Here is a 55,177-nt window from a genome sequence, read left to right as displayed (position 1 = left end):
TCAGCTGGGGTGCCATCGGCGCGCGCACCACGGAAAGCCAGGTGCACCGGGAGCTCGCCTCCGGACTATCGTGCCCGGTCGGATTCAAGAACGGCACCGATGGCAACGTCAAGATCGCCGTCGATGCGATCAAGGCCGCCTCGCAGCCGCACCATTTCCTGTCGGTGACCAAGGGCGGGCACTCCGCCATCGTGTCGACCTCGGGCAATGAGGATTGCCACATCATCCTGCGCGGTGGCAAGACGCCAAACTACGATGCCGCCAGCGTGCAGGAAGCCTGCGAAGCGATTTCCAAGGCCGGCCTGGCCGCGCGCCTGATGATCGATGCTTCGCACGCCAACAGCAGCAAGAAGCACGAGAACCAGATCCCGGTCTGCGAGGACATCGGCCGCCAACTGGCTGCGGGCGACGAGCGCATCGTCGGCGTGATGGTGGAATCCCACCTGGTGGGCGGCCGCCAGGACCACGTCCAGGGCACGCCGGTGGAAGACCTCACCTATGGCCAGTCGGTCACCGACGCCTGCATCGGCTGGGACGATTCGGTAAAGGTGCTCGAAACCCTGGCCAGCGCCGTCAAGGCACGCCGCCTGGCCAAGGGCACCGGCAACTGAGCCACCCGACGCGGCCCGGGGCTTGCCCACCGGGCCGCGCGGACAAAGAAAAAGCCGCTGGGATCAGCGGCTTTTTCTTGTTCCGGACCCGCGCGCGGCGTGGGCCGGCGCCAGCTGGCTTACTTCTTCAGGACCAGGCCGCCCGGCAGCGATTCGATGTAGGCGGCGATATCCTTCAGCTCATCCCGGGTGAAGGGACGCGGCTTGCCATCCTTGCCCGTCACGCCAGGGTTGGCGTTGACCTGGCCGGCCATGATGGCGTTGGAGCGGCCCACCTGCGGGTTGGTGGTGATCTGGTAGGCAGCCAGCGCGTGGTACAGGTAGTCGGCATGCTGGCCGGCCAGCTTCGGGTAATCCGGGGTGATCGGGGCATTCAGGCCGGCGCCGTGGCAGGCCGCGCAGTTGCCCTTCTCCACCAGCGCCTTGCCGCGCGCGAGGTCGGCAGCCGAGGCAGTGATGGCCGAGGCGCCCAGCACGAGTGCGCCGATCGCGAGCGAAAGCGTCTTAAGCGTATTCATGGATGGGTCCTCTTACTTCTGGGTGTTGTTTTGCGTGCTGGAAGACTGCTGCGCGTAGTAGGCAGCCACGTCGGCGATGTCCTGGTCGGTCAGGGTCGCGGCAATGCCACGCATGGTCGGGTGCTTGCGGTCGCCCTTCTGGTATTCCTTGAGCGCATTTTCGATGTACTTGGCGTTCTGGCCGCCGAGCAGGGGCACCTGGTACACCTCGGGGAAGGAGGCGCGATAGCCGGGAATCCCATGGCAACCAATACACATCGCGACCTTGTTTTTGGCGGCGTCCACATTGCCCTTGACTTCCTGGGCTTGCGCAGCCGTTGCGGCCGCGCCCAGCACCACCATCGTGAGGAGCTTTTTCATTGTCGTAGCTGATTGGAAGTGTTAAACCCTGCGTGACCTGCCCAACCGGTCGGAAATGGCTTCAGAATGCGTCCGGCCGGACCGTATCTGCCCGCGGGTAGATGCGGTGCTGCCAGCGTAGGCCGGATACCCGCAGCGCCGTCGTTAGCGCTGCCGGTGCATCTCGGCGTTGTCTCCGCCTCATTCTGTAACCATCTCTTGTCATCGCCGCCTCCCGGCAAGGACCGCGGGAGTGACAAGGCGGACAAAGCGAGGGGGGTGGAGTCTTGGACGTGGGGGGCGCGTCAAACCGCCGCATTGTACAGCACGCTGCACGCGGCAGTCCAGCATGGCACGGCGAGCCACACGCGAACCGGAAAGCTCTTTTATACTGGCCAATTCCGACACGCATAAACCCCTTCAGGTTGCCCCATGTCCAACACCACCAACGCCAGCCAGAACCAGCAAAGCCGTTTCGAAGGCACGCAGCAATACGTCGCCACCGATGACCTCAAGCTGGCCGTGAATGCCGCCCGCGCCCTGCAGCGCCCGCTCCTGATCAAGGGCGAGCCCGGCACCGGCAAGACCATGCTGGCCGAGGAGGTGGCCGCGGCGCTCGGCATGCCCCTGCTGCAGTGGCACATCAAGTCCACCACCAAGGCGCAGCAGGGCCTGTATGAATACGACGCGGTGTCGCGCCTGCGCGATTCGCAGCTCGGCGACGACCGCGTCCACGACATCCGCAACTACATCATCAAGGGCGTGCTTTGGCAGGCCTTCGAGGCCGACCAGCAAGTGGTGTTGCTGATCGACGAGATCGACAAGGCCGACATCGAATTCCCGAACGACCTGCTGCGCGAAATCGACCGCATGGAGTTCTATGTGTATGAGACGCGCGAGCTGGTCAAGGCGCGCCACCGCCCCCTGGTGATCATCACCTCGAACAACGAGAAGGAGCTGCCCGACGCCTTCCTGCGCCGCTGCTTCTTCCACTACATCAAGTTCCCCGACGCGGAGACCATGCAGCGCATCGTCGACGTGCACTATCCCGGCATCAAGCGCGAGCTGGTGGCCGCGGCACTCGAATCGTTCTACGAGATGCGCAACCTGCCGGGCCTGAAGAAGAAGCCCTCCACGTCGGAACTGATCGACTGGCTCAAGCTGCTGATGGCCGAGGACATCCCGCCCGAGGCGCTCAAGAGCCCGGACAAGAAGGCCGCGATCCCGCCGCTGCACGGCGCGCTGCTGAAGAACGAGCAGGACGTGCACCTGTTCGAGCGCCTGGTCTTCATGAACCGCGCCAACCGCTGAGCGCCGCGCCATGGCACGCTTTATCGAACCCGTCACCCTGCGCGGCCAGCACGCCCTGCTGGAGCCGCTGCGCCCCGAGCACGAGGCCGAGGTACAGGCCGCCGTCGCCGACGGTGAGCTGTGGAAGCTCTGGTACACCTCGGTGCCGGCGCCGGACCAGGTGCGCGCGTGGACCGACACCGCGCTGCAGATGCGCGAGCAGCAGGGCGCGATGCCGTTCGTGATCCGCGAGGTCCGCGATGGCGTGCCGGGCACGGTGGTGGGCGCGACGCGCTACTTCAATGTCGACGGCGCCAACCGGCGCCTGGAGATTGGCCATACCTGGCATGCGCAGCGCGTGCAGCGCAGCGCCGTGAACACGGAATGCAAGCTGATGCTGCTCACGCACGCGTTCGAGCAGCTGGCATGCATCGCCGTGGAATTCCGCACGCACTGGATGAACCACCAGAGCCGCACCGCGATCGCCCGGCTCGGCGCCAAGCAGGACGGCGTGCTGCGCAACCACCAGCGCATGCCAGACGGTTCGCTGCGCGATACCGTGGTGTTCTCCATCATCGCCAGCGAATGGCCGACGGTGAAGCGCCACCTGCAATACCGCCTGGACCTGCCGGGGCGCGCCTCGTGAACCCGCACGCAAACCGCCGCACCCGCTCCGGGAAACTCTAAGCGAGCCCACCATGCTGATCGATTTTTTCTTCTCGCTGCGCCACGCCAAGCTGCCGGTCTCGGTCAAGGAATACCTGACCATGCTGGAAGCGCTCAAGGCCGAGGTCATCACGCCATCGATCGACGAGTTCTACTACTTGTCGCGCATGACGCTGGTCAAGGACGAGAAGCACTTCGACAAGTTCGACCAGACCTTCGCCGCCTACTTCAAGGGCATCGAGAGCCTGGTCGACTGGAAATCCGACATCCCCCTGGACTGGCTGCAAAAGACGCTGGAGCGCGAACTCTCGGCCGAGGAAAAAGCCAAGATCGAAGCCATGGGTGGACTCGACAAGCTGATGGAGCGGCTCAAGCAGCTGCTCGACGAGCAAAAGGAAAAACACGAGGGCGGCAACAAGTGGATCGGCACCGGCGGCACCTCGCCGTTCGGGCACGGCGGCTATAACCCGGAAGGCATCCGCATCGGCGGCCCGTCCAAGGGCAACCGCACCGCCGTCAAGGTGTGGGAAACCCGCGCCTACAAGGACTACGACGACCAGGTCGAGCTCGGCACGCGCAATATCAAGGTGGCGCTGCGCCGCCTGCGCCGTTTCGCGCGCGAAGGCGCGGAGACCGAGCTGGACCTGGACGACACCATCCACTCCACCGCCGCCAATGCCGGCCTGCTCGACATCAAGCTGCGCCCGGAGCGCCACAACAAGGTCAAGGTGCTGATGTTGATGGACGTCGGCGGCTCCATGGACGACCACATCAAGCGCGTGGAGGAATTGTTCTCGGCCACCAAGACCGAGTTCAAGCACCTGGAGTACTACTACTTCCACAACTGCGTGTACGACTACGTGTGGAAGAACAATCGCCGCCGCCATGCGGAGAAGATCGCCACGTGGGACCTGATCCACAAGTACACGCCGGACTACAAAGTGATCTTTGTCGGCGATGCCACCATGAGCCCGTACGAGATCCTGCAACCCGGCGGCTCGGTGGAGTACAACAACCCCGAAGCCGGGGCGGTATGGCTCAACCGCCTGATCGAGCAGTTCCCGCGCTTCGTCTGGCTCAACCCCGAGCCTGAAGGGCTATGGCAATACCGGCAGTCGGTGACGGTGATCAACCAGATCATGAAGTCGCGCATGTATCCGGTCACGCTCGGCGGACTGGAGCAGGCGATGCGCCTGCTCTCCAAGTAACGCCACCGGGTCTGGACTGCTGCCGCTGTGTTTCAGGCGCGCAGCAGTCCGCCCAGCATTCCCCCCTGCTCGCCCCCGTCCCTCCGCCCTTCCCCGCGCCCGAACAGCGTGCGCGCCACGCGCTCGCCATCCAGCCCGAAGCTCTGTGCCGCTGCTGCGGCGATCAACCCATCCAGTTCCGTGGTCGGCGCCAGGTCGCGTCCCTGGTAAAGCGAGCCCTGCGCCAGCCCCGGCCAGTCTGCCAGCACGCGCCCGCCTTTGACCCCGCCGCCCAGCAGCATCGCCGCCGCGCCGGTGCCGTGATCGGTACCACCGGTGCCATTGGCCGCGGCAGTGCGCCCGAACTCCGTGGCCACCAGCACGGTGGTGCGCGCCCATGACGGGCCCAGCCCGTCGCGCAGTGCGGCCAGCATGGTGTCCAGGGCCTTGAGGCGGCCCGCCAGGCGTGGCGCTTGTGCGCTGTGCGTATCCCAACCGCCGGTCTCGATCATGGCAATGCGCGGCCCGTCCGCGCGCGCCAGGAAGCCGGCGGCGAGACGGCCTAGGCTGGCCGGGTCCTGGCGCGCACCGGCGTCGCCTGCAAGCCCGCGTGCCTGCATGGCCGCGTTCCAGAGCGGATGCAATTGCGGATCCATCTCGTAGAGCTGCCCGACGCGCGCGAGCAGGTCATCAGGCGCTGACGGCAGTGCCGATGGCGCATAGGAGCCGACCTCCACCGGCCCGCGCAGCGCCGCCGGCACCGTGGGCGCGAAGGCGATGGCATTCTCGGGCCGCTTGGGCAGCAGGCTCACCAGCCGGTTCATCCAGCCATCCTTCACCTGGTAAGGCGCGGCGCCGCCGGTCTCAAGCACGTTCTGGCCGTCGAAGTGCGAACGCTCGCGATATGGCGATGCCACCGCCTGCACGAACAACGCCTGCCCGGCAGCGTACATCCGTGCCGTCTCCGTCAGCGCGGGATGCAGGGCGAAAGTGCCATCGAGCCTGGTGGCTTGCGCCACGTCGATGGCCAGCGCGCCACGCAGGCGGGCGTAACCGGGATCGGCGTAGGGAATGACCGTGTTCAGGCCATCGGCGGCGCCGCGCTGGATGACGAAGACGAAGCGGCGATCGGAATCGACGCTGGCGAGCGTGAGGCGCGGCAACGCAAGCATGGCGGCGGCACCGCCCGTCACGCGGAGGAAATCTCGGCGGGAAAACATGGCAATCACCTCCGTTGAAAATCGGGCGACACCAGCAGCAAGGCCAGTGCGGTCTGCGCGCTTTCGGCGCGCGCGATGGCGGCAGCGGTTGGTGCCGACAACGTGCCCGCAAGCAGCTTGGGGCCGAGCTCGCGCGCGTCGATCCGGTCGCCGACGCGCGCCGCCAGCCGTTGCGCCAGTTCGACCCGGCGCACCAGCGCATCGGGCGCGGCCCAGCTTGCGGCGATGTCGTCGTAGCCCGCTGGCGAGCCCGGGCGCCAGACCGGCTGCCCGAGCTGGGTCAGCATGGGCGCGAAGTGCTGCGCGCCCGCCTCGCGCAAACCCAACCCGCGCAGGGAGGAAAGGGTCCACTCCCACGGCGTCTTGAATTTTGCCGGCTCGCTGGCCCACGCCTCGGGTGACTGCACCAGCGCGCGGTACATGTCGGGCAACGCACCGCCACTACGCAGGTACGCCTGCGACAAGCGCGCCACCAGCGCGGGCGGCGGCGCATCGGCAACGAAGTGGCGCACCAGCTTGGTGGCCAGGTGATTGGCCGTGGCCTCGCTCTGCGCAAGGTCGTGCAGCACGGCCAGCGCCTGCGCCTCGCCCTGCTGCGGGTAGCTGCGCCCGAGGATAGTGCGGGTGCCAGGCTCATGCACGCGCGCGCGGAACTGGAAGCGCCCGGGCTCGCCGTCTTCGCGCGCGCCCAGGCCAGCGATGCTCCAGCCGGTCAGCGCACGGGCGAACTCGGTCACGTCGGCCTGCTGGTAGCCGCTGCGCACGCCGAGCGTATGCAGCTCCATGATTTCGCGCGCGAGGTTTTCGTTCAATCCGAGCTGGCGCTCGGGAGCGCGCCGCGCGGCCACGCTGTCGGGGCCGATCGAGCGGACCTGGTCCAGAAAGACCTGCATGGCGGGATGGCGCTCCACCGCGACCAGCATGTCCTCGAAGCGTCCGAGCACATGGGGACGGATCGCCTCGGCCTCGAAGGCGCCGGCCAGCGCGGCGACGGCCGGCTTCTCCACCGACACCGCGAAGTGGTTGGACCAGAAATGCACCAGCCGCTCGACGAACGGCGCTTGCGTGACCAGCGCACTGGTCACGCGCGCGTCGACGGCATCGCGATAGGCCTCGCGCGTCTCGCGCTGCAATTGCTGGCGCGCCGCGGTCTTCGCATCGGCCTGCGCCTGGCGCACCTCGCGCTGCTGGGCGCCGAACTCGCCGGCCAGCGCGGCCGTGTCCGGCTGCGCGCTCCAGGCCGCGGGCCTGGCCTCGTAGCGCTCGAACTGGGCCAGCAGCCAGCCACGCGGATCGGCCGGCAGCGGCTCGTCCGGGCGCGCGCCCAGCCCGAACCGGTTGACCGCGACAGCCGCGGCCGTCATGGCGGTGTTTGTCATGCGTCGCTCCCCTGGGAAGTACCTGTTGGCTTTGTCGCTATCGCTATCGCTATCGCTATCGTTGTGGTTGTGGTTGTGGTTGTCGATTGCTGCATCATGGCGCCGCCTTCGCAGGCCGCGCCTGGCCGGTGCGCAGCGGGCCGCGCTGGACCAGTGCGTCGGCCAGGATCTGCCTCTGCTCGGGCGACAGCGTGGCGGCGAAATCCACCACGCTGCCTTCCAGCCGGGCACGCACCGCGGCATCGGCCTCGCGCGTGCGGGCCAATGCCGCCGCCAGCGCGTCGCGTTCGAACTGCGGCTGCCGCAGCAATTGCTCGACCTGGTGGCGTCCGTCGCGCGCGGCGTCCACGTCCGACGCCGCGGCACGTCGCGCCGCGCGCAAGCCTTGCAGGAATTGCCTGCGCTGCTCGGCCTCCAGCCCGTCGGCGGCAAAACGCAGGCCGCGCGGCTGCGCGGCCGCCTGGCGCTCCACGGTGTACCAGCGATAGCCGCCACCGCCAATCGCGCCCAGCAGGAACACGTTGACCAGCACGGAGACCGCCAGCGCTACCTTGAGCCGCTTCAGCGTACGCTCGTTCATTCCTCGCTCCCGTTATGCGCCATGCCACCGAAGCCGGTCGGGGCGTAGGGCAGATCGATAGCGGCCGGCGCCGGTACCGTGGCCAGCACGGCCGAGACCAGCAGCGCGCCCGCCAAGGTGCCGGCCAGGCCGACGCCGGCCAGGCCCAGCCCGGACCACCACCACGGCGCACGCGGCGCGCTCGCGCTCGCCGCAATGCGGCGCTGTAACGCCGCATCGGGGGCCGCCACCTGATGCGCGGCCAGCAAGCGGTCGAGCGCGGCGGCTTCGGCCAGCGCGCCAAGATGCCCGGGCGCGGCAGCCATGGCCTGGCCCGCGGCTCGCTCCCCTTCGGGCCAGCGTGCGGGGTCGGCACCATAGCTCTCGGTCAGTGCGCGAAATCTCTCAGGTGTCATCGCAAATCCTCATGATGGCCGTCTTGCATGAGCAAATCGCGCAGGTTGCGGCGCGCGCGCGCAAGCAAGCTCTCCAGCGCCTCGACGCTGATGCCCATCAGCGCGGCGGCCTCGCCATTAGGCAACTCCTGGTAATACTGCAGCACCAGTGCCTCGCGCTGGCGCGCTGGCAGCTTCGCCAGCGCCGCGCCTACGCGCACGCCCTGCGCCGCCGCATCCAGCGCTTCCTCGGGCCCGGCCCCGGGCGCCGCCTGCTCGGGCACCGGCTCCATGGCCTGCTCGCGCGCGCCGCGCAAGCGGTCGTAGCAAAGGTTCAGCGCCACACGATGCAGCCAGGTGTCAAAGCGCGCCCGGCCGGGTTGCCAGCGCGCGGCCTGCTTCCACAACCGCACGAAGACTTCCTGCGCCACGTCTTCCGCTTCGCCGCGGTCGCCCAGCATGCGCGTGGCCAGCGCTAGCACGCGCGGCAGCTTGCGCGAGACCATTTCGCGCACCGCGGCTGCATCCTGCCTGCCGACCCGCGCCAGCAGCGCATCGTCCGGATCTGTGTCGCTTGTGTCGCTCAATGGGTGTGGTTCCGCGTTGCCGGTTCGTCCTTCTCGCAAGCCGCGCGCCCCCGGGCGGGTGCGGCTTGCCTCGTCAGTAAACAAAAACCGGCGCGCGATAGTGGTAGTAGGCAGGCCGGGCCGGCACGATCACACAGCCAGACAACGTGACGGCGACAAGCGCCGCGATCAGAAGGCTTTTCATCGGTTACCCCTTGCTGTGGTTACTGCCATCGCACTTGAAGCATGTCATGCCGCTCACGGCGGTCGTGCCGGTCACGGCGCCCAATGCCCTTCGACCCAGCGCCATTGCGGGCCACGCGCCAGCCAGTGCCCCGGCACCCAGCGGTAGCCCGCCCTGGCCGGGCGCCAGTGGCCGCCCACCCAGACGTAGGCGCCATTGCGCCATTGCCAGTGGCCCGGATCCCAGACATAGCCGCCGCGCGCGGGCGGCAGGACCTCCCGGCGCATCGGCGGGGGCGCCGTGGGTGCGATCACGATGGTTTGTGCGAATGCCGGCGCCAGCGCGAACGCCGCCGTCACGGCGACGCCCAGGCGGGCAAGGCTAGCTGAGAGGGGCACTGATCTGCGCATGAGAACCTCCAGTCCACAATCCACAGCCCGGCGCGGCTTGCACGCAGGCTTGTCATGTCTGTCATGTCTCTTAAACGCAGGCGGGCGGAAAAAACCGTCGCGGAAAAACGTAAGTTTTGATTACAGCGGCGGCGCGCGGCTCACGCCACCACGTCGACGCCTTCCATCACCCACTGGCGAAAGGTCTGCAGCGCCGGCAGATGCTGTTTCTGCTCGGGATAGCAAAGGTAGTAGCCCTTCTTGCTCAGCACCCGCGCCGGATGCGCCACCACCAGCACGCCGGTGGCGAGCTCCTCCTCGATCAGGCAGCGCGGGATCAGCGCGATGCCGAGCCCCGACATCGCCGCCTGCGTCAGCAGCGAGAACTGGTCGAAGCGCGCGCCGCTCCACGCCTTGCGGGTTGCCACGCCAAGCTCGGCGAACCAGTCGGGCCAGGCTTCGGGCACGGTGGTGTGATGCAGCAGGGGAAAACGCAGCAGCGCCGAGGGCACGCGCGCCATGCCTTCCGGCTCGCCGGCCAGCAGGGCCGGGCGGCACACGGGCAGCACTTCGCGGCCAGTCATGTAGTCGGCAAGGCTGCCAGGCCACATGCCGTCGCCGAAGCGGATGGCGGCATCGAGATCGGGCTGGGAAAAATCGTAGCCCTGCGCGTGCGGCACGAATTCAAGGCTGACATCGGGATGCTTCTCGAAGAACTGCGGCAAGCGCGGAATCAACCACTTGGCGCCCAGCGTGGGCATGCTGGCGATATGCAGGGTGCCGCCGCGGCCCTGCTTGGCGATCAGTTCCACCGTGGCAGCCTCGATCTCGGTCAGGCTCGGGCGGATGCGGTCCAGGTAGCGCTGGCCGGCATCGGTCAGCATCAGGCGCTGGCGCACGCGCTCGAACAGTTCCACGCCGAGGAAGGCCTCCAGGCTGCGCACCTGCTTGCTCACGGCGCCCTGGGTGACGTGGAGCTCCCGCGCTGCGGTGGTGAAGCTGTTGTAGCGTGCGGCAGCTTCGAAGGCCTGCAATTCAGTCAGCGACGGACATAAGCGTCGCATAGATAACCCCTTACTTCACTACCAAACGGAATGATCGCACGATTTTATTTCGTTTGCGGTGTGCCTGCACGAACAAGCAGAATCGGGGAAGCCGTTCTTTTCCCCGCTTTCACTGCTTTAGTTGCTTTCCTTCTCTCCTCCTCTCCTCCCTCCATTCAGGAACCGAACCATGCAACGCCGTAACATGCTCCGCCTCCTTGCCGCCGCCACTGGCGCCGCCGCCGCCGGCCTGTCGCTGTCGGCCGCTGCCCAGGGCACGTACCCGACCAAGCCGATCTCGCTGGTTGTGCCGTTCCCGGCAGGTGGCACCACCGACATCGTGGCGCGCATCGTGGCTGACAAGCTCGGCCAGCAACTGGGCCAGACCGTGGTGGTGGACAACCGCGGCGGCGCCGGCGGCAGCATCGGTACCGGTTACCTGGCCAAGGCCGCGCCGGACGGCTACACCCTGGGCATCGCCACCGCTTCCACGCACGGCATCAACCCGGCCGTGTACCCGCGCCTGTCGTACGACGCCACCAAGGACTTCACCACCATCACCAACCTGGCTTCGGTGCCTAACGTGATGAGCATCAACCCGGCGGTGAAGGCCAACGACATGAAGGCCTTCATCGCGCTGGCCAAGGCCCAGCCGAACAAGATGGCCTACGGCTCGGCCGGCAACGGCAGCGTCTCGCACATGATGGGCGAGCTGTTCAAGATGAGCAGCAAGACCGAGCTGCTGCACGTGCCGTACAAGGGCGTGGGACCGGCGCTCAACGACGCGCTGGCCAACCAGGTGCAGGTGCTGTTCGACAACCTGCCGTCCTCGCTGCCGTTCATCGAAGGCGGCAAGCTGCGCGCCCTGGCCGTGGCCTCGCCCAAGCGCGTGCCGGCCCTGCCCAACGTGCCGACGTTTGCCGAACTCGGCCTGCCTGAAGTCAACGACGCCGCCTGGTTTGGCCTGATCGCACCGGCCAACCTGCCCGCCGACGTGCAAGCCAAGCTGCACGACGCCACCGTCAAGGTACTGGCGCTGCCGGAAGTAAAGGCTAAGCTGGAAAAGCTGGGCGCGGTGCCGGTTGGCAACACGCCGGCGCAATTCGCCGCGCAGATCAAGTCCGAAGTGGCGAAGAACAAGCGCATCGCCGCCGCAGCCAAGATCACCCTGGATTAAACGACGCACATCATGACGGAAGCAGACCGAAAGACCGGGCTCAGCCCTTACCTCCTGCAACTGCCGCAAGGCGAGAGCAGCCCGCTCTTTCTCGATTCGCCGCATAGCGCTACCAGCTACCCGGCCGATTTCCGGCCGGCGGCCGGCTTGCCCCTGCCGCTGCTGCGCCAGGCCGAAGACACCTTCGTCGACGAGCTGTACGCCGACGCTCCCGCACGCGGCATTGCGCTGCTGTGCGCGGGCTTCCCGCGCAGCTACCTCGATGCCAACCGCGGCATCGAGGAAATCGACGAAGCCGTGCTCGACGCACCCTGGCCCGGCCCGCGCCAGGAAACCTCCAAGACCCGTCTTGGCAAGGGCCTGGTGTGGCGTGTGCTGGATACCGGCGAGGCCATCTACGACCGCAAGCTGAGCGTGTCCGAGGTGCAGGCGCGCATTACGCAGTACTACCTGCCCTACTACGCGCAACTGCAAAAGCTGGCCGACCAGGCCATCGCCACGCACGGCAGCGCCTGGCACATCAACTGCCACTCGATGCCCAGCCAGGCGGCGCAGTACGCCACCGAGCATCCCGGGCTGCAGCATCCGGACTTCGTGGTGGGCGACCGCGACGGCACCACCTGCGATACGCGCTTCACGGACCGCGTGGAAGGCGTGCTCAAGGACATGGGCTACGACGTCTGGCGCAACCACCCCTACAAGGGCGTGGAAATCGTGCGCGTGGTGGGCCAGCCGGCACAAAAGCGCCACAGCCTGCAGCTTGAGATCAACCGCAAGCTGTACATGGACGAAGTCGGCCTGGTGCACAACGCGGGCTTCGGCAAGCTGAAGACAGACCTCAACGCGCTGCTGGATGACCTCAAGGCCTTCGTCAAGACGATCTGAGCGGATTCAGCGTTTTCGCCTTTGAGGGCGCTGAACACCAGGAGGCCCGCCGCGCATTGCGTGGCGGGCCTCACTGGCACCCGCGCCGGCCTCGCTCGTGTCTCACGCGTGTATCACCCCTCGCGCCGCCATCCCCGGGCGGTCCGTGCGGCCGGGCAAAACGCTGCCCTGTGCTGCACTCTGCTGCACATCCCGCATGCATTCACTTCGGGTAGAACCCTTAAGTCGGGAGATTTCGGAACTTTGCCGCATGGGTTTCCTCTATCATGGCAGACCTTTGCCAACCCCTTACGCTCCAAAGCAAGACGATCCCGTGATCCGACGAATCTCTGACCTCCTCAGCAGCCGGCTGTGTGCGTTCGCTGCTGCAGTGGCAGGTGCGATCGCCCTGGTGGGCTGCGCCGATACCCCGCTCAATGATCGCGACGCCGTGGTGCACCCCGGCATCGCCACCCCGGCAGCCGCTGCCAACTCCACATCCACCCGCGCCGCGCAGACCCCGCCCGCCACCCCCGCACCGCCCACCAAGACCGTGACCCTGCCCGCGCAAGGCCGAGTAAGCCTGGCCGAGTACCGAGCGCAGATGCGCGAGCAACTGATGCAGACCGAGAACGCCAGCGCGGATGTGGCGGATTGCGCCGCGCACGCCAGCTGGGTCGTGCCCCGCTCGGCCACCTACGACGCCTTGAAGATCCCCACCGGCGCGCTCGGCGCCGGCCAGGCTACCGTCGAGCCGTGGGACGGCCGCTTCTCGCAAGGCAAGCAAGCGGTGCCGGTCAGCTCCGTGGTGACATTTTCCGCGACCGCCCACAAGCGCCGCGCCGAAGCCCAGTGGGAACCGGTCAAGGTGCGCTGCGGCTATGCCGACGGCATGATGCTGGCCTATGAATTGCTCGATGGCAGCGGCACCGTGATCAGCGAGCCAGCGGCAGCACCCGCGGTGCGCAGCAGCAGCGGCAACAGCACGCGCCATGCCACCAGCGGCAAGGGCCACAAGGGCAGCAAGGCGAGCAAGTCCGGCTCCGGCAAGGCCACTAAGTCGACCTCCTCGTCCAAGTCGGGCAGCAGCAAGCCGACGGCCAAGAGCGGCGGCGCCAAGACCAGCAAGGCCACCGGCAAGTCGGCCACCAAGAAGTCGCACTGAGGCCTGCCCGGGCGCTTCTAGCCCCGGTTGGGGCCGCCCTGCACCTGGCCCGTCCAGACGGCGGCCAGGTGCCTTGTCACGTCCTCAGCCCAGTTGCGCCAGCACCGCCTGCAGCATCGCCGCGCCCAGCAGGGCGCTGCGCGCGCCGTTCCAGCCCACGGCCGGATCGGGCTGGTCGGCATTGTCCTTGAACGGCATCTCCAGCGTCAGCGACAGGCAGCCAAAGGTATGGCCGATGTACTTCGAGGCCAGTTTGAGCGCGTCCTGGTTGTACTTGCTGGCAGCGTAGCCGTGCACGTCCTGGAAGTCCGGCGTGGCGCGCTTGAACGCGTCGATGAAACGCAGTTGCTCGACCTTCTGCACCTCGGTAAAGCCGGGCAGCATCTCGCTGCCGGCGACGAAGTTATAGGGCAGGGCCTCGTCGCCATGGATGTCGAAGAACATGTCGCAACCGGTAGCCTCGATGGCACGGCGCACGTGATACACCTCCGGGCTGGTCTGCTCGCTGGGGGCCATCCATTCGCGGTTGAGGTTGGCGCCGGCCGCATTGGTGCGCAGGTTGCCGCGCGCCGAGCCGTCGGGGTTCATGTTCGGCACGATATGGAACACGGCGCGCTCCAGCAGGCGGCGCGCCACCGGGTCGCCGGCCCACATGCCGGTGCCCGTCAGGCGCTGCAGCACGCCCTCGCAGAACCATTCCGCCATGGATTCGCCGGGATGCTGGCGCGCGATCATCCAGATGACCTTCTTGCCGTCGCCGGGCGTGCCGACCGTGACCGCGGTCATGTCGCGGCCGTCCACCGTGCTGCCCAGGTGCGACAGCCGCGCCAGCGGCGAACGCTGGCAGGTGGCCAGCAGGGACAGGTGGCGGTCCTCGGAGTACGGCTCGAAGTAGGCCAGCCACACGCTGTCATGCTCGGGCGTGAAGGCCACCGTCATGGCGCTGCCATCGAAGCTGGTCGGCACGCGGAACCAGTGCGCGCGGTCATAGGAGGCCACGGCCTGGTAGCCGCGCCAGCCGTCGGGGTAGGTGCAGTCGCCGGCATTGAGGAACTGCAGGCGGCATGCCTGGCCAGCCGCGCCCTGCAGCCGGAAATGGAACCACTGGCGGAACTCTGCGTGCGAGTCGGCCCGGATGCGCAGGCGGATGTCGCTCGCTTGCGCAAGCGATTCGACTTCAATGGCGCCCGAATCGAAGCTGGCGGAAATATGCAGGGCTGAACTCATGATGTGGCATCTCGGAGGGTTCGGGCCGGGATGCCTGTGGGCCATCCCTGGCTGGGTTCGGGGGCGATAGGGCGTAGCCGGAGCAGCGTGCGTCAGTCTTCCAGGCGGCGGCGGAAGACCCAGCGCGCGTCGTCGGATGCCGCGGCATCAAAGGCATAGCCATGCTCGGCAAAACGCTTGAGCTTGGCCGGCTCGGTGATGCGATGCGTTACCGCGTAGCGGGCCATGAAGCCGCGCGCCCGCTTGGCGTGGAAGGAAATGATCTTGTAGCGGCCGCCCTTCCAGTCCTCGAACACCGGGGTGACGATCCTGGCGCCAAGCACCTTGGGACGCACCACCTTGAAGTATTCCTCGGAGGCCAGGTTGACCAGGGCCGGGCTGCCGTCTGCCTTCTGCGCCTTGAAGTCTTCGTTGAGCAGCTGCGTGACGTCATCGCCCCAGAACGCATAGAGATCCTTGCCCGCCACGTTGTCCAGGCGCGTGCCCATCTCCAGCCGGTAGGGCTGCATCCGGTCGAGCGGGCGCAGCACGCCGTACAGGCCGGACAGGATGCGCACATGCTTCTGCGCGAAGCCAAGGTCATCGTCCGACAGGCTGGCCGCGTCGAACCCCTCGTACACATCGCCGTTGAAGGCGAGCACGGCCTGCTTGCTGTTGGCCGCGGTAAATTCCGGCGACCAGTCGCCGTAGCGGGTGGCGTTGAGCACCGCGAGCTTGTCGGAGATGTCCATCAGCGCCCCGATATCCTGCGGCGCGAGCTTGCGCAGACGCTCGATCAACACCGCCGAACGGTCGATAAAACGGGGCAGCGTATGGGTCTTCAGACGCGGGGGCGTCTCGTAGTCGAGCGACTTGGCAGGGGACAAGACGATGAGCATGGCAAAATCGCGGCAAACACAAAGGCCAGATTGTAACGAATGCACCCCGACTCTACCGCAGTACCCCTCAATTCCCCGCTGGCACCGCGGGTCGTGCTCGACTCCAACATCTGGGTCGACCTGCTGGTCTTTGCGGATCCGCACGTCGAGCCGATCCGGACCGCCCTGGACACCGGCGCCATTGCCGCGGTGATCCGCGCCGATTGCCGCGAGGAGTTGCGCCGAGTGCTGGCTTATCCGCAATTTGCCCATTTTGGCGTCGATATTCCCGCCGCCATGGCCACGGTCGACCGGCTGACCGCCCTCCTTGCCATCCCGGAAGAAGCCGATATCGCGGCAGCCCGCCTGCCGCGCTGCCGCGATACCGATGACCAGAAGTTCATCGAGCTGGCGCACTTTGCCCAGGCCGGCTGCCTGGTCTCCAAGGACAAGGCCGTGCTCAAGCTCAAGGGCCGCCTACGCCGCCAGAGCGGCGTGGATATCCTGCTGCCCCAGGCCTTCGCCAGCTGGCTGGCCACGCGCGAGGAGGCCGCGGCACAGGCGCCGGCCGATCCCCGCTAGAATGCCAGCATCGTTTTCCGCCCATCCCGACCGCCCAGCCTGACGCAGCTTCCCATGCCCACGAACCTTTCCGCCCAGCCCGGCACCCTTGCTCCCCTCACGCCGCCGGCTTCGCGCCTGCCCAAGGTCGGCACCACCATCTTTACCGTGATGTCGGCGCTGGCCGCCGAGCGCAATGCCGTCAACCTCGGCCAGGGCTTCCCGGATTTCGACTGCGACCCGAAGATCGTCGATGCCGTCGCGCACGCCATGCGCGCTGGCCTGAACCAGTACCCGCCGATGGCGGGCGTGCCCAAGCTGCGCCAGGCCATCGCCAGCAAGATCGGCAAGCTGTACGGCCATGCCTACGACTGGGACAGCGAGATCACGGTCACCGCGGGCGCCACCCAGGGCATCCTGACCACCATCCTGTGCGCCGTGCATCCGGGCGATGAAGTGATCGTGCTGGAACCCTGCTACGACAGCTACATCCCAGCGATCGAAATGGCCGGTGGCAAGGTCGTGTCGGTGGCCCTAGACGCGCCGCACTTCCACATCCCCTTCGACCGCCTCGCCGCCGCTATCACGCCGCGCACGCGGATGCTGCTGATCAACACGCCGCACAACCCCACCGGCACCATCTGGCGCGCCGGCGACATGGATCGCCTCGCCGAACTGCTGGCGGGCACCGACATCCTGCTGCTGTCGGACGAGGTGTACGAGCACATGGTGTTCGACGGCCAGCCGCACCAGTCGGTATCGCGTCACCCCGAGCTGGCACGCCGCAGCTTCGTGGTGTCGAGCTTCGGCAAGACCTACCACGTGACTGGCTGGAAAGTGGGCTATGTGGCAGCGCCGGCCGCGCTCTCGGCCGAGTTCCGCAAGGTGCACCAGTTCAATGTGTTCACGGTGAACACCCCGGTGCAGCATGGCCTGGCCGACTACATGGCGGACCCGGCGCCCTACCTGGACCTGGCGGCCTTCTACCAGGCCAAGCGCGATTTCTTCCGCGCCGGGCTGGCCACCACGCGCTTCAAGCTGCTGCCGTCGGACGGCACCTACTTCCAGTGCGTGGACTACTCCGCCATCTCGGACATGAGCGAGGCGGATTTCTCGATGTGGCTTACGCGCGAGATCGGCGTGGCGGCGATTCCCGTCTCGGCCTTCTACTCGCAGCCGCGCGAGTCCGGCGTGGTGCGCTTCTGCTTTGCCAAGAAGGAAGAGACGCTGGCGCTGGCGCTGGCGCGGTTGAAGACGCTGTAGGCAACGCCTTGGCCAACGAAAAAAGCGCCCGCGGCATGCCGCGGGCGCTTTTTTTTGCCTTGTGCAAACCCTTCGCTTACTTCCGGCCGCTCAGCATCAGCTCGGTATTCGCCTTGCGGTCCTCATTCACCTTCTGCACTGTCGGGCGCTCCGACATGCGCTTGAGGTACTCCTTGACCGGCAGGTCGGCCAGCATGTCCGCACCGTAGATGATCTTGGTGCAAGACGAGATCAGCGGGAAGTGCACCACCGCGGCGCAGTCCGCCAGCGTAAAGGTGTCGCCCGCCAGGTAGGGCGAGAACTTCGCCAGCTTGGCGAAGGCGGGGATATAGCGCTCCAGCAGCTTTTTCTGGCGCTCCTTGACGCCGTCGCTGACCTTGCCGCCGAAAAACGCTTCAGGGTAAAGCTCGCGCGCGGTCAGCTCCAGGTACAGCTCCAGGAAGGTCACCAGTTCGCGCACCTTGGCCGCCTCGTAAGGGCTGGCGGGCAGCAGCGGCGCTTGCGGGTAGGTCGCCTCGATGTAGGCGTCCAATACTTCGGACTCGCATAGCGGGCCGTGATCGGTGATCATGTAGGGCACCTTGCCCAGGGGCGTGGCTTCGAGATCGGTCTTGCCGATCCAGGCCAGCTCCTCCTCGAACGGCAGGTTCTTTTCCAGCAAGGCCAGCTTGACCTTGTTGTAGTAGTTGCTGGCGGCAAAACCACAGAGTTTCAGCATGTCGTCTCTCTCCTCGTTATGGCGTGATTGGCAACCCACCGGGTGGATCGCGATGAAATCAGGGGCTAAGGTACCCTGCCCACACACAGGCAAGCAGGTATTGTGTGCCATGACAGACTCTGGCGGTCCGCGTTGGCCGATCAGCGCACGCCGCCTGCATCGCCCCACTGTCGCGGATGATGCAAAAAACGTACGATCGTGCTAATTTAACCACACTTTTCTGGACGCACTATGAGCACTTTCACCATTGACTCGCTGGGCATCGTCGGCACCGGTGCCATGGGCCGGGGCATTGCCCAGATCGCCGCGCAGGCCGGGCTGACCGTCAGCCTGTACGATACCAACCCGCAGGCCGTGGCCGCCGCCCGGCAATACCTGCAGGATACCTTCGCCAAGCTGGCCGAAAAGGGCAAGATGAGCGCCGAGGACGGCGCCGCCGCGCTGGCCCGCGTGCTGCCCTGCAATGCGCTGGAAGACCTGGCCCGCTGCGATATGGTGCTCGAGGCCATCGTCGAAAAGCTCGAAGTCAAGCGCGACCTGGTGGCCAAGCTCGAAGCCATCCTGCGTCCGGATGCCGTGATTGCCTCCAACACGTCGTCGCTGTCGATCACCGCGATCGCGGTGGGCGCCAAGCAACCTGGCCGCATCGCCGGCTACCACTTCTTCAATCCGGTGCCGCTGATGAAGGTGGTCGAGGTGATCGACGGCCTGTCCGGCGACCCCGCCGTGGGAGACGCGCTGATGGCGCTGTCGCGCCGCCTGGGTCACACGCCGGTGCGCTGCAAGGACATGCCCGGCTTCATCGTCAATCACGCCGGCCGCGGCATGAACATCGAAGGCCTGAAGGTGGCGCAGGAAGGCGTGGCCGGGTTCGCTGACATCGACGCCATCATGCGCGAGCAGGCCGGCTTTCGCATGGGCCCCTTCGAGCTGATGGACCTGACCGGGCTCGACGTGTCGCACCCGGTGATGGAATCCATCTACAACCAGTTCTACCAGGAGCCGCGCTACCGCCCGTCGCCCATCACGGCGATCCGCTCGGTGGGCGGCCTGATCGGCCGCAAGGCCGGCGCCGGTTTCTACCGCTATGTCGACGGCCAGAAGCAGCTGCCCGCCACCGCCGCCGTGCCCACCGCGCGCCCGGCCAGCGTCTGGGTCAGCCTTAACGACGAACGCGGCCATGGCATGGTCGTCAAGCTGCTGCTCTCGCTGGGCATCACGCCCGAAGCCGGCAACCGGCCCTCGGACGACGCCCTGATCGTGGTCACGCCGCTGGGGCTGGACGCCACCACCTGCGCCCTGCATGAGGGCCTGGATCCCACCCGCGTGGTCGCCATCGACACGCTGCTGCCGTTCGAAGCCACCAAGCGCCGCACGCTGATGTCCACGCCAGCCACGTCAGCCGCCATGCGCGATGGCGCGCACGGCGTGTTCGGCAGCGACGGCGTGCCCGTGACCGTGATCCGCGACTCGGCCGGCTTCGTGGCCCAGCGCATCATCAGCTGCATCGTGAACATCGCCAGCGACATCGCGCAGCAGCGCATTGCCACGCCGGTGGATATCGACCTCGCCGTCAACCTCGGCCTGGGCTACCCCAAGGGCCCGCTGGCGCTGGGCGACGTGATCGGCCCGCACCTGGTGCTGACCGTGCTGCGCAACCTCGAACGACTGACCGGCGACATGCGCTACCGCCCCAGCCCGTGGCTCTGGCGCCGCGCCGGCCTCGGGCTGTCGCTGCTGGCCGAAGAGCAGTAAGAACCGCGACCGCAGGCTGTTTTTTGGCCTGCGGTCGTTTCGTATCCGACACCGCGTTGCATCGTTGCATTCGCTCATCCGCACAGGCTGCCATGACCGCACAGCTGCTATCCGAACGCGTCGACACCACCCTGGTGCTGACCATCTCGAACCCCGAGGCACGCAACGCGCTGCATCCGGACATCTACGCGGCCTCGCAGGAAGCGCTTGAGCTGGCCTCGCGCGACGACGAAATCCGCGCGGTGGTGATCACCGGGGCCGACGGCGTGTTCTGCGCCGGCGGCAACCTCAACCGCCTGCTCGGCAACCGCGCCAAGCCGCGCGAGGTGCAAGCCGAGAGCATTGAAGTCCTGAACCACTGGATTGAAACGCTGCATGCCTTTCCCAAGCCGATCATCGCCGCCGTGGAAGGCCCCGCGGCGGGCGCCGGCTTCTCGCTGGTGCTCGCCTGCGATTTCGTGGTGGCCGCCAGCGACGCCAAGTTCGTGATGGCCTACGTCAATGTTGGCCTGACGCCTGACGGCGGCGGCTCGTACGAGCTGGCCCGCGCCCTGCCCCGCCAGCTCGCCTCCGAACTGATCATGGAAGGCAAGCCCGTGGATGCCGCGCGCCTGGCCCATTTCGGGCTGGTCAACCGCGTGGTGCCGCCCGGCCAGGCGCTGACCGAAGCGCTGCGCCTGGGCGAATCGCTGGCCACGCGCTCGCCGCACGCCATGGGCCGCATCAAAGGCCTGATCAACCACGCCGCCACCGCCAGCCTGACCGAGCACCTGGCGGAAGAACGCGACAATTTCGTGGCCGCGCTGCATCACAAGGATGGAGGCGAAGGCATCGGCGCCTTCCTGGAAAAGCGCAAGCCGAACTACCGCTGAGCCGCCGGGCTCGCCAACGCGCGCACCCGGCCTCGCATTGCCACGCCAACGATGCCCGCGCAGACGGGCACAGAAGCACAAGCACCGGAGACTTGCATGGAATTGCCGCCCTCGCCCCGCCGCCGCGTCTACCTGATGCGCCATGGCGCGGTGACCTACTTCGACGAGACCGGGCGCCCTGCGCTGCCCGAGCTGGTGCCGCTCAACGAGACCGGGCGCGAACAGGCCAGCGCGGCCGGCCGCGCCTTTGCCGCCGAGAACATCCGCTTCGACCGCATCATCGTCAGCGGGCTGCCGCGCACGGTGGAAACCGCCGAGCGCGTGCTGGCAGAGTTGCCCGGCATGGCCGATGCCGCGATGGAAACCTGGCCCGAACTACAGGAAATCCGCGGCGGCAAGCTGCAAGGCATCAGCGACGACAAGCTGCGCGACGCCTTTATCGGCGCCTTTGAAGGCGAAGTGCCTGAAGACAAGCGCTTCCTCGACGGCGAAAGCGTGGGCGAATTCCTCGACCGCGTGCTGCCCGCGCTGCGCCGCCTGCGCGACGACCCGAACTGGGACACCGCCCTGCTGGTCCTGCATGGCGGCACCAACCGGGCCATCCTCTCCCACGCCATCACCTGCGGGCGCCGCGTGTTCTACGGCAGCCTGATGCAAACCGCCGGCTGCATCAACGTGCTGGACGTTGGCGACGATCCGCTGGACTGGGTGGTGCGCATGATGAATTACTCGCCGCCCACGCCCGTGCACAGCGGGTCGCGCCACACCACCATGGAAGTGTTGCTGCATCAATACCTGCGCTTTCGCGACCTGCGCGGGCCGGCCAGCTAGCCGCGCCGCACAGAGATAGAGATAAATCAGACAAGACAGACAAGATAGACGTAATCGAATCTCGGAAAACCCGGAACATACCGAAAACACGGAGACAGCATGAGCACCAACGTTTCGAATTTCGAAGGCACCCGCGAGGTGGCCGATCAGCAACGCTTTGACCTGGCCGCGCTGGAAGCCTGGATGCGCGAGCATGTTGCCGGCTTTGCCGGCCCGCTCTCCATCGAGCAGTTCAAGGGCGGCCAGTCCAACCCCACCTTCAAGCTGATCACGCCGGGCCAGACCTACGTGATGCGCGCCAAGCCGGGCCCCAAGTCCAAGCTGCTGCCTTCGGCCCACGCCATCGAGCGCGAATACCGCGTGATGGCCGCGCTGGCCGGCACCGATGTGCCGGTGGCCAGGATGTACGCGCTGTGCGAAGACGAAGCCGTGATCGGCCGCGCCTTCTACATCATGGAGTTCGTCGCCGGCCGCGTGCTGTGGGACCAGTCGCTGCCCGACATGACGCCGGCCGAACGCGCCGCCATCTACGACGAGATGAACCGCGTCATCTCCGCGCTGCACACCGTCGACTACAAGGCCATCGGCCTGGGCGACTACGGCAAGCCGGGCAACTACTTCTCGCGCCAGATCGAGCGCTGGACCAAGCAGTACAAGCTGTCCGAGACCGAGAGCATCCCGGCCATGGACTCGCTGATGGCCTGGCTGCCCGAGCATATTCCGCAGGAAGATGCCGATCTCACGTCCATCGTGCATGGCGACTACCGGCTGGATAACCTCATGTTCCACCCCACCGAGCCGCGCGTGCTGGCCGTGCTCGACTGGGAACTGTCCACGCTGGGGCACCCGATGGCCGACTTCGGCTACCACTGCATGAGCTGGCACATTGCCCCGGGACAGTTCCGCGGCATCGCTGGCCTGGACCATGCCGGGCTTGGCATCCCTGACGAGGCCACGTACCGCCGCACCTACGAGCAACGCACCGGCCGGCCGATCACCGGCGACTGGAATTTCTACCTGGCGTTCAGCATGTTCCGGATTGCCGGCATCCTGCAGGGGATCATGAAGCGCGTGGTGGACGGAACGGCTTCCTCCGCGCAGGCCGCGGATGCCGGAAAGCGTGCCCGGCCGATGGCGGAAATGGGCTGGGAGTACGCAAAGAAGGCAAAGCAATAACAAGCTGGCGCTTCGCCGGGTTCATCAGGAAACCTCTTTCCCCATCGCGGGGAAGAGGTTTTTTTACGGGGCAAGTTATCGTATCAGCTGATCTGTAGCCCTGTTTTCGGCAACAACCTCACTGCGATTCGCGCCAGGTTCGCCATCCGTCACGCCTGGAATCCTGTCAGAAAATACCCTGGACCCGCTCAGGACTTCCGGCTATGATCCAACACATACGACAACATACAACAGATACAACTAATACAAAACCGGAGACAACGCCAATGCCAAGCAGCCGCCGCACCTTCCTGACCCAACTTTCGACCCTGGGCGCAACCGCCACGCTGGGTAGCCTCGGCGCAGCCGGCACGCTGCTGTCGTCCCCGGCGAAAGCCGCCGACTGGCCTACTCGCCCGATCCGGCTGGTTGTCCCCTATCCCGCCGGCGGCTCCTCCGACATCATCGCCCGCCTGATCAGCCGCCAGCTCGGCGAAGCCCTCGGCCAACCCATCGTGGTGGACAACCGCCCGGGCGCCAACGGCAATATCGGCGCCGCCATGGTCGCGCAGGCCGGCACTGACAATCACACGTTGCTGCTGTGCGATGTCGGCGCGCTGGCCATCAGCCCGTCCGTCTACACCAAACTCACGTTCGATCCGGGCAAGGACCTGAAGGGCGTTTCCATGCTGGCGTATTCGCCGCATTTGCTGGTGGTCCATCCCTCGGTGCAGGTCAGCAACCTCAAGGAACTGGTGGACCTGTCCAAGCGCACCCAGCTCAACTTCGCCGTGACTGCCATCGGCAGCGCGCCGCACCTGGCGGGCGTGGCGGTGGCGCAGGCTACCGGCGCCAAGTGGCAGTACGTGCCATACAAAGGCGGTGCGCAAGCGGTGGCCGATACCGTGGGCGGCACCGCCCAGGTGCTGATGAACGGCATGCTGGCAACGCTGCCCCAGGTGCAGGCCGGCAAGCTGAAGGTGATCGCGGTGTCCAAGAAGACGCGCATGCCGCTGGTGGGGCAAGTGCCGACCATTGCCGAGCAAGGGGTGCCGGGCTTCGAGTCTGGCACCTGGCAAGGCGTGATGGCGCCGGCGGGCATGCCCGATGCGCTGGTCGCGCGCATCAGCAGCGAACTGATCCGCATCATCCGCTCGCCGGAAGTGCGCGCGCAGCTCGCCGGCCAGGGTGCGGAAGTGGTGACCATGACGCCGCCGGAAACCAACAAGTTCTTCAGCGCCGAGCGTGCGCGCTGGGCAACCGTGGTGAAGCAGGCCGACATCCGGCTCGACTGACCCACACGCGGGTCCTGGCAAGTTCTGACTTTTTTTGATCGCGCTTAACCCCATGCGCCAGGCTGCCTCGTTTCACTGACAGCGCCCTGCCGCCGGCATCGCCGGCGCGGCCCTTCAGGAGAAAAGAACATGCTTAAGCGCTTGGGAGCCTTGGCCATTGCCTTTGCGGTGGCCGCCTGCGGTGGTCATTCCACCACCGCCCCTACCCCGCCGGATTTGCCCGCGCGCGCCGACAACGCGGCACCAGCCACGCAGCCGGTGGCGCCACCCCCAGTTGCCCCGGCCGCTCCCGTGCCCACCGTACCCATGGCAGAGGCGCGCGACACCTCGTCTGCCGCCAAGGAGGCGGTCGCCGGCGCCGTGGCCAATGCACGCGCGCCTGCCATGCGCACCATGCCTGCGGCGCCCATGACCCTGATGGCACGCCCCATGCCCTACCCGCAGCCGCAGCCCGGGCCAGACCGTGAGCGCTATGGCGCCATCGACGAGAACGGCGTGCAGCAGGTAGCACAAGCGCCAGTCTCCACCTTCAGCATCGACGTCGACACCGGCAGCTACAGCAATGTGCGCCGCCTGCTCAATGCCGGCCGCCTGCCGCCGGCCGACGCGGTGCGCGTGGAGGAGATGGTCAACTACTTCCCGTACGACTACGCGCAGCCGCGCGACGGCCGCCCCTTTGCCGTGCACGCTGACGCCGCGCCCGCGCCATGGCAAGCGCGCAACGTGCTGCTGCGCATCGGCATCAAGGCAGCCGACGCGGCGCGCGACAGCCTGCCGCCAGCCAACCTGGTCTTCCTGGTCGATGTGTCGGGGTCGATGTATTCGCCCGACAAGCTGCCGCTGCTGAAGTCCTCGCTCAAGCTTCTGACCAACGTGCTGCGCGCGCAGGACCGCATCACGCTGGTGACCTACGCCAGCGGCACGCGCGTGGTGCTGCCGCCGACCTCAGGCAGCGACAAGGCGACCATCTCGTCGGCCATCGACTCCCTGGTCGCGGGCGGCTCGACCGCCGGCGCGAGCGGCATCGCGCTGGCCTACCAGGCCGCGCAGCAGAGCTTTATCGCGGGCGGCATCAACCGCGTGCTGCTAGCCACCGATGGCGACTTCAATGTGGGCATCACCGACTTCCGCCAGCTCAAGGCCCTGGTCGCGGAGAAGCGCAAGTCCGGCGTTTCGCTGTCCACGCTGGGCTTTGGCACCGGCAACTACAACGACCAGCTGATGGAGCAGCTGGCCGACGCGGGCGACGGCGCCTACTCGTACATCGACAACCTGATGGAAGGCCAGAAGGTGCTGGTGGAAGAGTTCAGCTCCACGCTGGCGACAGTGGCGCGCGACGTCAAGATCCAGGTCGAGTTCAACCCCGCCACGGTCAAGGAATACCGCCTGATCGGCTATGAAAACCGCGCGCTCAAGCGCGAGGATTTCAACAACGACCAGGTCGACGCCGGCGACATCGGCGCCGGCCACACCGTGACAGCGCTCTATGAGCTGACGCTGGCGGGCCAGCCCGGCCTGATCGACCCGCTGCGCTACCAGCCGGCCAGCCCCGCCGCCCAGCCGGGCAAGGGCACCGCTGGCGAGCTGGCCCACATCAAGCTGCGCTACAAGCTGCCGCAGGCGCAAGCCAGCGAGCTGATCGACCTGCCCGTGCGGGACAGCGCGGTGCGGCCGCTGGCGCAGGCCGACGACGCTTTCCGCTTCGCCGCGGCGGTAGCCGGCTTCGGCCAGGTACTGCGTGGCGGCAATCATGTCAACGGCTGGACCTACGCCGACGCGCGCACCCTGGCGCTCGGCGCGCGCGGCACCGACCGCTTTGGCTACCGCGGCGAATTCATCAAGCTGGTCGACCTGGCACAGGCCCTGTCGACGCGCGCACCGCTGGCACAAGGCGGCGAGCCTGCCAGGGAGCCGCCACGCTGAGGCCGCCTTGCCCACCATCCGCCGTGTTGCCCGCGCGCAGGCACCCGGCACGGACAGCCACTCGCAGCGGCGCGCGGGGCTGTCATATACTCCCGCGCATGCATGCCTCCTCACCTGGCGCCCCGCCATCCCCACCCTCTGCCGGACTGTCCGCACTGCCGGATACCGACCTGATGCTGCTGGTCGCCAACGGCCTGATCGAGCAACCGGTGGCCGAGCTGTTCCGCCGCCACAACGCGGCGCTGTACAACTACGTGGCCTGGCTTTGCCAGGGCAACACCGGCGAGGCCGAGGACGTGGCCCAGAAGACCTGGGTCAAGCTGATGACCCGCTGTGCGGACTACCAGCCCAGCGCGGCCCTGCGCACCTTCCTGTTCCAGATCGCGCGCAATACCTGGCTGGACCAGTTGCGCGGCGCCTACGAGCGCCAGCGCGACACGCTCGACGAGACGCACCTCGCCATGCCTGTCGACGACCTCAGCCCCGAGGCCGAGGCGCAGTTGCGGCAGAACCTGCAGAGCGTGCGGCAAGCGCTGCTGGCGCTGCCGGCGGCGCAGCGCGAGGTGATCGTGCTGCGCTTCTTCAACGAGATGAGCGTGGAGGACATCGCCCTGACGCTGGGCGAGAAGTTCGAGACCATCAAGAGCCGGCTGCGCTACGCCTTTGCGCGGCTGCGCGAGAACCTGGTGGCCACGGCGTCGCAGGAGCGGCTGCCATGAGCGCGGACGAACGCTTCATCGCCGGCGAGGACCGGCTCGCGGCATTGCTGCGCGCGTTGCCCGCTTTTGTACCGCCCGCCTCGCTGGAGGCCTCGGTGATGGCTGCGGCGCGTGCCGAGCAGGCCGTGCGCAACGCGCCAGCGCCGCTGCCGCCGGCCTCGCTGCCGGCCAAGGTACGCGCCTACGCCGAACAAGCCGAGGCGCCCGCGGACGACGAAGAACTGGATTTCACGCCGCCGGCGGGATTGCAGGCATCGGTCATGGCGCAGGCCGCGCGGATGCAGGCGGCGCAGGCCACGCGCCGCGACGCCGTGCTGGAGGAAGTCCGGCGCGGCGACGCACCGCAAAGTGTGCTTGGGGCGCCTGTCAGCGAGGCTGCGCAGGCGTGGCTGCGTGAACAGGCGCTGCCCGCGCAAGCAGCCGCAGGCGGACAACCAACCGGCAAGCCGCCCCGTGCCCGCCCCGCACGGCGCTGGTGGCCCGCGCTGGGCGCGCTCGCCGCCACCCTCGGCGTGGGCGTCTTGTCGCTGCAGATCGTCATGCGCCAGCTTGACCTGCGCGGCGGCGAAATCACGTTGCCAGCCCAAGCCCCGGCCCCCGCGGCGAACACGGCGGACACGGCGGCAAACAAGACGGCAAAGCTGGCGGAGCCCGCCAAGCCGGTTGCACAAGCGGCGGTGCAGCCGGTGGCTCCGGCTCTGGCCCCAGCTCCGCAAGCAGAATCCGCGGGACAGCCGGCATCGCCGCGCGCGGACGCGCCAGTGCCTCCGGCCGCCGCTCAAGCCGCACAGCCTGCGCCTGCACAGGCCAGCCCGCCCGCCACGGCGAATGCACAGCCCCTGCGCCCGCCACCCGCCGAGGCACAGGCCAAGGCCGCGCCGCGCGAGCCGGACCGGCTAGCGGAACAGCGTGCATCGGAACCCAGGGAAAGCGCGGCAGGCACGACCGGCTCACTCTCTGCCGGCGCGCCTCCCGCCGCCGCGGCAGCGCCTGCGGTACGTGCCCCGGCACCCATGGCATCCATGGCGCCGCCAGCCCCGATCGCACCCATCGCCCCGATCGCCCCACCGGCGCCGGCGCCCACCATCGATGCACCCAGGCTGGCACTGCGCGCCAGCCCGTCGCAGCAGGCCGATGCGGCACGCGCGCCCGCGCCTGCCGCACGCGTGCAAAGACTGGGAACGTTGACGATGAGCTTGCGGGAAGAACCACAGCTAGCGGTGGAGCGCCTGCTGTCCGGCCCGTCGGGGGCGGAGCCCGTCGCCGGGGCGCAGCTTGCGCTGCGTGTCACGGCGTCGGCGCCGGCCAGTCCCGAGGTCAGGGCGTGGGTCGAGCGGCTATGGCAGGCCGTGCCGGCGCAATACCGGCCGCCGCTGCCCTACGCGGTGCAGGCCGACAGCACGTTGCCGCCAGCCACCGTGCGCATCGAGCGCCAGCCCGACAGCGCATCCTGGTAGGCGCGGGGGACGAGGCTGGGCGCGCTCAGTCCTGCGCCACCTCGCCCACACCACCGCCAAGCGAGTTGATCACCGCCAGCAGTTGCTCGCGCAGCCAGCGATTGGCGCCATCGTTCTCGCCGCCGGCATGCCAGTAAAGATGAAGTTCCAGCGTAGGCACCTTGAAGGGCAGCGAGAGCAGGCGGTTGGCATACGGCTCGTTGGCGATGCGCGCGTAGCGCAGCGGCAGCGTGGCCAGCAAGTCGGTGCAGCTCACCACCCGGCAGGCCGCGGCGTAATGCTGGCAGCGCAACCGCACCCGGCGCGTCAGGCCCATGCGGTGCAGCGCCTGGTCCTCCAGGCCGGCCCCGCGCCGGCGCGACGACACGTGCACATGCTCGGCGGCCAGGTAGCGCTCCAGGGTCAGCTCCTTCTTCATCAGCGGATGGTCGCGGCGGGCCAGCACCACCATCGGGTCGGCCATGAAGGGCGCGTGATGGATGGCAGGTGACACCGGCAGCAGGATATCGATTGCCGCGTCGAGCGTGCCGGCCAGCAGTTCCGACTCCATTTCGCGCCGGTCAAAGCGGATCGCCGCGATCTCCACCTGCGGCGCCACTGCTGTCACGCGCGCCATCAGGGGCGGCAGCAGGGTGGACTCCAGCGCATCGCGCATGCCGATGGTGAAGCGGCGCACCGTGGCCGCCGGATCGAAATGCGGCGTGTCCTGCAAGGTGCGGGCAAAGGATTGCAGGGCCGTGCGCACTTCGGCCGCCAGCGAGCGTGCCAGCGGCGTGGGCGCCATGCCCTGCCCCCGCCGCTCGAACAGCGGGTCGTCAAACAAGATGCGCATGCGCCCCAGCGCGTGGCTGACCGCGGGCTGGGTCAGGTTAAGCTGGCGGGCGGCGGCCGTGATGCTGCCTTCGCTATAGATAGCGTCGAACACCACGAAGAGATTCAGGTCGATGCGGGATAGCTGCATGACGGGCATTCTGGCATGGAATGCACAGTATTGATACTGTCAAATCCAGAAAATTCATTTTTCTAATTACCAGGATTGCGGTACAGTCCTCTCCAGTCGGCGCAAACCGCGTCCGCCGGTGCCGGGAACGGCCTACCGCAACCCGCGGCGGCCCAACCGATGCCGGCCTCATTCAGAGGTGGAGGAGACAACATGCAATTCGAGTACACCCCCAAGGTCAAGGAAATGCAGGCTCGCCTGCTGGCCTTCTTCGACAAGCACATCTATCCGAACGAGAAGCGCTTCTACGCCGAAATCCAGGCCAACCGCCAGGCCGGCAACGCCTGGGTCCCGACCAAGGTGATTGAGGAACTCAAGCCGCTGGCGCGCGAAGCCGGCCTGTGGAACCTGTTCCTGCCCCATTCCAAGCGTGCCCCGGAAGGCCTGTCCAACCTGGAATACGCACCGCTGTGCGAGATCATGGGCCGGGTGCCCTGGTCGGCCGAAGTCTTCAACTGCGCGGCGCCCGATACCGGCAACATGGAGACGCTGGAGCGCTACGCGTCGGAAGAACTCAAGGACAAGTGGCTCGAGCCGCTGCTGCGCGGCGAGATCCGCTCGGCCTTCCTGATGACCGAGCCGGCCGTGGCTTCGTCGGACGCCACCAATATCTGCTGCAGCATCCGCCGCGATGGCGACGAATACGTGATCAACGGCACCAAATGGTGGTCGTCGGGCGCGGGCGACCCCCGTTGCGAGGTCTATATCGTGATGGGCAAGACCGACCCGGAAGCGGGCCGTCACGAGCAGCAATCGATGATCGTGGTGCCGGCCGATACCGCGGGCATCACCATCAAGCGCTTCCTGCCGGTGTTCGGCTACGACGACGCGCCGCACGGCCACATGGAGATCGAGCTGAAGGACGTGCGCGTGCCGGCAGCCAACATCCTGCTGGGCGAAGGCCGCGGCTTCGAGATCGCCCAGGGCCGCCTCGGCCCGGGCCGCATCCACCACTGCATGCGCAGCATCGGCGTGGCCGAGCGCGCGCTGGAACTGCTGTGCAAGCGCGCCCTGTCGCGCGTCGCATTCGGCAAGCCGGTGGCCGCCCAGGGCGTGACGCGCGAGCGCATCGCCGAAGCCCGCTGCGAAATCGAAATGGCGCGCCTGCTGACGCTCAAGGCCGCCTACATGATGGACACCGCCGGCAACAAGGTGGCCAAGGCCGAGATCGCCATGATCAAGGTCGTCGCCCCCAACATGGCGCTGAAGGTGATCGACTGGGCCATCCAGGTGCACGGCGCCGCCGGCGTCTCGGACGAATTCCCGCTGGCCAACTGGTGGGCGCACCAGCGCACCCTGCGCCTGGCCGACGGCCCGGACGAGGTGCACCGCAACGCCATCGCCAAGCTGGAGCTGGCCAAGCACATGGGCGTAAGCTCGGACGACATCAGCATGCCGGTGGCACGCGGCTTCTAAGCCGCAACGAGCCGCAGCAATCGGCAATCCGCCACAACCGGCCACAACCAGTCACAACTGGTCTCGCTGCCGGCCCTGCTGGCAACGTGGAAAACGCGCAGCCCGTCTGCGCGTTTTTTTCTTCTGTGCTTAAATCGCGCGGTTCGCCATGCCAGTGGTTGATGTGGCGATTCACCGATTGCACGATCGCAGCCAGGAGCCCTTCCCGATGATCGACGTCTACAGCTGGCCCACGCCCAACGGCCACAAAATCCACATCATGCTCGAGGAGTGCGGCCTCGCGTACAAGGTCCACCCCATCAATATTGGCGCCGGCGACCAGTTCGGCGAGGACTTCCTCAAGATCAGCCCGAACAACAAGATCCCGGCCATCGTCGACCCCGACGGCCCGGACGGCAAGCCCATCTCGCTGTTCGAGTCCGGCGCCATCCTGCTTTACCTCGCCGGCAAGACCGGCAAGTTCCTGCCCGAGGACGTGCGCGGCAAGTACGACGCGCTGCAATGGCTGATGTTCCAGATGGGCGGCGTCGGCCCGATGCTTGGCCAGGCGCACCATTTCCGCATGTATGCGCCACAGCAGATCGAGTACGCCATCAACCGCTACACCAACGAAGCCAAGCGCCTGTACGGCGTCATCGACAAGCAATTGTCGGAACATGCCTGGCTGGCCGGCAGCGAATACTCCGTGGCGGATATCGCGACCTTCCCGTGGCTGCGCAGCTGGCAAAACCAGGGCGTGGAGCTGGACGACTATCCGCACCTGAAACGCTGGTTCCTTGAGATCGCCGAGCGGCCCGCGGTGAAGCGCGGCGTCGCGGTGCTGGCGCAGGAACGCAAGCCGCTGAGCGGCGACAAGGAACGGGAAATCCTGTTCGGCGCCACGCAGTACCAGCGCCGCTGAGCAGCCCGCCCGCGCGGCCATGGCGCAAGGCGGTCAATGCAGGGAAACCACCTGCATCTCGCCAGCGCCGGCCACGCGCGCCGGCGCCTGCAGGCAGCACAGCAGGCTCGCCACGGGATGCAGCGCCTCGATCCGGTACGCCTCGTCGGGATCCGGCGCGAAGACCATGCCGGGCTGCAGGTACGCCACCTGCCGCTCGACGTGCGGCCATGGCGAATGCCACTGCAGGCATAGCGTGCCCGCATGGCAGGCCGCCCAGTTCAACCCGCCCGCGCGCAGGCGCAGCGCCCATTCAGGCTCGCCCTCGGCCAGCGAGACAAAAGCCGCGTTCGCGCGCGGCACGCCATCCGCACCGCGCCGTGCGCCATCGGCCTGCCAGAGATCCGCCTGGCCCACGGCAAAGGCATCGTAGCTGCTGGTCACGCCAGCTCCCACCAGCCCGACGGCATTCGGGTCCAGGATCGCACGGATCAATACCGTGTCCTGCAGCACCGCCAGATGCACGCGCTCGGCCTGGCGCAACGCATAGACGCCGCCCACCGACACCAGCACCGGCTCGCCGCCTACCGGGGTCAGCTTGATCGTGCCGTGCAGGCAAGCCCACCACTCGGCGCGTGTGGTGACAATGCTGGCCTGCATCGCGCCTTGCCGCAAAAAGACGTAGTCCCCGCTGCAGCCCAGGCCGGCGGCTTCCGGCACCCCCCTTACCTGCAGGCCCACGCGCAACTGCGACGCGGTTCCGCCCGTCAGGATTTCGCCGCGCATCTGCGCGTCGAACAACGAAAAAATGCGCATGGCACCCACTCTCCACGTAATGGAAAAATACAGCGCCGCGCTTCCCCGGGGATTTGAGTGCCTCTATGTCGAGGTCGTGATCTTTTTTGGCCTGGTCCCTCGCTGCCTTAACAAGATGCCGAGGCGGAGCGCCTCCTTCCTTGTGCCTGCGGAACCCATTCGTAACATTTGGACAAGTTCCTATCCTTCGCCGGCGGGCATCATCCGCAGGTTACCGGCAACGCGTTGGCGCCGCACTTCGCCTGCCACGCAACGACGTCCGGCGACGTGCGACCACATACGACGACATGCGAGGACATGCGATGACATGCGATGACATGCGATGACATGCGATGACATGCGATGAGTGCCAGCCCAGTTACCTATAGTGCGTACTACTATAAGGCGTCGCTACAAAGAGGTCAAACCCTTAGCCTCGATCCGATCTCAATCACGTATAGAGCCATGGTCGCCGATCCCCTCAAGCGCTTCGGGCTGCACCTTGCCGAGCTGCGCAAACAACGTGGCTGGTCACAGGAAAAGCTCGCTCTCGAAAGCGGCATGGCGCGCTCCTACCTCAGCGGTATCGAGCGCGGCGTGCGCAATGTCTCCTTGATCAATATCTGCGCGCTGGCCGGCACGCTGGGCGTGGACGCCAGCGAGATGCTCAACTTCAGCGAGGCCGACAGCGGCGGCCGCGGCGGCGCGCTCGTCCTGGAACAACGCTGCGCCGAGTTCAACATCACGCCGGCACAGCGTGTCACGGTGCGCCACATGGCCTTGATGACCGATGCCGAGCAGGACGTGATCGCATCGGTGGCGCGCACGATCGCCGTCAGGGCCATGCAGGCCTGACGGCGCCGGATTCAGCTGGCGCTGGCGAGCGCGTCCATTGCCAGCAGTTCGGCAAAGCGCGCTGCATCGAGATTGGACCCGCACACGATCAGCGCGACCTTCTTGCCCGCCAGCGTCTGGCGCAGGGGCCCCAGCAGCGCCGCGGTGGACACCGCGGTAGCTGGCTCCGTGGCCAGCTTCATATCGCGATAGAGGATGCGCATGGCCGCGCGTATCGCCTCGTCGGAAACGCGCACCATGCCGTCGACAAACTGGCGGCACACGCCGTAGCTGTAGTCCAGCGCATAAGGCGCGCCCAGGCTGTCGGCAACCGTCGTGACGCGCTCCAATGCTTGCGGCCGCCCGGCCTCGAAGCTGCGGTTCATGGCATCGGCGCCCTCCGGCTCGACCCCATAGACCCGGCAAGCCGGATTGATCTGCTTGACCGCCGCGGCAATGCCGCCGCACAGGCCGCCGCCGCCCACCGGCACCACCACCGCATCCAGCCCAGCCACCTGGCGCATCAGCTCAAGCCCGACCGTTGCGGTGCCCTGCGCGATCAGCGGGCCGTCGTACGGGTGCACCATGGTGCGGCCTTCGTCGGCCACCAGCTGCAACGCGCGGTCAAAAGCGGCATGCACGTCCGGCAGCAACAGCACCTCGGCGCCCGCCTCTCGGCAGGCCGCCACGCGCGCGGGGCTGGCGGTGGCGGGCATGGCCAGCTTGGCGCCGACGCCGGCCACCTTGGCCGCATAGGCCACCGCCATGGCATGGTTGCCGGCGCTGGCCGCTACCACGCCGCGCGCCCGCGCAGCGGCATCCATCTGCTCGATGCTGTTGAGCGCGCCACGCACCTTGAAGGTGCCGGTGATCTGGAACAGCTCCAGCTTGAGCCAGACCTCCGTGCCGGCATCGAGTTGCAGTGCCGCACCGGTCTGCCAGCGCCACACGGGCGTCTCCAGCACCTTGCCTTGCAGGCGCCGCGCGGTGCTCTGGATTTCGGGCAGCAAGGGATAGCGGGCGTGCGCACGCAGGTCGGAAAGATCGGACATCGGGTGTTCTCCATCGAATCGGTTGGTCGCGTGCAGRCCCCTATGGCCGTGCACGGCAAGGGAGGGACCACGGGCCACCGAGCACCAGCCAAAGCCGCAGCTCAGCGACCCCGGATAATTCGAATAATGGAGAACGAGAAGGAAATCGACGCGGAAAGCGACGACAGGCCGGACGTGGAGGCAACCCCGACCGGCAGCTCGGCACCCACGCGTGCAGCAGCGCCACCGGTATCGGTGGTACGGCACAGCGAGGAAGGGGCGAGCGATTGGAACGTCATGGAGCGGCAAGTATGCCACAAGCCGCAGCGTTGTGGCGGCATGCGTACGCGGCTGCGGCAGCCCGGCGTTACACGCCCAGCATGCCCTGGCGCTCGATGAACGCGATCACCTCGTCAAGCCCTTGCCCCGACTTCACGCTGCCCATCACGAACGGGCGCGCGCCGCGCATCTTGCGCGCATCACTTTCCATCACTTCCAGGTTAGCGCCAACATAGGGGGCCAGGTCGGTCTTGTTGATCACCAGCAGGTCCGACTTGGTGATGCCCGGTCCGCCCTTGCGCGGGATCTTCTCGCCACCGGCCACGTCGATCACGTAGATGGTCAGGTCCGACAACTCCGGGCTGAAGGTGGCCGCCAGGTTATCGCCGCCGGACTCGATGAAGACGATGTCGGCATCGGGAAACTTGCCCAGCATGCGGTCGACCGCTTCCAGGTTGATCGAGGCATCCTCGCGGATCGCGGTGTGCGGGCAGCCGCCGGTTTCCACGCCCATGATGCGCTCCGCCGGCAAGGCGCCGGAGATGGTCAGCAGGCGCTGGTCTTCCTTGGTGTAGATATCGTTGGTGATGGCGACCAGGTCATAGCGCTCGCGCATGGCCTTGCACAGCATCTCCAGCAAGGTGGTCTTGCCGGAACCGACGGGGCCGCCCACGCCGACGCGCAACGGAGGATTCTTCTTGGTACGAGCCTGGGTCATGGTGGACATCTTGTCTTGGGGAATCGTTTGCATGCTGCCGTGGTTCGCTTCAGGAACGGAACAGCCGCGAATACTGCGTCTCATGGCGCGCGGACAGCAGACCGAGCATCGGGGAAAAAGTGGACAGCAGCGGCGGCTCGGCATCGGCGCGCCGCACGGCCTCGTCGACAGTCTCCTGCACCGCGGGATGCAGCCGGCGCAGGATGTGCTGCCCGGCCACCTGCCCCAGCGGCACCGCCTTGAGCGCCGCCGACACCTGGTTCTCCGCCCAGCTGAAGCAATAAGCCGCCAGGCCATCGCGCTCGTTCACATCCAGCGCCACGCAAGCTGCGGCAAAGGCAGTAGGCAGGCACACCGGCGACAATGCCGCCAGCTGCGCGCGCAGTGCGGCATCACCCCACTCCATCTGCGCCACCAGCCGCGCCAGCGACCAGCCCATCTGCTCCGTCTCCAGCCGCAGCTCGGCGCTTTCGCGCGTGGCATGGAACCAGTCGTTCCATGCGGCCAGGCGCGTTGCATCCAGCGCGCGCCAGTGGCGATACAGCAGCAGCCACACGGGCGCTTCGCACTGCGCCTGCACGTCCAGCAGGTTGCTGCGCACCCACTGCTCCGCGCTGCCGGCATCGCGCACCATGCCGCACTCGATGGCGGCCTCCAGCCCTTGCGAATAGCTGAAGCCACCGATCGGCAGCGCCGGCGAGGCAAGGTGCAGCAGCGAGATAAGTTGGGAGAGCTGGGTCATGGGACGGCTTTAGCGCAACGCCTCAGTGCTTGTGCCCGCAGTTCTCGTCATGCACATGCGGCGCATGGTCGTGGCCATGTTTGTGGCCGTGGTCATGACTGTGCGCATGGCCATGGCCATGATCATGATCGTGATCATGCCCATGATGCTCATGGAATACTGCCTGCGCCGCGGCATAGTCCTCTGCAAATGTCGCATCGTGCCCATGCTTGTGCCCGCCGCCGTAGGCGCCGGCTTCCGGCTCGAATGGCAGCTCCGCGCGTTCGGCCTGCACGCCGAGGCGGGCCAGCATGTCCGCGAGCACCGGGTCGAACTCCAGGCGCAGGTAGTCGCGGCCCACTTCCACCGGCGTGTGGCGATTGCCGAGGTGGTAGGCCGCGCGCATCAGTGCCTGCGGATCGCTGGCGCCGACTTGCAGCACGGACTCCGGCGCGGCCCGCACTTCGACAAAGACCCCGCCTTCGGTGACCAGCAGGTCGCCGCCGCGCAGCACGGTGCCGCGCGCAAGGAACAGCGCCACTTCTTCGCCGTTATCGAGCGTGGCGCGCAGGCGGCTTTTGCTGCGCTCGGAAAAAGGCAGCACCAGCTTGGGCGCACGGCGCACCAGCACGGCGGCGATGCCGTGCGGGGCGGCGAGATGTTTGTCGATCTTTTGCAAAGCGGCCCTTCAGAAGAGGAAATAACGCTGCGCCATCGGCAGTACGGTAGCCGGCTCGCAGATCAGCAACTGGCCGTCGGCCACCACCTGGTAAGTCTCGGGATCCACCGTGACGTTCGGCTGCCAGTCATTGTGCACCATGTCGCGCTTGCCCACGGTGCGCGTGCCTTGTACCGCCGACAGCACCTTGTTCAGGCCGTAGCGCCCGCCCACATCGGCGGCCAGCGCCGCCTGCGAGACGAAGGTCAGCGATGACTTGTGCAGGGCGCGTCCGGCGGCGCCGAACATCGGGCGGTAGTGCACCGGCTGCGGCGTGGGGATCGATGCGTTGGGGTCGCCCATCGCTGCCGCGGCGATCATCCCGCCCTTCAAGATCAGGCTCGGCTTGACGCCGAAGAAGGCCGGCTTCCACAGCACCAGGTCGGCCCACTTGCCGACCTCGATCGAGCCCACCTCGTGCGCGATGCCGTGCGTGAGCGCGGGGTTGATCGTGTACTTGGCGATGTAGCGCTTGACGCGGAAATTGTCATGCCCGCCGCGCGCGTCGTTGGGGTCGCCGGGCAGCTTGCCGCGCTGCGCGGCCATCTTGTGCGCGGTCTGCCAGGTGCGGATGATGACCTCGCCAACCCGTCCCATGGCCTGCGAATCGCTGGAGATCATCGAGAACGCGCCGAGGTCGTGCAGGATGTCCTCGGCGGCAATGGTCTCGCGCCGGATGCGGCTTTCGGCGAAGGCGATGTCCTCGGCGATCGACGGGTCCAGGTGGTGGCAGACCATCAGCATGTCGAGGTGTTCGTCGAGCGTATTGACAGTGTACGGCCGCGTGGGGTTGGTCGACGACGGCAGCACGTTGGGCTCGCCGCACACCTTGATGATGTCGGGCGCATGGCCGCCGCCCGCGCCTTCGGTGTGATACGTATGGATGGTGCGGCCCTTGAACGCAGCCACGGTGGCTTCGACGAAGCCGGCCTCGTTGAGCGTATCGGTGTGGATCGCCACCTGCGTGTCGGTGGCATCCGCCACGCTCAGGCAATTGTCGATGGCCGCGGGCGTGGTGCCCCAGTCTTCGTGCAGCTTGAGCCCGATGGCGCCGGCCTCGACCTGCTCCATCAGCGGCCCCGGCAGGCTGGCGTTGCCCTTGCCGAGCAGGCCGATATTCATCGGGTAGGCTTCCACCGCCTGCAGCATGCGCTCCATGAACCAGGGACCGGGCGTGACGGTGGTGGCAAAGGTGCCAGTGGCCGGCCCGGTGCCGCCGCCGATCATGGTGGTGACGCCGCTCATCAGCGCCTCTTCGATCTGCTGCGGGCAGATGAAGTGGATGTGGCTGTCGATGCCGCCGGCGGTGACGATCATGCCCTCGCCCGCGATCACCTCGGTGCCCGGCCCAACGACGATGGTCACGCCCGGCTGGATGTCCGGGTTGCCTGCCTTGCCGATGGCGGCAATGCGCCCGTCCTTGAGGCCGATGTCGGCCTTGACGATGCCCCAGTGATCAACGATCAGCGCATTGGTGATGACCGTGTCGACGCAGTCCTTGGCCATGCGCTGGCTCTGCCCCATGCCGTCGCGGATCACCTTGCCGCCGCCGAATTTCACTTCCTCGCCGTAGACGGTGAAATCCTTCTCCACCTCGATGATGAGCCCGGTGTCGGCAAGCCGAAGGCGGTCGCCGGTGGTGGGGCCGAACATCTCGGCATAAGCCTGCCTGGAGATTTTCACGCTCATCACAGCGCTCCCATGATCTTGCCGTTGAAGCCGTAGACGATGCGCGCGCCAGCAAGCGCCACCAGCTCCACCGTGCGGCTCTGGCCCGGCTCGAAGCGCACGGCGGTGCCGGCGGCGATATTCAGGCGGAAGCCGCGCGTGGCCTCGCGGTCAAAATCCAGCGCGGGGTTGGTCTCGTAGAAATGGAAATGCGAGCCGACCTGGACCGGGCGGTCGCCCGTGTTGGCCACCGCCACGCTGACCGTGGCACGGCCGGCGTTCAGTTCGATCTCGCCCTCAGCGGGCATCAGTTCACCAGGGATCATGATGGGTTCCTTGTCGAGGTCAGTGCGCTCAGGCAACCATCAGGCCGACGCCATACAGCGCCACGCCCGCACCGGCCAGCCGTGCCAGCCAGCCCGCGTGGCGGCGCAGCGCGCCGCCCAGGCCGATGCCGGCCGCGTGCAACACCATCGTCGCCACGCTGAAGCCGCCCACATAGGCCGCTACCGCGGGCAAGGCGCCGGCCGTGGCCGACAACTCCGATCCGTGCGCATAGCCGTGGAAGACGGCGAAGCCACCCACGATGGCCATCCCCGCCCATGCCGGCAGCCTGGCGCGCAGTGCCACCAGCAAGCCGATCACCAGCAGCGACGCGGCAATCATCGGCTCCACCAGCGGCAGGCTCATGCCGGCAAGGCCGAGCACCGCGCCGGCCAGCATCAAGGCCAAAAAGGCAAAGGGCATGCGCAAGGCTTCGCGCGGCGAGCGCGCACCCAGCGCGCTCCACACGCCCACGCCCACCATGGCGAGCAAGTGATCCATGCCAGTGAAGGGATGCAGCAAGCCGGCAAACAGGCTGGCGCCAACGGTGGTGGCGTCATGGCCCGGATGCGCGACGGCGGCGGCGCTGGCAAATGCCAGCGCGGCGCCTACGGTGGCAAGCCTCACGGCGCGCGAGCGGTTGGAGTGGTTCATGTCTTGACCTCGTGTCTTGTTCAAACTCTTGTTCAAACTCTTGTTCAAACGATGGGATGGTGCACGGTGACCAGCTTGGTGCCGTCGGGGAAGGTCGCTTCCACCTGAATATCCGGGATCATCTCGGGCACGCCGTCCATCACGTCCTCGCGCGAGAGCACGGTCGTGCCCTCATGCATCAGCTCCGCCACGGAGCGGCCGTCGCGCGCGCCTTCCATGATGGCGGCGGTGATCAAGGCCACCGCCTCGGGATAGTTGAGCTTGAGCCCGCGCGCGCGGCGGCGCTCGGCCAGCAGCGCGGCGGTGAAGATCAACAGCTTGTCCTTCTCTCGCGGAGTGAGTTCCATCTTGGTATTCCCGTTGTTTCTTGTGTTGTCCGCGCGGTGCGCAATGAACAATGACTGCGCCGGCGCCTACGTCGCCCACAGCCTCAGGGGCCTGGCCGGTACACCGTGGATCGGCTCGCGCAGCGCGCTCCACGCCGTCACCATCAAGTGCCTGACCGCTTCCATCTGCGCGCCCAGCACGCGCAGCAGCAGCATCGACTGGCCGTCTTGCTCGAGCCGCGTCACGCCAGCGCGCAGGTCCGGCCGATACGGCAACTGCTCGGCCAGCGTCTCGGCAAGTTCCTGCGTGGCACCGTCACCTACCGCCCACAGCGTGCCCATGACATTGAGCCCGTCCAGCCCGGCTACCGCCTGGCGCAGCGCGCAAGCCGCGTCCAGCTGCACGCTCTCGATCCACAGCGCGCGCCTGCCGCCGCCCTGCACCTGGGTCTCCATGCCCAGCGTGCCGCGGCTCCAGGTCTCGCCGCTGGCCTGCCGGCCCAGCACGATCGCATCCCAGCCGATCGCGCTGGCACCGGGCGCCACCGTCACGGTGGTGGCAAGGCGCGCGTGCGCGTCATCGAAAACGATGTTCTCCTGCGGCAGCCAGTCCACCCGCGCGCCGGCTTCCAGCGTCAGCGTGACGCGCTGCGCGGCCTCCCGGCCGAGCGACTTGTACCACTTGGTGGCGCCGGGCGTCGCCAGCACCGCATGCGCGCCGGCGCCCACCGTCACGTCGATGTCCAGGCTGTCGCCGCCGGCCACGCCCGCGGGCGGATGCAGGATCACCACATGGCAGACAGGCCCCTCCGGATAGAGTGGCTTTTGCACCAGCAACGGCCCCTGGTGGCGGCGCTCGACCAGCGCGCTGCGCTCGGCGCGCGCGGCAAAGCGCAGGCGCAGGCTGGCCTCCCATGCGGGTGGCACGGCGAGGGTCGAAGGAAAGTCTGGATGACGCATGAATGTTGGAATGGCGGAGGCAGCCGGCAATGCATCGTGCGCTGGATGCGGGCATCATAGCGCGCGGCCGGGGGCACTGGAAGTGGTATTCGAGGCTGCATTCGAGGCCACATTCGAAGCCACATTCGAAGCCACATTCGGGACCGCACCCGATCGGCTGCCGGCAAGCGTCCGTCCTCTCCCGCGCGGCGGGGAGAGGGGGAACACACCAGCACTACGATCATGCGGCACCGCGTGTCGCATCACACCGCGATGAGCTCCCGCACGCCCTCCTCTTCCATCTCCGCGCCCTCGCCCCTTGCCACCACTTCGCCGCGGCTCATCACCACGTAATGATCCGCCAGGTGCCGGGCGAATTCGTAATATTGCTCCACCAGCAGCACCGTCATGCCGAACTCATCCACCAGCAGGCGCAGCGCCCGCCCGATGTCCTGGATGATCGAGGGCTGGATGCCTTCGGTCGGCTCGTCCAGGATCAGCAGTTCCGGCTCGCTCATCAGCGCGCGGCCGATCGCCAGCTGTTGCTGCTGGCCGCCGGAGAGATCGCCGCCGCGGCGCTGGCGCATGCTGCGCAGCACCGGAAACAATTGGTAAATGCGGTCCGGCACGCCCGACGGGCTCTTGAGGCTGGCCGCGCCGATCAGCAGGTTTTCTTCCACCGTCAGGCGCGGGAAGATCTCGCGGCCCTGCGGCACATAGGCCAGCCCCGMYGMYACGCGCTCGTACGGCGGCTTCTTCTCCAGCGCCTGCCCGGCCCAGCTGATGCTGCCGCTCTTGGTCGGCACCACGCCCATCAGGCATTTGAGCAAAGTGCTCTTGCCCACGCCGTTGCGGCCAAGCAAGGTCGTCAGCTTGCCTTGCGGCACCTCGAAGGTGACGTTGCGCAGGATGTGGCTGCCGCCGTAGAACTGGTTGAGTGCATTGACCTGCAACATAGTCTCGTTCCCTTTTTTTCGATCCGGCCCTGCGCCTAGCGGCCGAGATAGGATTCGATCACGCGCTCCTCGCGCTTGACGGCGTCGAGCGTGCCTTCGGCCAGCACGCTGCCCTCGGCCAGCACCGTCACCTTGCCCTCATCGCCGGCCAGTGCGGCAACGAACTCCATGTCGTGCTCCACCACCATCATCGAGCAGGTGCCGCGCAGGCTGTTAAGCAGCTTGGCCAGCTGCATGGTTTCTTCATCGGTCATGCCGGCCACCGGCTCGTCCAGCAGCAGCAACTGCGGCTTCTGCATCAGCAGCATGCCGATTTCCAGCCGCTGCTTCTGCCCGTGCGACAGCAAGCCGGCCGGGCGATAGGCCTCGTCCTCCAGCCCCGTCAGCGCCAGCGTTTCCTCGATGCGGCGATGCCCTTCGGCGCCCAGGCGCGCGCGCAATGAAGTGATCCAGCGCTTGTCACCCTTCGTCGCCAGTTCCAGGTTCTCCCACACTTCGTGCTGCTCGAACACGGTGGGCTTCTGGAACTTGCGGCCAATGCCGGTCTGCGCGATCTTGGGCTCGGTCATGCGCATCAGGTCGATGCTCTGGCCGAGGAACACGCGCCCGCTCACGTTGGCGTTGCGCGGCCCGGTCTTGCCGGTGATCACATCCATCATGGTGGTCTTGCCAGCGCCATTGGGCCCGATCACGCAGCGCAGCTCGCCGTGGTCGATCGACAGCGTGAGCTTGTTCAGCGCGCGGAAACCGTCGAACTGCACGGTCACGTCTTCCAGGTAAAGGATGGGGCCGTGCGAGACGTCGATGACGCCCGGCTCCATGACGCGGCCCAGCCCCGTGGTGCCGCCGCTTTCCGCCTGTTGTGCTCCCAGTGCTGCGTTCATGCTTCCCCTCCGCTGCGGGTGGCGGCAGCCGGCGCATTCGCCGCATTGCCCGGCGCGGCCTGCGGGCTTGCTCGCATGGCACGCGCGCGCTTGAGCAGGCCGATCACGCCATCCGGCATGTACAGCGTCACCAGCACGAACATCGCGCCCAGCAAGAACAGCCAGTACTCCGCGAAGTAAGCCGTGAACATGGTCTTGGCGCCGTTGACGATAAAGGCGCCGATGATCGGGCCGATCAGCGTGCCGCGTCCGCCCACGGCCACCCAAACCGCCATCTCGATGGAGTTGGCCGGGGACATCTCGCCCGGGTTGATGATGCCCACCTGCGGCACGTAAAGCGCGCCGGCGATGCCGCACAGCACGGCCGAAAAGGTCCACACGAACAGCTTGTAGCCAAGCGGGTTGTAACCCGAGAACATCACGCGCATCTCGGCGTCGCGGATCGCGGTCACGACCCGGCCGAGCTTGGACGTCACGATGTAGCGACAGGCGATGAAGCCGGCCAGCAGGGCAAGGAACGTCAGCACGAACAGCGCCGTGCGGGTCTGCGGCGCGGCCACGGCAAAGCCGGCGATGCGCTTGAAATCCGTGAAGCCATTATTGCCGCCAAAACCCGTCTCGTTACGGAAGAACAGCAGCATGGCGGCGTACGTCATGGCTTGCGTGATGATGGACAGGTACACGCCCTTGATGCGCGAGCGGAAGGCGAAGAAGCCGAACAGCCACGCCAGCACGCCCGGCACCAGCACCACCAGCAGCATCGCGTAACCGAGATGCTCGGTACCATGCCAGAACCACGGCATTTCCTTCCAGTCGAGGAACACCATGAAGTCGGGCAGGTCGCTCTTGTAGACGCCTTCGCGGCCAATGCTGCGCATCAGGTACATGCCCATGGCATAGCCGCCGAGCGCGAAGAACAAGCCGTGGCCGAGGCTGAGAATGCCGCAGTAGCCCCACACCAGGTCCAGCGCGATCGCGGCCAGCGCGAAGCACATGATCTTGCCGATCAGCGTCAGCGCATAGGCCGACAGATGCATGGGATGGCCTTCGGGCACCAGCAGCGCGCACACCGGCACGCCGATGCCCACCACCAGCGCGATCACCAGCAACGCCGTCCAGCTGCGCCCGGAGAACAGCGGCTGGCGCTCCGGCACGGCCAGCCGGAAACCCGCCGTGGATGGATTCGAGAGAGAAGTCTTCATCATGCCTCCGCGCTGCGCCCTTTGAGCGCGAACAGTCCCTGCGGGCGCTTCTGGATGAAGAGCACAATCAGCACCAGGACAAAGATCTTGGCCAGCACCGCGCCATAGAACGGCTCGATGAACTTGTTGATCAGGCCCAGCCCGAAAGCACCGATGATGGTGCCCGCGAGCTGCCCAACGCCGCCCAGCACCACCACCATGAAGGAATCGATGATGTAGGCTTGGCCAAGGTCGGGGCCGACATTGCCGATCTGCGACAGCGCGCAGCCGCCCAGGCCGGCGATGCCCGCGCCAAAGGCAAAGGCGTAGCTATCCACCTTCCAGGTGCGCACGCCAACGCAAGCCGCCATGGTGCGGTTCTGGGTGGTGGCCCGCACGAACAAGCCAAGGCGGGTACGGTTAAGCACGGCCCAGGCCACCGCCACCACCGCCAGCGCAAACACGATGATGACCATGCGGTTGTATGGCAGCACCATGCCGGGCAGCCATTCGATGCCGCCGCTCATCCAGGATGGATTGGCCACTTCCACGTTCTGCGCGCCAAACAGCGTGCGCACCGCCTGCATCAGCAGCAGGCTCACGCCGAAGGTGGCCAGCAGCGTTTCCAGCGGGCGGCCGTAGAGATGGCGCAGCACCAGCCGCTCCAGCACGAAGCCGACCACGGCGGAGGCGAGGAACGATGCGGGCAGCGCAAACAGCAGGTACCAGTCGAACGCGCTGGCAAAGTGCGCGCGGAACACACCCTGCACCATGTACGTGGCGTACGCGCCGATCATCAGGAATTCGCCCTGCGCCATGTTGATGACGCCGATCAGCCCGTAAGTGATGGCCAGCCCCAGTGCGGCGAGCAGCAGCACGCTGCCCAGGCTCAGGCCGGCGAAGAGGTTGCCGATCAGCTCGGCGCGGCGCTGGTCGCCGCGCAAGGCATCGAGCGCCTGCTGCGCGGCGCCGCGCAGTTCGGCGTCGGGCTCGCGAAATTTGCCGGCGGCGTCCTTTTCCAGCAGCGGCTGCAGCTTTTGGCGGCTCTGCGGATTGCTGTCGCGGCCGAGGATGCGGATGGCTTCGAGGCGATCGTCGCGGTTGCCCTCGGCCAGCACGATATTGGCCCAGATCACATCGAGCTTGGCGCGCAGGCCGGCATCGGCCTCGGCCTTGCGCGCGGCCTCCACCACCGGGCGCGATGCGCTGCCCGGCTGGTCCAGCAGCGTATTGACGGCCTGCGTGCGCACCGCCGCATCGGGCGATTGCAGCAGCGTGCTGCTGGCGGCGCTGTCCACCATCGCGCGCAGGCTGTTGTTCAGGGTGAGCGCTTCGAGCGCGTCGGGCTTGACCGTGACCGGCGTGCCGCTGATCGCGTCCACCAGCTTGTCGCCGTCCTGGCGCACCATGCCGACGCCCGGCGCATATTGCAGCGTATCGTCCTGCAAGGCCTTGAGGATGGGGCCGGCCTGCGCCACCGGCGCCTTGGTCAGTGCGGTGATCGCGGCGGTCTTGGCGTCGAAGTCGTCTTCGGCCAGTGGCTTCAGGTCGGCCTGCGTGAGCGGCGCGGCCCACAGCGGGCACGCGGCCAGCAGGAGCAGCGCGGCCAGCATGGCGCGCAAACGTGAAGCGAGAGAGAACGATAAGGGTCGGTGCATAAGGTTTGCGAGTCGCGCGCGGCGAAGCACGCGCGTCACCTTGATCGGCGTGACGATTTGCCGCCACCGCACCGAAGCGGCGGACAGCATGCGAGGAGGCAAAGACACTGCCTGGCGCCCTCCTCTCCCTCCCCTCCCTCACCAGCCACGAGGCAAGCGGGAGAGCAGGAGAGCGCCAAGCGGGCGCCCTGCTTACATCACCTTGTCCGGCTTGCCTTCGTTACCCGCGATGAACGGGCTCCACGGCTGCGCACGCACGGCCTTGGGCGTCTTCCACACGACCGTGAACTGGCCATCGCCCTTGATCTCGCCGATCATCACCGGCTTGTACAGGTGATGGTTCTCGCCCATGGTCAGGGTGAAGCCGTCCGGCGCCTTGAAGGTCTGGCCATACATCGCGGCACGCACCTTGTCGGGATCGGTCGTACCGGCCTTCTTGACAGCTTGTGCCCACATATGGATGCCCACATAGGTGGCTTCCATCGGGTCGTTGGTCACGCGCTTGTCGCCGCCCGGCAGGTTGTTCGCCTTGACCCACGCCGCCCATTGCTTCTTGAAGGCTTCGTTTTCAGGGTTCTTGACCGACATGAAGTAGTTCCATGCGGCCAGGTGGCCCACCAGCGGCTTGGTGTCGATGCCGCGCAGTTCTTCCTCGCCCACCGAGAACGCCACGACCGGCACGTCCTTGGCCTTCAGGCCGGCGTTGCCCAGCTCCTTGTAGAAGGGCACGTTGGAGTCACCGTTGATGGTGGAGATCACGGCGGTCTTGCCGCCTTGCGAGAACTTCTTGATGTTGGCGACAATGGTCTGGTAATCGCTGTGGCCAAACGGCGTGTAGACCTCTTCGATATCCTTGTCCGCCACGCCCTTGCTCTTCAGGAAGGCACGCAGGATCTTGTTGGTGGTGCGCGGGTAGACGTAGTCGGTGCCAAGCAGGAAGAAGCGCTTGGCGCCGCCGCCTTCCTTGCTCATCAGGTATTCCACCGCGGGAATGGCCTGCTGGTTGGGCGCCGCGCCGGTGTAGAAGACGTTCTTGGACATCTCCTCGCCTTCGTACTGCACCGGATRGAACAGCAGCGAATTCAGCTCTTCATAAACAGGCAGCACCGACTTGCGCGAGACCGAGGTCCAGCAGCCGAACGTGACGGCAACCTTGTCCTTGGTGATCAGCTGGCGCGCCTTCTCGGCGAACAGCGGCCAGTTGGAAGCGGGATCGACCACGACCGGCTCAAGCTTGCGGCCAAGCACGCCGCCGCTCTTGTTGATCTCGTCGATGGTCATCAGCGCCACGTCCTTGAGCGAAGTCTCGGAAATGGCCATGGTGCCGGACAGCGAATGCAGGATACCGATCTTGATCGGTTCCTTGGACTGCGCCAATGCCAGCGGGCTCACGCCTGCCGTTGCAAACAAGGCCGCGGCGGCTACCGCCGACAGCTTCAGCATGTCACGTCTTTTCATTGCAGCTCCCAGATTGTCGTGTTGGATAAAGGAACAACGCACCCCGGGTATCTCTTCTGCAACTAGCATGCCATGGCATACAAGCTTGTATACAAGACTGTGTACACGGCCTGGCGTGCCTCCAGAGGCCGCCCGGCCGCCCATCGCACCACGATAGTGCGCAAGCGTCACGCACCAAGCCTGTGCGCCGCCGCCGGCTGATTCAGATTGGGGCACATGGCGGCACGCATGTTGCGCCGTGACTTGCCCGAATCCGCAATCGGCTCTAAGGTGGCCTCTCGATTGCGGGCCACGGCGTCGCCGCACGCGCCGCGACTACCCATAAAAAAGCACGACGGAGACAGCCCATTGAAAGCGTCAACGACGCCCGACGCGGACCAGATCGTCATCCTCGGCGCCGGCGTGGCCGGCATGTGCATGGGCATCAAGCTCAAGCAAGCCGGCATCCATGACTTTGTCGTGCTGGAGAAGGCCGGCACGGTGGGCGGCACCTGGCGGGACAACACCTACCCGGGTTGCGGCTGCGACATTCCCTCCCATCTTTATAGTTTTTCGTTCGCGCCCAAGCCGGACTGGTCCAGCGCATACTCGCCCCAGCCGGAGATCCATCGCTACCTGCAGCACTGCGCCGAGCGCTTCGGGCTGCTCGGGCATATCCGTTTCGGCACGGAGGTCACCGAGGCGCGCTACGACGCCGCCGCCTGCCTGTGGCGGGTGAGCACCAGCAACGGCGACACCATCGCCGCGCGCATCCTCGTCAGCGGCACCGGACAGCTCAACCGCCCGCTGGCGCCAGACATTGCAGGGCTGGACCGCTTTGCCGGCACGGCCTTCCATTCCGCGCGCTGGCGGCATGACGCCGATCTGCGCGGCAAGCAGGTCGCGGTGATCGGCAATGGCGCCAGCGCGCTGCAGTTCATCCCGCGCATCGCGCCGGAAGCGGGCAAGCTGACGGTATTCCAGCGCAGTGCCAACTGGGTGCTGCCGCGCAATGGCGAGGCCTATACGTCCGGACAACAAGCGCGCTTCGAACGCCACCCGTGGACGGCCCGGCTGCATCGCTGGCACCTCTACCTGCAGCGTGAACTGCGCTTCGGGCGCATGCAGCGGGACAGCGGCCGCAACCGGGAACTGGAAACGCTGGCGCGCCGCTACCTCGCGCACATGATTCCCGACCCGGTGCTGCGCGCCAAGCTCACGCCCGACTACCCGATCGGCTGCAAGCGCATCCTGATCTCCGACGATTTCTACCAGGCGCTCAAGCGGCCGAACGTCCATGTCGAGACCGCCCGCATCGAGCGCGTCGAAGCCGACGCCGTGGTCACCGCCGACGGCACCAGGCATCGGGCCGACGCCATCGTCTTCGCCACCGGCTTCGACGCCCGCTCCTTCCTCGCGCCGATCCGCATCACCGGCCGCCACGGCCGCACCCTGGCCGATCAGTGGCGCGAGGGTCCGGAGGCGTATCTCGGCATGACGGCGCCTGGATTTCCCAACCTGTTCGTGCTGTACGGCCCCAATACCAACCTGGGCCATAACTCCATCATTTTCATGCTCGAGTGCCAGGCGCGCTATGTCCTGCAGTGCATCCAGGCCTGCCGCGCGGCGCGCTTCGCCTCGATAGAGGTGCGCCCGGAGGTGGTGACGCGCTTCAACCAGGCGTTGCAGGCGGCCATCGGCCAGACCGCGTGGGCAGGCTCGTGCAGCAGTTGGTACAAGTCGGCCAGCGGCAGGGTCATCAACAACTGGTCGAGCCATGCCACGGCCTATTGGTGGAAGACGCGCAAGCCGGACTGGGGGCACTTCATGCTGCGCCATGCCGGCGAGCGGCCCTAGCATCGCCCGGCCGCCGGCGCCTGCCACATCAACGACATCGATTGCGTTGACATCCACCGTACGCAGCCCGTCAAAAGAACCCAAGGGAGTTCGACATGCAACGCCTGGAAATCGCGTCGGAGCCTATCCGAACCAGCCTGATCGAGGCCGGCACCGGACGGCCGACTCTTCTCGTACACGGCACCAGTTCCAGCGCGGAAACCAACTGGGCCGCCCTGCTGCCCGGGCTCGCGCTGCGCAGGCGCTGCCTGGCGCTGGACCTTGCGGGCTCTGGCGAAACCCGTGACGACGGCGCGCCGCTGACGCTCGATGCGCTGGTCGGACAGGTGCGCGACTGCATGGCGCTGGCGGGCGACCTGCCCGTGGACCTGGTCGGTTATTCGCTAGGCGGCGTGGTGGCCGCCGCCGCGGCCGCGCTGATGCCTGAGCGCGTGCGGCGCCTGGTCTTGTTCGGCGCCTGGGCGCGGACCGATAGCCGCATGCGCCTGCTATTTAGGCTGTGGCAATCGCTGGCGCGCTCGGACCGCCATCAACTGGCGCGCATGCTCCTGCTCAATGGCGTATCGGAGGGCTTCATCGCGTGCATGGACGACGCCACCGTCGAGGGCATGCTGCGGCGCTTCGGCGCGGGCCTGGCGCCCGGCAGCGACCGCCAGGCCGGGCTCGACGCCGTCATCGACGTCACGCCGCTGTTGCCCCGCATCCGCGCCGCCACGCTCGTGATCGGCATGCGCCACGACCAGATGGTGCCGCCGGCGCATTGCCGCGCGCTCGCCGCGGCGATCAGCGGCGCCAGCTACGCGGAGATCGACAGCGGGCACCTGGTGATGCTGGAACAGCCCGAGCGCCTGCTCGCACTGATCGAGCAGCACCTGGATTCAGCGACCACCACGACAAACGAGCGCCAAGCCAACACGTTGAACCGATCCTAAGGCCGACCGATGAAACCACTTGCCTCCTACCAGCCACGCAGCGCCTGGGCCATGGCCTCGATGCTGACCTGGCTTTCGCTGATCAACTTCCTCGACAAGATCGTGCTGGGCATGGTCGCCGTGCCGCTGATGGCAGACCTGAAGCTGCCGCCGGCCGAGTTCGGCCTGATCGCCAGCAGCTTCTTCTGGCTGTTCTCGCTATCCACCGTGCTGGTCGGCTTTCTGTCCAATCGCGTGGCCGCGCGCTGGCTGCTGCTGGCGATGGGCTTGTCGTGGGCCGTGCTGCAGGTCCCGCTGGCGCTGGCGGGATCGGCCATGACCATCCTAGTGTGCCGCATGCTGCTTGGCGCGGCCGAAGGGCCGGCCTTCCCGATCTCCGTGCACGCGCTATTCAAATGGTTTCCGGACCACAAGCGCAACCTGCCGGTGGCGATGATCAACCAGGGGGCCACCGTAGGCCTGCTGCTGGCTGGACTGCTGATCCCGCTGGTGACGATCCGATGGGGCTGGCGCGCCAATTTCATGATCCTGGCCGGCATCGGCATGGCGTGGAGCGCAATGTGGCTCTGCGTGGGACGCGAGGGACCGCTCACGCAGGCAAGCGCACCACGCGCCGGCACCGCGGCCACGCCCGTGCGCCTGCCCTACCGGCGCATCTTCCGCGACCCGACCGTGCTGGCCTGCCTGGCCATTGGCTTTTGCGCATACTGGGCGTTGGCGCTGGGGCTGACCTGGCTGCCCGCCTACCTGGAAAAAGGCCTGGGCTTCGATCCGGTCACCACCGGGCGCTGGTATGCGGCCATCGTGGCCTCGGCCATGCCCGTTACGCTGATCCTCAGCTGGTTGTCGCAGCGCATGCTGCGCGCAGGCGCATCGTCGCGGCTCGCGCGCGGCGTGCTCATCTCGGTGGCCGCGCTGGCAGGCGGCGGCGTGTACCTGGCGATCGCCTCGATCACGCTGGCGCCAGTGCCCAAGACCTTGCTGATTGCCGTGGCGGCATGCCTGCCGCCCGTGGCGTTCGCCCTGACCCCGGCCATGCTCGCGCAGATCGTGCCGGAGGGCCAGCGCGGCAGCGTGTTGTCGATCCACACGGCGCTGATCACGCTGGCCGGCATCCTGGCGCCGGCGGTGGTGGGGCAACTGGTGCAGCGCCATGGCATGAACGGCGGCTTTGAAGCGGGCTTCACGATCAACGCCCTGCTGCTGCTGGCAAGTGGCGTGATTGGCTTGTGCTGGATCAATCCCGAGCGTTCCGCAAAGGCGCTGGCGGCCTCGCCGCAAGACATAGCGTCCGCGCGTTTGCCGGCCTGAACCGCGCCTGGCGGAACAACCTCAACCAGACCGCGCCGGCCGTGGCGGCCGTCGCGGCCAGTCTGGCTTACGAGTAGCGGCGGCTGATGGATTCCGCCACGCACACCGGCCGCTCGCTGCCCTCGCGCTCCACCGTGACTTCCCAGGTGGACTGGGCGCCAACCAGCGCGGGCGTGTTCGGCAGAGGCTCCAGGCGCTCCACCGAGAGCAGCTTCACGCGGGCGCGCAGGCGGCTGCCAACCGGCACCGGCGCGGTAAAGCGCACGCGGTTCAGGCCATAGTTGACGCCCATCTTCACGCCCGGCATATCGAGCGCGTTGTGCATGAATGCCGGCAGCAGCGACAACGTCAGGAAGCCATGGGCCACCGGCCCGCCGAACGGCGATTCGCGGCGGGCACGCTCCACGTCGACGTGAATCCATTGGTGATCGCCAGTGGCTTCGGCGAACTGGTTGACCTGCTGCTGGGTGATCTCGATCCAGTCGCTGATGGCCACTTCCTGGCCCTGCAGGCTTTCCAGTTCTTCGAGCGAAGCGATGGTACGCATGGTGTCTCCTTGTTGTACGAGTTATCTGTAGAAGCCGGGATGGCCGGGATGATGCTTGAGAATCGTCAGGCGGGCCGCCGTCCGTACATGCCCATGCCCTTGACGGTGCAGACCAGTTCGCCGCGCTGGTTGGTGGCTTCCCATTGCGTGTGCACCACGCCGCGGTCCGGCTTGGACGAGGAAGCGCGCGCATCCAGCACCACCAGCGACACGCGCAGCGTATCGCCCGCATAGACCGGCTTGAGCCAGCGGATCTCATCCACGCCGGGCGAGCCCATGCTGGCGGCCTTGGAGGTCATGTTGTCCACCAGCAGGCGCATCATGATCGAGCAGGTCATCCAGCCGCTGGAGATCAGGTTCTTGTAGATGCTTTTTTGCGCGGCTTCCTTGTCGATGTGGATGGGCTGGGGATCATACTGGCGGGCAAAGGTCAGGATCTCCTCCTCCGTCACCAGGTGGGACCCGAGGTCGCGCTTGCTGCCGACGGCGAAATCTTCGAAATACAGGGTGGACATGAATCGCTCCGTCAACAATGAATGCGAGATGCAAATTGCGAGGTGGGAGAATCGCAGCAAAAGATACGAGGTCAACTCATAACAAAAAACCGCGCCTCGGACAACCGGCGCGGTTCTTTGATTCAACCTGGATCAGACCGTTTCCAGGAAGCCCGGCTGTGCCGCGAAGCGCGACAGGTGATGATCGACATCCCCGAAGGTGGTGTTGATCAGCGTCAGGCGCTTGAACATGTGCGCCGCCGGCAGTTCGTCGGTGACGCCCATGCCGCCGTGGATCTGCACGGCCTCCTGGCCGACCGAGCGAGCCGCCTGGCCCACGCGTGCCTTGGCCGCCGAGGCAAAGCGACGGCGTTCTTCCGGGCTGGCCTCGTCGAACTTGGCGGCAGCCAGCAGCGTGATGGAACGCGATTGCTCGGCGTGGATAAACATCTCCACCATGCGGTGCTGCAGCGCCTGGAAGCGCGCGATCGGCACGCCGAACTGCTGGCGGGTCTTGGCGTATTCCAGCGTGGCGGCGTTGAGCGTGTCCATCACGCCAACGGCTTCTGCGCACAGCAGCACGGCGGCGTAGTCAGCCACCTGCTCGATCAGCGCGAACGCCGCGCCTTCGGTGCCCAGCAGCTCGCCCTGTGCGTCCTTGAAGGTGATATCGGCCGCGCGCAGGTTGTCGATGGTGCGGTAGTCGGTGATGCTGACGCCGGCCGCCTTCGGGTCCACCAGGAACAGCGAAATGCCATTGGTGTCGGCGTCGGCGCCGCTGGTGCGCGCCGAGACGACCAGCTTGCCGGCTTGCGCGCCGTGAATCGTCACGACCTTGCGGCCATTGAGCTTGCCGCCCTTGGCCGTCACGCGCACGTCGTTGAGCGCATAGCGGGCATGCGGCTCGTTGAAGGCGGTGGCCAGCTTCAGCTCGCCGCCGGCAACCTGCTCCAGCAGCGCGTCCTGGCCGCCGGCCAGCTTGAGCGCGTAGGCGGCAACCACGGTGGCGAAGTACGGCTCGACCACCAGGCCGCGGCCCAGCTCCTGCATCACCACCATCATGTCGATGGGCGTGCCCGAGAAGCCACCCTGCGCTTCCGGCACCGGCAGCGCGGTCAGGCCGAGCTCCACCAGCGCGCCCCAGGCGGCATCGCTATGGCCGGCTTCGGCCTTGATGCCCTTCTTGCGGGTCTCGAAATCGTAGTCTTTGTCGATGAAGCGGTGGACGGCGTCAGCCAGTTGCTTCTGTTCGTCGCTGAGATTGAAGTTCATATCGCGTGTCTCCTCACAGCCCCAGGATCATCTGGCTGATGATGTTCTTCTGAATTTCGTTGGACCCGCCGTAGATGGAGGTCTTGCGATAGTTGAAGTAGTAAGCGGCCAGCGGCGCGGCGTCGTCGTAGCCGGTCACCGCGTGTTCGTGTTCGCATTCCAGGTAGGCGGTGTCGAACGGCTGGGCGTAGGGGCCGACGGCCTCCACCATCAGCTCGGTCAGCATCTGCTGGATCTCGGTGCCCTTGATCTTGAGCATCGATGCCTCGGGGCCGGGGCCCTTGCCGGCGCTCTCGCTCGACACCACGCGCAGCACGGTCAACTCCAGCGCCATCAGCTCGATTTCCAGCGCGGCAACCTTGGCGCCGAACAGCGGGTCTTCCAGCAGCGGGCGGCCGTTCTTCTGCTGTTGCTTGGCCACGCGCTTGAGGAAGCCCAGCTCGCGCTTGGAGTTGCCCACGCGGGCGATGCCGGTGCGCTCATGGCCGAGCAGGTACTTGGCGTAGGTCCAGCCGCGGTTTTCTTCGCCGACACGGTTCTCCACCGGCACCTGGACGTTGTCGAAGAACACTTCGTTCACTTCATGCTCTTCGTCGAGCATGATGATCGGGCGCACGGTGATGCCCGGGGTCTTCATGTCGATCAGCAGGAAGGAGATACCCTCTTGCTTCTTGGCTTCGAAATCGGTGCGGACCAGGCAGAAGATCATGTCCGCGTGCTGGCCGAGCGTGGTCCAGGTCTTCTGGCCGTTGACGATGTAGTGCTTGCCGTCCGAGGTCAGCTCGGCACGGGTCTTCAGCGACGCCAGGTCGGAACCCGAGCCCGGCTCGGAGTAACCCTGGCACCACCAGTCGGTGCAATCCAGGATGCGCGGCAGGTAGTAGCTCTTCTGCGCTTCACTGCCGTACTTCATGATCACGGGCGCGACCATGGCCACGCCGAAAGGCAGCACGCCAGGCGCGCCGACGCGGGCATTTTCCTCGTCCCAGATGTGGCGCTGCGTGGCATTCCAGCCCGTGCCGCCATACTGCACCGGCCAGTGCGGCGCGGACCAGCCACGGCCCGCCAGCAGCTTGTGCCAGCGCACCAGGTCGTCGCGGTTGGGGCGGCGGTGGTTCAGAATCTTGCTGCTGATTTCCGCCGGCAGGTTGGCCTCCAGCCAGCCGCGCACTTCGGCGCGGAAGGCATCGTCGGACGCCGAATAGTTGAGATCCATGCCCGTCTCCAGTGATGCCGGTGTGAGACCGGCAGTTTGTTCTAGCTAGCGCGTCATGCGCCGGCAAGAACACTGCCTTGGGCACAGGACGCTATTCAGTGAGCCGTCTGCTTGAGCGCATCCGGCACCACGAGCTGGAAAGTATCGATGCCTTCTTCGGCAAGGGCCTGCACTTCGTCCGGCGACGCCGTGCCGCGGATCCCGCGTTCCGGCGCTTCGTCGTAGTGCATGCGCCTGGCCTCTTCGGCAAAGCGTTCACCCACATCCTCGGTCTGCGCCAGCACCTGCCTTACCGCCTTCAGGTAAAGCGACTGCAGTGTCGCCGGCGCCGCAGGGGCCTTCACCCCGGCCGGCTTGCCCGCCGGCGCGGCGGCCGCTCCCGAGAGATTCAGGCGCGGCGCGCTGGGCAGCCGGGTGATGGCATGGTCTTCGCAGACCGGACATTGGACGAGATTTTGCGAAATCTGCGATTGCGCGTCGTCCTCCGAAGCAAACCAGCCCTCGAAACGATGGTCTTGCGCGCAGCGCAGGTCGAGCACCTTCATGATGTTTCCAGCCCGTCGAAAGCTATAGTATCCGCGAAACGGAATTTTGTGAACGGTCGTGCTAATTTTTTTGCAGCCATTATGTGTGCCCTTGGCGGGGAGTCTTGTGTAAAAGGGTGACGAGGTATGGCTGCGATCACACGGTTAAATGGGATTTTACGCCGTTACGGCTGCGGTGGCTTTTGCGCCTGAGGTGCCATACGACGTTGCCGTGCGGGGTTGGTTGCTGTTTCTTTGGGCGGCGATGGTTTTTGCACCCAAGGGCCATACGACATCCCCCTGCGGGGGCTGCCGGTCACTTTTCTTTGACCGGCAAAGAAAACTAACGAAAAGAAAGCCGCCCTGCCGGGAGCAGAGCAATCAGCAGAGCAATCAGGCTGTTTGGGCCTCGGTGGTTGC

Annotated in this window: 57 protein-coding genes (1 of these 57 cut by a window edge); 24 read left to right on the top strand and 33 right to left on the bottom strand. The window is 66.8% G+C overall.

The genetic code is table 11. The features are described 5' to 3' along the window. Positions 1 to 611 carry the 3' portion of a 3-deoxy-7-phosphoheptulonate synthase AroG gene (aroG, locus tag AB4061_RS10905; protein ID WP_441633579.1) on the top strand. Its footprint begins 469 nt before the window's first position, so the window shows 611 of its 1,080 coding nt (coding positions 470-1,080); its start codon lies off the left edge, out of view; its stop codon occupies positions 609 to 611. A 119-nt stretch (positions 612 to 730) separates the two neighbouring features. Here aroG and AB4061_RS10900 read toward each other — a convergent pair whose 3' ends face one another. After that, entirely contained in the window at positions 731 to 1,129 is a 399-nt protein-coding gene (locus tag AB4061_RS10900; RefSeq protein ID WP_441633577.1) for a c-type cytochrome, read from the bottom strand. A gap of 12 nt (positions 1,130 to 1,141) precedes the next feature. Further along, positions 1,142 to 1,489, bottom strand: coding sequence for a c-type cytochrome (locus tag AB4061_RS10895; RefSeq protein WP_043344837.1), 348 nt, complete (start codon positions 1,487 to 1,489; stop codon positions 1,142 to 1,144). Between the two features lie 411 nt (positions 1,490 to 1,900). On the opposite strand from AB4061_RS10895, the gene AB4061_RS10890 reads away from it, so the two are divergent. Genes AB4061_RS10890 through AB4061_RS10880 form a run of 3 tightly spaced genes read left to right on the top strand, consistent with a single transcriptional unit; the run spans position 1,901 to position 4,632 of the window. Then, entirely contained in the window at positions 1,901 to 2,779 is an 879-nt protein-coding gene (locus AB4061_RS10890) for an AAA family ATPase (protein WP_045238101.1), read from the top strand. A 10-nt stretch (positions 2,780 to 2,789) separates the two neighbouring features. Further along, positions 2,790 to 3,404, top strand: coding sequence for a GNAT family N-acetyltransferase (locus tag AB4061_RS10885; RefSeq protein ID WP_441633575.1), 615 nt, complete (start codon positions 2,790 to 2,792; stop codon positions 3,402 to 3,404). A 52-nt stretch (positions 3,405 to 3,456) separates the two neighbouring features. Beyond that, positions 3,457 to 4,632: a vWA domain-containing protein gene (locus AB4061_RS10880; RefSeq protein ID WP_441633573.1), complete on the top strand. Its 1,176-nt coding sequence runs from the start codon at positions 3,457 to 3,459 to the stop codon at positions 4,630 to 4,632. Positions 4,633 to 4,664: 32 nt separating this feature from the next. Here AB4061_RS10880 and AB4061_RS10875 read toward each other — a convergent pair whose 3' ends face one another. The 7 genes from AB4061_RS10875 to gcvA all read right to left on the bottom strand — a co-directional run bounded on the left by AB4061_RS10875 (position 4,665) and on the right by gcvA (position 10,367). After that, complete coding sequence (locus tag AB4061_RS10875) at positions 4,665 to 5,831, bottom strand: DUF1501 domain-containing protein (RefSeq protein ID WP_441633571.1); 1,167 nt, start codon at positions 5,829 to 5,831, stop codon at positions 4,665 to 4,667. A gap of 5 nt (positions 5,832 to 5,836) precedes the next feature. Beyond that, entirely contained in the window at positions 5,837 to 7,210 is a 1,374-nt protein-coding gene (locus AB4061_RS10870) for a DUF1800 domain-containing protein (RefSeq protein ID WP_441633569.1), read from the bottom strand. A gap of 94 nt (positions 7,211 to 7,304) precedes the next feature. After that, complete coding sequence (locus AB4061_RS10865; RefSeq protein WP_441633567.1) at positions 7,305 to 7,790, bottom strand: periplasmic heavy metal sensor; 486 nt, start codon at positions 7,788 to 7,790, stop codon at positions 7,305 to 7,307. Continuing rightward, complete coding sequence (locus AB4061_RS10860) at positions 7,787 to 8,185, bottom strand: hypothetical protein (RefSeq protein WP_441633565.1); 399 nt, start codon at positions 8,183 to 8,185, stop codon at positions 7,787 to 7,789. Before AB4061_RS10860 ends, AB4061_RS10865 begins: the two co-directional genes overlap by 4 nt. Further along, on the bottom strand, positions 8,182 to 8,751 hold the full coding sequence (locus tag AB4061_RS10855) for an RNA polymerase sigma factor (protein ID WP_441633563.1): 570 nt from the start codon (positions 8,749 to 8,751) through the stop codon (positions 8,182 to 8,184). The genes AB4061_RS10860 and AB4061_RS10855 overlap by 4 nt, the downstream gene beginning before the upstream one ends. 255 nt (positions 8,752 to 9,006) lie before the next feature. After that, positions 9,007 to 9,324 carry a YXWGXW repeat-containing protein gene (locus tag AB4061_RS10850; protein ID WP_441633561.1) on the bottom strand — a complete coding sequence of 106 codons (318 nt, stop codon included), beginning with the start codon at positions 9,322 to 9,324 and terminating at the stop codon, positions 9,007 to 9,009. A 140-nt stretch (positions 9,325 to 9,464) separates the two neighbouring features. Further along, positions 9,465 to 10,367, bottom strand: coding sequence for a transcriptional regulator GcvA (gene gcvA, locus AB4061_RS10845; protein ID WP_441633559.1), 903 nt, complete (start codon positions 10,365 to 10,367; stop codon positions 9,465 to 9,467). A gap of 169 nt (positions 10,368 to 10,536) precedes the next feature. Between gcvA and AB4061_RS10840 the strand changes: the two genes are divergently transcribed. The 3 genes from AB4061_RS10840 (at position 10,537) to AB4061_RS10830 (ending at position 13,552) form a co-directional block, all read left to right on the top strand. Beyond that, on the top strand, positions 10,537 to 11,523 hold the full coding sequence (locus tag AB4061_RS10840; protein WP_150983798.1) for a tripartite tricarboxylate transporter substrate binding protein BugE: 987 nt from the start codon (positions 10,537 to 10,539) through the stop codon (positions 11,521 to 11,523). Positions 11,524 to 11,535: 12 nt separating this feature from the next. Further along, positions 11,536 to 12,408, top strand: a complete 873-nt coding sequence (locus tag AB4061_RS10835; protein ID WP_441633557.1) for an N-formylglutamate amidohydrolase — start codon at positions 11,536 to 11,538, stop codon at positions 12,406 to 12,408. 313 nt (positions 12,409 to 12,721) lie between these two features. Further along, positions 12,722 to 13,552 carry a BspC domain-containing protein gene (locus tag AB4061_RS10830; protein WP_441633555.1) on the top strand — a complete coding sequence of 277 codons (831 nt, stop codon included), beginning with the start codon at positions 12,722 to 12,724 and terminating at the stop codon, positions 13,550 to 13,552. 84 nt (positions 13,553 to 13,636) lie between these two features. Here the strand turns inward: AB4061_RS10830 and AB4061_RS10825 are convergent, their stop codons facing one another. Next, entirely contained in the window at positions 13,637 to 14,779 is a 1,143-nt protein-coding gene (locus AB4061_RS10825; RefSeq protein ID WP_441633554.1) for a M14 family metallopeptidase, read from the bottom strand. Between the two features lie 92 nt (positions 14,780 to 14,871). Then, a complete protein-coding gene (gene yaaA, locus AB4061_RS10820) occupies positions 14,872 to 15,657 on the bottom strand; it encodes a peroxide stress protein YaaA (RefSeq protein ID WP_441633552.1) in 786 nt (261 codons plus the stop codon). Positions 15,658 to 15,696: 39 nt separating this feature from the next. Between yaaA and AB4061_RS10815 the strand changes: the two genes are divergently transcribed. Together AB4061_RS10815 and AB4061_RS10810 are read left to right on the top strand one after the other, a co-directional pair. Next, the gene (locus AB4061_RS10815) at positions 15,697 to 16,218 is read left to right on the top strand and encodes a putative toxin-antitoxin system toxin component, PIN family (RefSeq protein WP_441633550.1); all 522 of its coding nucleotides are present in this window, start codon (positions 15,697 to 15,699) and stop codon (positions 16,216 to 16,218) included. Between the two features lie 54 nt (positions 16,219 to 16,272). Next, complete coding sequence (locus AB4061_RS10810; protein WP_441633548.1) at positions 16,273 to 17,460, top strand: pyridoxal phosphate-dependent aminotransferase; 1,188 nt, start codon at positions 16,273 to 16,275, stop codon at positions 17,458 to 17,460. A gap of 76 nt (positions 17,461 to 17,536) precedes the next feature. Here AB4061_RS10810 and AB4061_RS10805 read toward each other — a convergent pair whose 3' ends face one another. Then, positions 17,537 to 18,178, bottom strand: a complete 642-nt coding sequence (locus tag AB4061_RS10805) for a glutathione S-transferase (protein WP_441633546.1) — start codon at positions 18,176 to 18,178, stop codon at positions 17,537 to 17,539. 231 nt (positions 18,179 to 18,409) lie between these two features. Here AB4061_RS10805 and AB4061_RS10800 point away from each other — a divergent pair, with 231 nt between their 5' ends. From AB4061_RS10800 to AB4061_RS10765, 8 genes are all read left to right on the top strand, one after another. Continuing rightward, positions 18,410 to 19,933, top strand: a complete 1,524-nt coding sequence (locus AB4061_RS10800; RefSeq protein ID WP_441633544.1) for a 3-hydroxyacyl-CoA dehydrogenase — start codon at positions 18,410 to 18,412, stop codon at positions 19,931 to 19,933. Positions 19,934 to 20,025: 92 nt separating this feature from the next. Further along, a complete protein-coding gene (locus AB4061_RS10795) occupies positions 20,026 to 20,805 on the top strand; it encodes an oxepin-CoA hydrolase, alternative type (RefSeq protein ID WP_174422879.1) in 780 nt (259 codons plus the stop codon). A 96-nt stretch (positions 20,806 to 20,901) separates the two neighbouring features. Continuing rightward, the gene (locus tag AB4061_RS10790; RefSeq protein WP_416048032.1) at positions 20,902 to 21,636 is read left to right on the top strand and encodes a histidine phosphatase family protein; all 735 of its coding nucleotides are present in this window, start codon (positions 20,902 to 20,904) and stop codon (positions 21,634 to 21,636) included. A 99-nt stretch (positions 21,637 to 21,735) separates the two neighbouring features. Next, positions 21,736 to 22,812, top strand: coding sequence for a phosphotransferase (locus tag AB4061_RS10785; RefSeq protein ID WP_441633541.1), 1,077 nt, complete (start codon positions 21,736 to 21,738; stop codon positions 22,810 to 22,812). Between the two features lie 266 nt (positions 22,813 to 23,078). Next, on the top strand, positions 23,079 to 24,086 hold the full coding sequence (locus AB4061_RS10780) for a Bug family tripartite tricarboxylate transporter substrate binding protein (RefSeq protein WP_441633539.1): 1,008 nt from the start codon (positions 23,079 to 23,081) through the stop codon (positions 24,084 to 24,086). Between the two features lie 129 nt (positions 24,087 to 24,215). Further along, the gene (locus AB4061_RS10775; protein WP_441633537.1) at positions 24,216 to 26,009 is read left to right on the top strand and encodes a vWA domain-containing protein; all 1,794 of its coding nucleotides are present in this window, start codon (positions 24,216 to 24,218) and stop codon (positions 26,007 to 26,009) included. Positions 26,010 to 26,182: 173 nt separating this feature from the next. Further along, positions 26,183 to 26,728 (top strand): RNA polymerase sigma factor, encoded by a 546-nt coding sequence (locus AB4061_RS10770; protein ID WP_441633535.1) that lies wholly within the window; start codon positions 26,183 to 26,185, stop codon positions 26,726 to 26,728. Beyond that, a complete protein-coding gene (locus AB4061_RS10765) occupies positions 26,725 to 28,185 on the top strand; it encodes a hypothetical protein (protein WP_441633533.1) in 1,461 nt (486 codons plus the stop codon). Before AB4061_RS10770 ends, AB4061_RS10765 begins: the two co-directional genes overlap by 4 nt. Positions 28,186 to 28,210: 25 nt before the next feature. Here the strand turns inward: AB4061_RS10765 and AB4061_RS10760 are convergent, their stop codons facing one another. Beyond that, a complete protein-coding gene (locus AB4061_RS10760; RefSeq protein WP_441633531.1) occupies positions 28,211 to 29,146 on the bottom strand; it encodes a LysR family transcriptional regulator in 936 nt (311 codons plus the stop codon). Between the two features lie 192 nt (positions 29,147 to 29,338). Here AB4061_RS10760 and AB4061_RS10755 point away from each other — a divergent pair, with 192 nt between their 5' ends. Together AB4061_RS10755 and AB4061_RS10750 are read left to right on the top strand one after the other, a co-directional pair. Next, complete coding sequence (locus AB4061_RS10755; RefSeq protein WP_183034543.1) at positions 29,339 to 30,601, top strand: acyl-CoA dehydrogenase family protein; 1,263 nt, start codon at positions 29,339 to 29,341, stop codon at positions 30,599 to 30,601. Positions 30,602 to 30,809: 208 nt separating this feature from the next. Further along, a complete protein-coding gene (locus AB4061_RS10750; protein ID WP_441633529.1) occupies positions 30,810 to 31,502 on the top strand; it encodes a glutathione binding-like protein in 693 nt (230 codons plus the stop codon). Positions 31,503 to 31,535: 33 nt separating this feature from the next. On the opposite strand, the gene AB4061_RS10745 is transcribed toward AB4061_RS10750, so the two are convergent. Continuing rightward, a complete protein-coding gene (locus tag AB4061_RS10745) occupies positions 31,536 to 32,297 on the bottom strand; it encodes a hypothetical protein (protein ID WP_441633527.1) in 762 nt (253 codons plus the stop codon). Positions 32,298 to 32,741: 444 nt separating this feature from the next. Here AB4061_RS10745 and AB4061_RS10740 point away from each other — a divergent pair, with 444 nt between their 5' ends. Further along, the gene (locus AB4061_RS10740; RefSeq protein WP_441633525.1) at positions 32,742 to 33,131 is read left to right on the top strand and encodes a helix-turn-helix domain-containing protein; all 390 of its coding nucleotides are present in this window, start codon (positions 32,742 to 32,744) and stop codon (positions 33,129 to 33,131) included. 11 nt (positions 33,132 to 33,142) lie between these two features. Here AB4061_RS10740 and AB4061_RS10735 read toward each other — a convergent pair whose 3' ends face one another. From AB4061_RS10735 to urtA, 14 genes are all read right to left on the bottom strand, one after another. After that, complete coding sequence (locus tag AB4061_RS10735; RefSeq protein ID WP_441633523.1) at positions 33,143 to 34,162, bottom strand: threonine/serine dehydratase; 1,020 nt, start codon at positions 34,160 to 34,162, stop codon at positions 33,143 to 33,145. Positions 34,163 to 34,508: 346 nt separating this feature from the next. Then, complete coding sequence (gene ureG / locus AB4061_RS10730; protein WP_150983949.1) at positions 34,509 to 35,138, bottom strand: urease accessory protein UreG; 630 nt, start codon at positions 35,136 to 35,138, stop codon at positions 34,509 to 34,511. Positions 35,139 to 35,187: 49 nt separating this feature from the next. Further along, on the bottom strand, positions 35,188 to 35,880 hold the full coding sequence (locus AB4061_RS10725; protein WP_441633521.1) for an urease accessory protein UreF: 693 nt from the start codon (positions 35,878 to 35,880) through the stop codon (positions 35,188 to 35,190). Positions 35,881 to 35,902: 22 nt separating this feature from the next. Beyond that, positions 35,903 to 36,538 carry an urease accessory protein UreE gene (ureE, locus tag AB4061_RS10720; RefSeq protein WP_441633519.1) on the bottom strand — a complete coding sequence of 212 codons (636 nt, stop codon included), beginning with the start codon at positions 36,536 to 36,538 and terminating at the stop codon, positions 35,903 to 35,905. A 9-nt stretch (positions 36,539 to 36,547) separates the two neighbouring features. After that, complete coding sequence (gene ureC / locus AB4061_RS10715; RefSeq protein WP_441633517.1) at positions 36,548 to 38,266, bottom strand: urease subunit alpha; 1,719 nt, start codon at positions 38,264 to 38,266, stop codon at positions 36,548 to 36,550. Next, the gene (locus AB4061_RS10710) at positions 38,266 to 38,571 is read right to left on the bottom strand and encodes an urease subunit beta (protein WP_441633515.1); all 306 of its coding nucleotides are present in this window, start codon (positions 38,569 to 38,571) and stop codon (positions 38,266 to 38,268) included. Before AB4061_RS10710 ends, ureC begins: the two co-directional genes overlap by 1 nt. A gap of 28 nt (positions 38,572 to 38,599) precedes the next feature. After that, positions 38,600 to 39,223, bottom strand: coding sequence for a HupE/UreJ family protein (locus tag AB4061_RS10705; RefSeq protein ID WP_441633513.1), 624 nt, complete (start codon positions 39,221 to 39,223; stop codon positions 38,600 to 38,602). A gap of 44 nt (positions 39,224 to 39,267) precedes the next feature. Next, positions 39,268 to 39,570: an urease subunit gamma gene (locus tag AB4061_RS10700; RefSeq protein ID WP_441633511.1), complete on the bottom strand. Its 303-nt coding sequence runs from the start codon at positions 39,568 to 39,570 to the stop codon at positions 39,268 to 39,270. A gap of 66 nt (positions 39,571 to 39,636) precedes the next feature. After that, positions 39,637 to 40,509 (bottom strand): urease accessory protein UreD, encoded by an 873-nt coding sequence (locus tag AB4061_RS10695; protein WP_441633509.1) that lies wholly within the window; start codon positions 40,507 to 40,509, stop codon positions 39,637 to 39,639. Between the two features lie 242 nt (positions 40,510 to 40,751). Further along, the gene (gene urtE / locus AB4061_RS10690) at positions 40,752 to 41,444 is read right to left on the bottom strand and encodes an urea ABC transporter ATP-binding subunit UrtE (protein WP_441633507.1); all 693 of its coding nucleotides are present in this window, start codon (positions 41,442 to 41,444) and stop codon (positions 40,752 to 40,754) included. 35 nt (positions 41,445 to 41,479) lie between these two features. Further along, on the bottom strand, positions 41,480 to 42,328 hold the full coding sequence (gene urtD / locus AB4061_RS10685; RefSeq protein ID WP_441633505.1) for an urea ABC transporter ATP-binding protein UrtD: 849 nt from the start codon (positions 42,326 to 42,328) through the stop codon (positions 41,480 to 41,482). Continuing rightward, positions 42,325 to 43,530 carry an urea ABC transporter permease subunit UrtC gene (gene urtC, locus AB4061_RS10680; protein ID WP_441633758.1) on the bottom strand — a complete coding sequence of 402 codons (1,206 nt, stop codon included), beginning with the start codon at positions 43,528 to 43,530 and terminating at the stop codon, positions 42,325 to 42,327. Before urtC ends, urtD begins: the two co-directional genes overlap by 4 nt. Further along, positions 43,530 to 45,167, bottom strand: coding sequence for an urea ABC transporter permease subunit UrtB (urtB, locus tag AB4061_RS10675; RefSeq protein WP_441633503.1), 1,638 nt, complete (start codon positions 45,165 to 45,167; stop codon positions 43,530 to 43,532). The genes urtC and urtB overlap by 1 nt, the downstream gene beginning before the upstream one ends. A 192-nt stretch (positions 45,168 to 45,359) precedes the next feature. Further along, positions 45,360 to 46,625, bottom strand: a complete 1,266-nt coding sequence (gene urtA, locus AB4061_RS10670) for an urea ABC transporter substrate-binding protein (protein WP_441633501.1) — start codon at positions 46,623 to 46,625, stop codon at positions 45,360 to 45,362. Positions 46,626 to 46,973: 348 nt separating this feature from the next. Here urtA and AB4061_RS10665 point away from each other — a divergent pair, with 348 nt between their 5' ends. The 3 genes from AB4061_RS10665 (at position 46,974) to AB4061_RS10655 (ending at position 50,704) form a co-directional block, all read left to right on the top strand. Next, on the top strand, positions 46,974 to 48,461 hold the full coding sequence (locus AB4061_RS10665) for a flavin-containing monooxygenase (RefSeq protein ID WP_441633499.1): 1,488 nt from the start codon (positions 46,974 to 46,976) through the stop codon (positions 48,459 to 48,461). 95 nt (positions 48,462 to 48,556) lie between these two features. After that, a complete protein-coding gene (locus AB4061_RS10660; RefSeq protein ID WP_441633497.1) occupies positions 48,557 to 49,393 on the top strand; it encodes an alpha/beta fold hydrolase in 837 nt (278 codons plus the stop codon). A gap of 9 nt (positions 49,394 to 49,402) precedes the next feature. Beyond that, positions 49,403 to 50,704, top strand: coding sequence for an MFS transporter (locus AB4061_RS10655; protein ID WP_441633495.1), 1,302 nt, complete (start codon positions 49,403 to 49,405; stop codon positions 50,702 to 50,704). 67 nt (positions 50,705 to 50,771) lie between these two features. Here AB4061_RS10655 and AB4061_RS10650 read toward each other — a convergent pair whose 3' ends face one another. The 5 genes from AB4061_RS10650 to AB4061_RS10630 form a co-directional block, all read right to left on the bottom strand. Continuing rightward, positions 50,772 to 51,251, bottom strand: coding sequence for a MaoC family dehydratase (locus tag AB4061_RS10650; protein WP_441633493.1), 480 nt, complete (start codon positions 51,249 to 51,251; stop codon positions 50,772 to 50,774). A gap of 65 nt (positions 51,252 to 51,316) precedes the next feature. Beyond that, the gene (locus tag AB4061_RS10645; RefSeq protein ID WP_441633491.1) at positions 51,317 to 51,766 is read right to left on the bottom strand and encodes a MaoC family dehydratase; all 450 of its coding nucleotides are present in this window, start codon (positions 51,764 to 51,766) and stop codon (positions 51,317 to 51,319) included. 132 nt (positions 51,767 to 51,898) lie between these two features. Beyond that, on the bottom strand, positions 51,899 to 53,017 hold the full coding sequence (locus AB4061_RS10640) for an acyl-CoA dehydrogenase family protein (protein ID WP_441633489.1): 1,119 nt from the start codon (positions 53,015 to 53,017) through the stop codon (positions 51,899 to 51,901). A 13-nt stretch (positions 53,018 to 53,030) separates the two neighbouring features. Further along, complete coding sequence (locus AB4061_RS10635; protein WP_043344761.1) at positions 53,031 to 54,233, bottom strand: acyl-CoA dehydrogenase family protein; 1,203 nt, start codon at positions 54,231 to 54,233, stop codon at positions 53,031 to 53,033. Between the two features lie 95 nt (positions 54,234 to 54,328). After that, positions 54,329 to 54,778 carry a DUF1178 family protein gene (locus tag AB4061_RS10630; RefSeq protein WP_441633487.1) on the bottom strand — a complete coding sequence of 150 codons (450 nt, stop codon included), beginning with the start codon at positions 54,776 to 54,778 and terminating at the stop codon, positions 54,329 to 54,331. Positions 54,779 to 54,926: 148 nt separating this feature from the next. Here AB4061_RS10630 and AB4061_RS10625 point away from each other — a divergent pair. Then, the coding region (locus tag AB4061_RS10625) for a hypothetical protein (protein ID WP_441633485.1) at positions 54,927 to 55,177 on the top strand (251 nt) is incomplete at its 3' end.

The organism is Cupriavidus sp. YAF13 (assembly GCF_052113425.1).
GTDB lineage: Bacteria > Pseudomonadota > Gammaproteobacteria > Burkholderiales > Burkholderiaceae > Cupriavidus.
Note: the sequence above shows the minus strand (reverse complement) of the source record. Positions and strands in the feature narration are given on the sequence as shown.

Bases quoted from the DNA above. Each gene is read 5' to 3' on its own strand.
- AB4061_RS10900 (WP_441633577.1), bottom strand. From the start codon at position 1,129: ATGAATACGCTTAAGACGCTTTCGCTCGCGATCGGCGCACTCGTGCTG.
- AB4061_RS10895 (WP_043344837.1), bottom strand. From the start codon at position 1,489: ATGAAAAAGCTCCTCACGATGGTGGTGCTGGGCGCGGCCGCAACGGCT.
- AB4061_RS10890 (WP_045238101.1), top strand. From the start codon at position 1,901: ATGTCCAACACCACCAACGCCAGCCAGAACCAGCAAAGCCGTTTCGAA.
- AB4061_RS10885 (WP_441633575.1), top strand. From the start codon at position 2,790: ATGGCACGCTTTATCGAACCCGTCACCCTGCGCGGCCAGCACGCCCTG.
- AB4061_RS10880 (WP_441633573.1), top strand. From the start codon at position 3,457: ATGCTGATCGATTTTTTCTTCTCGCTGCGCCACGCCAAGCTGCCGGTC.
- AB4061_RS10875 (WP_441633571.1), bottom strand. From the start codon at position 5,831: ATGTTTTCCCGCCGAGATTTCCTCCGCGTGACGGGCGGTGCCGCCGCC.
- AB4061_RS10870 (WP_441633569.1), bottom strand. From the start codon at position 7,210: ATGACAAACACCGCCATGACGGCCGCGGCTGTCGCGGTCAACCGGTTC.
- AB4061_RS10865 (WP_441633567.1), bottom strand. From the start codon at position 7,790: ATGAACGAGCGTACGCTGAAGCGGCTCAAGGTAGCGCTGGCGGTCTCC.
- AB4061_RS10860 (WP_441633565.1), bottom strand. From the start codon at position 8,185: ATGACACCTGAGAGATTTCGCGCACTGACCGAGAGCTATGGTGCCGAC.
- AB4061_RS10850 (WP_441633561.1), bottom strand. From the start codon at position 9,324: ATGCGCAGATCAGTGCCCCTCTCAGCTAGCCTTGCCCGCCTGGGCGTC.
- gcvA (WP_441633559.1), bottom strand. From the start codon at position 10,367: ATGCGACGCTTATGTCCGTCGCTGACTGAATTGCAGGCCTTCGAAGCT.
- AB4061_RS10840 (WP_150983798.1), top strand. From the start codon at position 10,537: ATGCAACGCCGTAACATGCTCCGCCTCCTTGCCGCCGCCACTGGCGCC.
- AB4061_RS10835 (WP_441633557.1), top strand. From the start codon at position 11,536: ATGACGGAAGCAGACCGAAAGACCGGGCTCAGCCCTTACCTCCTGCAA.
- AB4061_RS10825 (WP_441633554.1), bottom strand. From the start codon at position 14,779: ATGAGTTCAGCCCTGCATATTTCCGCCAGCTTCGATTCGGGCGCCATT.
- yaaA (WP_441633552.1), bottom strand. From the start codon at position 15,657: ATGCTCATCGTCTTGTCCCCTGCCAAGTCGCTCGACTACGAGACGCCC.
- AB4061_RS10815 (WP_441633550.1), top strand. From the start codon at position 15,697: ATGCACCCCGACTCTACCGCAGTACCCCTCAATTCCCCGCTGGCACCG.
- AB4061_RS10810 (WP_441633548.1), top strand. From the start codon at position 16,273: ATGCCCACGAACCTTTCCGCCCAGCCCGGCACCCTTGCTCCCCTCACG.
- AB4061_RS10805 (WP_441633546.1), bottom strand. From the start codon at position 18,178: ATGCTGAAACTCTGTGGTTTTGCCGCCAGCAACTACTACAACAAGGTC.
- AB4061_RS10800 (WP_441633544.1), top strand. From the start codon at position 18,410: ATGAGCACTTTCACCATTGACTCGCTGGGCATCGTCGGCACCGGTGCC.
- AB4061_RS10795 (WP_174422879.1), top strand. From the start codon at position 20,026: ATGACCGCACAGCTGCTATCCGAACGCGTCGACACCACCCTGGTGCTG.
- AB4061_RS10790 (WP_416048032.1), top strand. From the start codon at position 20,902: ATGGAATTGCCGCCCTCGCCCCGCCGCCGCGTCTACCTGATGCGCCAT.
- AB4061_RS10785 (WP_441633541.1), top strand. From the start codon at position 21,736: ATGAGCACCAACGTTTCGAATTTCGAAGGCACCCGCGAGGTGGCCGAT.
- AB4061_RS10780 (WP_441633539.1), top strand. From the start codon at position 23,079: ATGCCAAGCAGCCGCCGCACCTTCCTGACCCAACTTTCGACCCTGGGC.
- AB4061_RS10775 (WP_441633537.1), top strand. From the start codon at position 24,216: ATGCTTAAGCGCTTGGGAGCCTTGGCCATTGCCTTTGCGGTGGCCGCC.
- AB4061_RS10770 (WP_441633535.1), top strand. From the start codon at position 26,183: ATGCTGCTGGTCGCCAACGGCCTGATCGAGCAACCGGTGGCCGAGCTG.
- AB4061_RS10765 (WP_441633533.1), top strand. From the start codon at position 26,725: ATGAGCGCGGACGAACGCTTCATCGCCGGCGAGGACCGGCTCGCGGCA.
- AB4061_RS10760 (WP_441633531.1), bottom strand. From the start codon at position 29,146: ATGCAGCTATCCCGCATCGACCTGAATCTCTTCGTGGTGTTCGACGCT.
- AB4061_RS10755 (WP_183034543.1), top strand. From the start codon at position 29,339: ATGCAATTCGAGTACACCCCCAAGGTCAAGGAAATGCAGGCTCGCCTG.
- AB4061_RS10750 (WP_441633529.1), top strand. From the start codon at position 30,810: ATGATCGACGTCTACAGCTGGCCCACGCCCAACGGCCACAAAATCCAC.
- AB4061_RS10745 (WP_441633527.1), bottom strand. From the start codon at position 32,297: ATGCGCATTTTTTCGTTGTTCGACGCGCAGATGCGCGGCGAAATCCTG.
- AB4061_RS10740 (WP_441633525.1), top strand. From the start codon at position 32,742: ATGGTCGCCGATCCCCTCAAGCGCTTCGGGCTGCACCTTGCCGAGCTG.
- AB4061_RS10735 (WP_441633523.1), bottom strand. From the start codon at position 34,162: ATGTCCGATCTTTCCGACCTGCGTGCGCACGCCCGCTATCCCTTGCTG.
- ureG (WP_150983949.1), bottom strand. From the start codon at position 35,138: ATGACCCAGGCTCGTACCAAGAAGAATCCTCCGTTGCGCGTCGGCGTG.
- AB4061_RS10725 (WP_441633521.1), bottom strand. From the start codon at position 35,880: ATGACCCAGCTCTCCCAACTTATCTCGCTGCTGCACCTTGCCTCGCCG.
- ureC (WP_441633517.1), bottom strand. From the start codon at position 38,266: ATGAGCGTGAAAATCTCCAGGCAGGCTTATGCCGAGATGTTCGGCCCC.
- AB4061_RS10710 (WP_441633515.1), bottom strand. From the start codon at position 38,571: ATGATCCCTGGTGAACTGATGCCCGCTGAGGGCGAGATCGAACTGAAC.
- AB4061_RS10705 (WP_441633513.1), bottom strand. From the start codon at position 39,223: ATGAACCACTCCAACCGCTCGCGCGCCGTGAGGCTTGCCACCGTAGGC.
- AB4061_RS10700 (WP_441633511.1), bottom strand. From the start codon at position 39,570: ATGGAACTCACTCCGCGAGAGAAGGACAAGCTGTTGATCTTCACCGCC.
- AB4061_RS10695 (WP_441633509.1), bottom strand. From the start codon at position 40,509: ATGCGTCATCCAGACTTTCCTTCGACCCTCGCCGTGCCACCCGCATGG.
- urtD (WP_441633505.1), bottom strand. From the start codon at position 42,328: ATGAACGCAGCACTGGGAGCACAACAGGCGGAAAGCGGCGGCACCACG.
- urtC (WP_441633758.1), bottom strand. From the start codon at position 43,530: ATGAAGACTTCTCTCTCGAATCCATCCACGGCGGGTTTCCGGCTGGCC.
- urtB (WP_441633503.1), bottom strand. From the start codon at position 45,167: ATGCACCGACCCTTATCGTTCTCTCTCGCTTCACGTTTGCGCGCCATG.
- AB4061_RS10660 (WP_441633497.1), top strand. From the start codon at position 48,557: ATGCAACGCCTGGAAATCGCGTCGGAGCCTATCCGAACCAGCCTGATC.
- AB4061_RS10655 (WP_441633495.1), top strand. From the start codon at position 49,403: ATGAAACCACTTGCCTCCTACCAGCCACGCAGCGCCTGGGCCATGGCC.
- AB4061_RS10650 (WP_441633493.1), bottom strand. From the start codon at position 51,251: ATGCGTACCATCGCTTCGCTCGAAGAACTGGAAAGCCTGCAGGGCCAG.
- AB4061_RS10645 (WP_441633491.1), bottom strand. From the start codon at position 51,766: ATGTCCACCCTGTATTTCGAAGATTTCGCCGTCGGCAGCAAGCGCGAC.
- AB4061_RS10640 (WP_441633489.1), bottom strand. From the start codon at position 53,017: ATGAACTTCAATCTCAGCGACGAACAGAAGCAACTGGCTGACGCCGTC.
- AB4061_RS10635 (WP_043344761.1), bottom strand. From the start codon at position 54,233: ATGGATCTCAACTATTCGGCGTCCGACGATGCCTTCCGCGCCGAAGTG.
- AB4061_RS10630 (WP_441633487.1), bottom strand. From the start codon at position 54,778: ATGAAGGTGCTCGACCTGCGCTGCGCGCAAGACCATCGTTTCGAGGGC.